Origin of the sequence: Methylobacterium sp. WL19 (genome assembly GCF_008040005.1) — a bacterium.
GTDB classification, from domain to species: Bacteria; Pseudomonadota; Alphaproteobacteria; order Rhizobiales; family Beijerinckiaceae; genus Methylobacterium; species Methylobacterium bullatum.
On record NZ_VRVC01000003.1, the window covers coordinates 1 to 57,164 of the forward strand.

The window sequence follows — 57,164 nt, forward strand, 5'->3', positions numbered from 1 at the left end:
GGCAAGGGGTCGGGCCAGGGCGGAGAGGGCTCCGAGAACAGCGAGGATGCGTTCCACTTCGTGCTGACGCGGGAGGAGTTCCTCGAACTGTTCCTCGAAGACCTCGAACTGCCGGATCTGGCCAAGCGCCGCCTCTCGATCGTGGAGACCGAAGGCCTGCGGCGCGCCGGCTACACAGTGTCAGGCTCGCCCGCCAACCTCGCGCTCACCCGCACCCTGCGCAATTCCATGTCGCGGCGCATCGCGCTCAAACGCCCAAAGCCGGAGGAGATCGCGGAACTCGAAGGCCGCATCGCCGAGGCCGATCTCGGCGACCCCCGCCTCCCCGACATGAGGCTCGCCCTGCAGGCCCTGCGCGAACGCACCAGGCGAATTCCCTATGTCGATCCGATCGACCTGCGCTATCGCCGCTTCGAGCCCTATCCGCGCCCCATCGCCCAGGCGGTGATGTTCTGCCTCATGGACGTGTCGGGCTCGATGACCGAGCACATGAAGGATCTCGCCAAGCGCTTCTACATCCTGCTCCACATTTTCCTGACGCGGCGCTACCGGCACGTGGAGATCGTCTTCATTCGCCACACCGACAAGGCGACGGAGGTGGACGAGGAGACGTTCTTCGGCTCGCGCGAGACGGGCGGCACCCTGGTGTCGTCGGCGCTGGTGGAGATGAAGCGCGTCATCACCGAGCGCTACGACCCCAACGACTGGAACATCTACGCGGCCCAGGCCTCGGACGGGGACAATGTGTCGAGCGATGGCCCGACCTCCACCGAACTCCTGCGCGCCCATATCCTGCCCGCCTGCCAGCACTTCGCCTATCTCGAAGTCGGCGACGAGAACGGCCCCCGCGCCGGCTTCGTCGAGCACCGCACCACCCTGTGGCGCACCTACGAGGCTCTGGCCAAATCCGGCGGCGCCATCGCCATGCGCAAAGTCAACCATCGCCGCGACATCTACCCGGTCTTCCGCGAATTGTTCGGGCGCAAGGACGCGCGCGCCGAAGCGGAGGCTTGACGCTCGGGCATCGGCCCGAAGCCGGGGAGCCGGTTTTGGGACGAGTTGGCACGATGAGGTGAACCCTTCCTCCCGCGCGCGAGGGGGAGGGGAGGAGAGCCGGAACGCTCGGAGAGAAGGACGACGATGGTCACGAACCTCCATTTCCCCGCATCGCCGACGATGTCGGGCGGCCAGACACCTCTGTTTTCCGGCAACGACTGGGATTTCGACACGATCCGCCGCATCCACGATGCCTGCGAAAAGATCGCTGGCGAGGAACTCGGCCTGTCCTGGTATCCGAACCAGATCGAGATCATCACGGCGGAGCAGATGCTCGACGCCTATGCCTCCATCGGCATGCCGCTGTTCTACAAGCACTGGTCGTTCGGCAAGCACTTCGCGCAGCACGAGGCCGGCTATCGCCGCGGGATGATGGGCCTCGCCTACGAGATCGTCATCAACTCGGATCCGTGCATCTCCTACATCATGGAGGAGAACACGGCGACGATGCAGACCCTGGTGATCGCGCACGCCGCCTTCGGTCACAACCATTTCTTCAAGAACAACTACCTGTTCAAGCAATGGACCGATGCCGAGGGCATCCTCGATTACCTCGATTTCGCCAAGGGTTTCATCACCCGCTGCGAGGAACGCTACGGTCATCAGGCGGTGGAGCAGGTGCTCGACGCCGCCCACGCTCTGATGAGTCAGGGCGTCCACCGCTATCCGCGCAAGAAGCGGCCGGACCTCGCCTCGGAGCAGCGGCGCGAACGCGAGCGGGCCGAGCATGGCGAGCAGATCTACAACGACCTGTGGCGCACCCTGCCGCAGAAGAGTGCGGGACTCCGGCCGGACGCCGCCCTGGAGCGGCGCAAAGCCCTGCTCGAACTGCCCCAGGAGAACCTGCTCTACTTCCTCGAAAAGGCAGCCCCGCGCCTGCGTCCTTGGCAGCGCGAGATCCTGCGGATCGTCCGCCTCGTGGCGCAGTATTTCTATCCCCAGCGCCAGACCAAGGTGATGAACGAAGGCTGCGCCACCTATTGCCACTACCGGATCATGAACTCGCTCTCGGAGAAGGGGCTGATCGGCGAGGCGGCCTATCTCGAATTCCTGCAGTCGCACACCAATGTCGTTCGCCAGCCGAACTACAACGAGCGCGGCTATGGCGGGCACAATCCCTATGCCATCGGCTTCGCCATGATGCAGGACATCGCCCGCATCGTGGAGCAACCGACGCAGGAGGATCGCGAATGGTTCCCCGAGATCGCCGGCACGGGCGATGCCATGGCGACCCTGCGCGACATCTGGGCGAACTACCGCGACGAGAGCTTCATCGCCCAGTTCCTCAGCCCCAAGCTCATGCGCGACATGCGGCTCTTCCACGTGGTGGACAATCCCGACGAGGCGGAGTTGCGCGTGGAGGCGATCCATGACGAGCGCGGCTATCGGAAGCTGCGCCGCTCATTCGCGAGGCAGTACGACGTCGCCTGGCTCGATCCCGATATCGAGGTGGTCGACGTCGATCTGGAAGGCGATCGCCGCCTCATCGTCCACCACAAGGCGCTGAACCGGATCACGCTTCAGGCGGAGGATGCCCGCCACGTCCTGCAGCATCTGGCCGATCTCTGGGGCTACGACGCGGTGCTCATGGAGATCGATCCGGCCACGGATTCGATCCTGGCAGAACATCACGCGGCAGCGCGGCCGATCTTCTTCTGAAGCCGCGGATATGCCGATTCGAAGCCCGATCCGTTGCATTTGACGGATCTCACTCCCGGTTCTTTCGCAGACCCCTGACCATTCTCGGGATAACGGAAGATGCGAGGTGGTCATGAATGAACGTCGGATCGATGAGCGGCGGCGTAAGGACGAGGCCGGCCTCATCGCCATAGACGAACACACGACGCTTCCCTGCATCGTCTACGACATCTCCGCCTCCGGCGTACGGCTCATCCTTCCGGAAACAGCCCTGGTCCCCGACACCTTCATCCTGCATTCGGCGTGTATCGAAGGCATCGAGGTCTGCCGCGTCGTCTGGCGGAGCGACGAGACCATCGGCGCGACCTTCAGCAGGACGGCGGCCTGACGCACGCGTCGGAGCGGGACGGTCGCCGACTGCACCGAGGTCAGCCCGGAAAAACGAAAAAGGCCGGGGACAGCGCGCCCCGGCCTTGAACGTCAGAGCGGAGGACATCTGCTGATATGCCGATGTCACCGCGTTTTAATGGTCGGAGTAGCAGGACTTGAACCTGCGACCCCCTGTCCCCCAGACAGGTGCGCTACCGGGCTGCGCTATACTCCGTCAAGAACCGCTCTGAACTCGTCGATCACTTAGGATGCCGCTCCGGTTACCGGTCCTGAGACCGATGCGCTGACCGGGCCGCGCTACGCTTCGACGCCCCGTGAAGGGCTGAGCGGTCTTAGCTTCACGGTCCCCCATGTGCAACCCCTTTTCCGTGGCTCCGGCGCGGACATCTCGCGCCGGAGCCTGTCGTCGTCACGCATGCGTCGGCGTCGCGTGGGGATCGTGCTTGTCAGGTGTGCCGCCATGCGGATCCTTGCCGCGCTTCTTGGCGAACCAGATCAGGATGTTGCGGATCGCCACGTAGAAGACCGGGGTCAGGAACAGGCCGAAGAAGGTCGCGCCGATCATGCCGAAACAGACCGCGGTGCCCAGGGCCTGACGCATCTCCGCGCCGGGACCGGTGGCGATGACGAGGGGCACCGTACCGAGGATGAAGGCGAAGGCCGTCATCAGGATGGGGCGCAGGCGAAGGCGACAGGCTTCCACAGCGGCGGCGACCGGCCCCTTCCTCTCCGTCTCTTCCAGCTGGTGAGCGAACTCCACGATCAGGATCGCGTTCTTCGCCGCCAGACCGATGAGCACGATCAGTCCGATCTGGGTCAGGATGTTGTTGTCCTGCCCCCTGAACTGGACCGCGCCCAGGGCCGAGAGCACGCCCGTCGGGACGACGAGGATGATCGCCAGCGGCAGCGCCCAGGATTCGTACTGCGCCGCCAGCACCAGGAAGACGAGGAGCACGCCGAGACCGAAGACGTAGATCGCAGTGTTGCCCGTCGCCTTCTGCTGGAAGGCGATCTCGGTCCAATCGTAGGCGTAGCCCTCCGGCAGGGACTGGGCAATCTTCTCCATCGCCGCGAGCGCCTGGCCGGTCGACACGCCGGGCTTGGCATCGCCCTGGATCGGCACCGAATAGAACAGGTTGAACCGCTGCACGATCTGCGGCCCGCTGATCTCGCGGATCGAGGCCAGTGTCCCCATGGGCACCAGAGCGCCGGTGGAGGAACGGACCTTGAGCTGTTCGATGTCGCGCTTCTCCAGGCGGAAGGCGGCATCGGCCTGCGCGCGCACCTGGTAGATGCGGCCGAACGTGTTGAAGTCGTTGATGTAGGCGCCGCCGAGATTGGTCTGCAGGGTGGCGAAGACCGAAGCCAGCGGCACGTTCAGCATCCGCGCCATCGTGCGATCGATGTCGATGAAGAGCTGAGGCGTGTCGTTGCCGAAGGTCGTGAACACCCGCTGGACGTCGCTGCTCTGGTTCGCCTGACCGAGGATCTCGTTCGTGGCGGCCAGCAGCGGAGCGATGGCGGAGCTCTGGCGGTTCTCGATCTGCATCTTGAAGCCACCGCCGGTGCCGAGGCCGCGGACCGGTGGTGGTGGGATGAACAGGACGCGGGCCTCCTGGATCGAGGCGGTGGCCTTGAACACATCGCCGGTGATCGCAGCCGCCGTTCTGCCCGTCGTCGCGCGCTCCTTTGCCCCCTTCAGGACCAGGAACATCACGGCGCCGTTGGTGGTGTTGGTGAAGGTCGCCCCGTCGAAGCCCGAGATGATGACGGCATCGCTGACGCCGTCGACCCTCAAGGCCATGTCGGCGGCCCGCCTCACCACGGCGGTGGTGCGCTCCAGGGCCGAGCCCGCCGGCAGCTGGACGACGCCGATGAGGTAACCCTGGTCCTGCTGCGGGATGAAGCCCGTGGGCGTCGTCGTGGCCACATGCAGCGTGCCGGCGATGATCGCGGCATAGACCACCATCATGCCGAGCAGGCCGATCGTGCGGCCGGTCAGGAATTGGATCGTGGCGGCGTAGCCATGCGACAGCTTGTCGAAGCCCCGATTGAACAAGTCGGCGAGCCAGGCGACGAACCGGGTCAGGAAGAACTTAGGCTTGGCGTGTTCGTGGTGAGGCTTGAGCAGCAACTTGCAGAGCGCCGGCGACAGCGTCAACGAGTTGAACATCGAGATGATGGTCGAGGCCGCGATGGTGAGCGCGAACTGCTTGTAGAACTGCCCCGAAATGCCGGGGATGAAGGCGGTGGGGATGAACACCGCCGACAGGACGAGGGCGATGGCGAGCACCGCGCCGCCCACCTCGTCCATGGTCTTGTGCGCGGCGTCTCCGGGCGACAGCCCCTCGGCCATGTTCCGCTCGACATTCTCCACCACCACGATCGCGTCGTCGACGACGATGCCGATGGCGAGGACGAGCCCGAACAGGGTGAGATTGTTGATGGAGAAGCCGAAGGCCTGCATGGCCGCGAAGGTGCCGATCAGCGAGACCGGGATCGCGATCACCGGGATCAGCGCCGTGCGCCAGCTCTGCAGGAAGACGATGACCACGATGACCACGAGGGCCACGGCTTCGAACAGGGTCTTGTAGACCTCGTGGACCGATTCCTCGATGAACTCGGTGGGATTGTAGGCGATCCTGTACTGGACCCCCGGCGGGAAGCTTTTCTTGATCGTCTCCATCGTCGCCCGCACCTGCGTGGCGGCTTCGAGGGCGTTGGTGCCCGGACGCTGGAACACGCCGACGCCGACGGCGGGGGTCCCGTTCAGGAAGGACTGCGTGGTGTAGTCCTTCTGGCCCATCTCGGTGCGGGCAATATCCTTCACGCGCACGAGGCGACCGTCGCTGGCCTTGACGATGACCTCGGTGAACTCTTCCGGGGTCTGGAAGCGGCCCTGGGACTGGACGACGAGCTGGAAGGCATTGTCCTTCGGCGCCGGCGGGGCGCCGAGCGCCCCGGAGGCGACCTGGACGTTCTGCTCCTGCAGGGCCGAGATCACGTCGGTGGTCGAGAGGCCGTAGGCGGACAGCTTGTTCGGATCGAGCCAGATGCGGAGCGCGTATTCGCTGCCGCCGAACACCGTGATGTCGCCGACGCCATCGAGGCGCAGCAGCTCGTCGCGGATACGCAGGTAGATGTAGTTCGAGAGGTAGTTCTGGTCGTAGGTGTTGTCCGGGGACAGCAGGTGCACGACCATCATCAGGTCGGGCGACGACTTGCGAACGGTGACGCCGAGGTTGCGCACGTCGGGCGGCAGGCGCGGCTGCGCCACCGAAAGACGATTCTGCACCAGCACGTTGGCGATATCGAGGTTGGTGCCGACCTTGAAGGTGACGGTCAGCTGCATGTTGCCGTCGTTGGTCGACAACGACGTCATGTAGAGCATGTTGTCGACGCCGTTCACCTCCTGCTCGATCGGCGTCGCGATCGTTGCCGCCACCGTCTCGGCATTGGCGCCCGGATAGGAGGCGCGCACGACGACGGTCGGCGGAACGATCTCCGGATATTGCGCGACGGGCAGCGACTCGTAGGAGACGTAGCCGAGGATCAGGAAGATGATCGACGTCACCGACGCGAAGATCGGCCGATCGACGAAGAAGTGGGCAAAGCGCATCGGTCAAACCTCTCGCCACAAAGGCGCCCTGGGCCACCTCTGCGGGAATGTTTCTTCGTTCGCCGTCACGGACCCGCCGGATGTCACGCCCCTGAAACGGAAGGCGGAAACCGGCGGGTCCGGTCTAGAATGGGTTGCGCGTCAGCTGCGGCTCGGTGGCAGCGTGCTCGCCTCCGCCGTCACCTTGGCGCCCGGGCGGACGCGGGACAGGCCGTTGACGACGACGTTCTCGTCACCCTTCAGGCCTTCGCGGATCACGCGGTAACCATCGACCTTCGGCCCGAGCTTCACGTCGCGGGTGCTCACCGAGCCATCGTCGGCGACGATGTAGACGATGCGCTTGTCCTGGTTCGCGGAGATGGCCTCGTCGGGCAGGAGGATGCCCTGGAAGGGCTTCGTCGCCGGGAGCGAGACGATGCCGAACAGGCCCGGCTTGATGAAGCCGTCTGGATTCTCGACGGTGGCGCGCAGCAGCACCGTACCGGTGGCGTTGTCGACGCGGTTGTCCACGAAGTCGAGGGTGCCCTTGCGCGTCGGCTTGGTCTCGTTGGTCAGGGCGATCAGGATCGGAACGCCCTTGCCCTTCTGGGTCTGCCCCATGCCGATGCCGAGGCTGCCCTGGTATTTCAGAAAGGAGCGCTCATCCACGGTGAAGCCGAAGTAGATCGGGTCGAGGGAGACGATCGTGGTCAGCTGGGTCTGATCGGTGATGACGATATTGCCCTCGGTGACGAGGCGCTGGCTGATACGGCCCGAGATCGGCGCGCGGACTTCGGTGAAGTCGTAATTGAGCTGTGCCTGGCGCAACTGCGCATCGGCGCTGTCCACATTGGCCTGAGCCGTCTGCGACGCCTGCCGGCGCTGGTCCGTCACCTGTTCGGAGATGTTGCCGGAACGGCTCAGCGTCTGAGCGCGTTCGAGGTCGGTCTGGGAAAAGGTCAGTCCGGCCTGGGCGGAGGTGAGGGCGGCCTTGGCCTGATCGAGGGCGGCCTTGTAGGGGCGACGGTCGATCACGAAGAGCAGGTCGCCCTTCTTCACCGTGGCGCCGTCCACGAAATTGACCTTCTCGAGATAGCCCGTGACCCGCGCCCGGACGTCGACGATCTCAACGGGATCGAACCGGCCCGTATAGACATCGGTCTCGACGATCTCACGTACAACCGGCTTGGCCGTGGTCACCTTCGGAGGCGGACCACCGGGGGCCTGGGCGGAAACCGGAGAGGCGAAGGCCAGAAATACGGCGGACAGGAGGATCGCGGACGACCATCCGGAGAGCGGACGCTTGATCATGTTGCTTTTCCCTGCGCCCTGCGAGCTAAAGGCACCGTTCCCGTGATGTCGTGCGCTGCCGCACATAGCCCGTGGAGCTATGGGATTGAGACGTGGAATGTTCAGGACTCGACCGTTTCCCCGGCCAGATACCAGTCCTTGAACCCACCGACATAATGCTCCTCCACCGGGATCCCGGCGGATTGAGCGGCGGCCAGGGCGTGGACCGAACGGACACCGGCCGCGCAGGAGAAGACCGGGCGACGACCGTCCTCGGCGATCAGAGCCGACAGGGCGCGCGTGTCGAAGGTGGACAGAGGGTGGGTGACGGAACCCGGAATGTGCCCGGCCGCGTATTCGTGAGGCTCCCGCACGTCGATGAGCAGGATCGAGCGATCCTCGAGTCCCCGCTTGATCGTCTCCCGGTCGAGATCGACAACCTTCATGCGCTTGACCCTCGCTTCGTCGCCACACGGAGACTCGTGGCGAATGTTCTTATGCGTCAGGCGTCATCACGGCAAATTCCCTGTCGGACAAATGCCATCGCGAGCGTTCGGCAATACGGGCCGGAGGAGGTTCGGCGCGATAGAGCGAAGCCGTTCGAGCGGAACGGATAGGCGCGATGACCACCTCGACCTCCCGCCGATCGAATGCGTACCTTGAACAGCCTTATAGGACAGGGCGCGCGATCTACCGGGTCGCCGTGTTCGGCGTCTCGATCCCGGCGGCTACGCCATGAAGATCGCGGTCTTAGGCCGAGGCGAAACCGCTGAGAGCGGCCAGTCTTGGATCAGCGATCCCGATGGCCTGGAACAGGCTGCCCATTCCTCTTTTTTCCGACGCGGTCAGGCGATGGAAGGCGGCGTCGACCGCTTCGGCCTGTGCTTGGCTCGCCACGCCCTTCAGGCGATCCGCGCGCTCACGCAGGCCCAGGTTCAGGAGGAACCCCCGCTGGTCCAAGGGACCATCGACTCGGGCTCCCTCGCCGATCGCGGCCCTCCCGAGGGCAGCGAAATCGACATGGGTCGTCAGATCCGCCTCGCCGGGAGCCAGCAGCGGATCGGTGAAGCGATGGGCGGATACCGCCTGGAGCGTATCGCCGAATCCACGCCGCACATGGCCGTAATCGATGGCCAGGAGCGCGCCGCCCTGAGTGACGATCCGGCGGCTCAAGCTCCGCACGATGTCGAGGGCCGGTCCGGGAACGGTCATCAGCGCCCCGACCGGCGCCTGGACCGCGATTTCCCGGTCGGGCTCCGCCGCGAGACCGAAGGCGAGGCGACCGCCATCCGGAGAGAGGCCGACGAGGCGTTCGCACCAGCCGCGCTGCGTCCTCAGGAACTGGCGAACGGGGAGGGCGTCGAAGAACTCGTTGGCGATGACGATCATCGGCCCATCGGGCAGGGTCTCGATGCCATCGTGCCACGTTGGTGAAACGACGGCGAGGCGGGACGCCTGCGCCGCCCGAAGAACGGGGCTGGTCTCGACGAGGTGAATGGCGGGCTTCCAATCGGGTGCCGCGCGGTTCAAGGCCCGCAGGGCGTCGGCCATCAGCGTGCCGCGACCGGGGCCGAGTTCCGCCAGGACGAGGTGGCTCGGTCCGCCCATGGCAGCCCATGTCAGGGCGATCCAGATACCGATCAACTCGCCGAACATCTGGCTGATCTCGGGCGCGGTGACGAAATCGCCACGGGCGCCGAGCGGATCGCGGCTGCGGTAATAGCCGTGGACCGGATGTCCGAGGCAGAGCGCCATGTAACGGGCGATGCCGATGGGGCCGGTCTCGACGATCTCGTCGCGGATCTCGGCGAAGAGCGGCGTGGTCACGCTGCGTCGGCCCGTACGGTCTCCGCCTGTTCAGGGCGCGGCTGCGTCACGCCGCGGGCGGCGAGGACGATATAGGCGATGCCGATCAGGGCCATCGGCACGCAGAGCAGCATCCCCATGGTGATGCCGCCATAGCGCCAGTCCCCGGTACCGAAGAGGTATCCAAGCTGCCGGTCGGGTTCACGAAAAAACTCGCAGAACGTGCGGGCGAGCGCGTAGCCGAGGACGAAGAGTCCGCCGATGAGCCCCGGTTTGCGGAAGCCGAAGGCGCGGACGGCGATGGCCATCACCACGAACAGGAGAGCCCCCTCCGTGGCCGCCTCGTAGAGCTGGCTCGGGTGCCGCGCCAGCGGGCCGCCCGAGGGAAACACCACCGCGTAGGCGAAATCCGGGGCGATCCGCCCCCACAGCTCGCCGTTCACGAAATTGGCGATGCGACCGAAGAACAGGCCGATGGGAACGACGACGGCGGCGAGATCGAGAAGGGTATAGGGAGACAGTTTTCGCGAGCGGGCGAACAGCACCATGGCCAGGACGGCACCGAGAAAGCCGCCGTGGAAGGACATGCCGCCGTTGCGGATCGCCAGGATCTCGAGGGGATCGTCGAGATAGAGCGGCAAATTGTAGAACACTACGTAGCCGATGCGGCCGCCGAGGACGACGCCGAGGGCGACCCAGACGATGAGGTCGTCGATATCGTTGAGGCTCGGCCGCCGCACGACACCCCAGAACCGGTCCGCCGCCACCAGCCGGCGGGCATAGAACCAACCGCCGACGAGGCCGGCGATGTAGGACAGGGCGTACCACTTGATCGTGATCGGGCCGATCGCCACCGCCACCGGATCGATGGCGGGAAAGGGCAGGGCGAGCAACGGCGGCATCGGCTGGCCTCCAGGAATGGGGCCGGCTTTGGACGTGCCGGGCCTCCCGCGTCAACCCTCGGGCGACGCGGGAGGCCCATGACGGGTCAGGCGGCCCGCACCGTCGCGAGGAATTGACCGACTTCCGAACGCAGGCTGTCGGACTGGGTCGACAGATCTTCCGAGGCCGTCAGGACCCGACCGGCGGAGGTGCCGGCCTCGGCCGCCGACCGGGCGACCTCCTCGATATCCGTGGTCATGGCGCCGGTACCGGCCGAAGCCTGCCCCATGTTGCGGACGATCTCCTGCGTCGTGAGGCTCTGCTCCTCCACGGCCGCGGCGATGCTGCTGGTGACCATGCTCATGCTCTCGATCCGCGAGACGATGCCCTGGATCGCGCCCGACGCGCCGTTGGTCGCGCCCTGGATCGCCTCCACCTGCTGGTGGATTTCGGCCGTGGCGCGGGAGGTCTGCTCGGCGAGGCTCTTCACCTCGGCCGCCACGACGGCGAACCCGCGTCCGGCTTCGCCCGCACGCGCGGCTTCGATGGTCGCGTTGAGGGCCAGCAGGTTGGTCTGCGATGCGATCTGCTGGACCATGCCGACCACGTCACCGATGCGCGTCGCGGCGACCGACAGCGTGCGCATGGTCTCCGCGGTACGGCTTGCCTCCTCGACGGCGGAGCGGGACATGTCGGCGGCCTGCTCGACCTGACGTCCGATCTCCTGCACCGTCGCGCCGAGCTCCTCGGCGGCGGCGGCCACCGCATTGACGTTGCCGGCGGTCTGATGGGCGGTGGCGGCGACCGACGTCGAACGGCTGACCGTGCCGTCCACCGTCATGGTCATGCTGTTCGACGCATCGTGCAGGCTCGCCGAGGCGGACGACACGCCATCGACGATGCGGCCGACGGAGCGCTCGAAATTGTCGGCGAGTTCGTTGAGCAGGGCGCGGCGCTCGATCTCCGCGCGCATGCGGGAGGCCTCCGTGGTGCGAAGCTGCTGAGCCGCATCTTCCAGCGAAATGTCGCGGATGGTGACGACGGCGCGGGCGATGTCGCCGATCTCGTCGGCACGACGGCTGCCGGGAACCTCTTCGAGGATCTCGCGGCGGGCCAAGGCCTGGAGGGCACGGGCGAGGGCGCCGAGGGGCCGGACGATGCTGCGGGCGAAGAGCAGGCCGAGAAGAGCGGTGGCAGCGAGAACCGCGAGAGCCGACATGAGCAGCGACTTCGTCAGGCTATCCACGGAATGGAGCGCCTCGCCCTGGGCCTGCTCGGCGACGATGGTCCAGGGTGACCCCATCATCGAGATCGAGGCGGTGGCGGCCAGGCGGGCCTTGTCGCCGCTGCCGTAGACGAAGGGCTTGCCGGACTTCAGGTTCTCGGCATCGAGACCCGTCGTCGCGACGGGCATGCCCGCCTTCGCGGATGCGTTCAGGGGCGGGTTGCCGCGCAGCAGGCCATCGGAGCCGACGGCCATCACCTGTCCGGTGGCACCCAGGCCGTTTCGCTCGGACAGCGAGGCGTCGAACAGGGCGGGCGTCACGCGCAGCACGAGAAAGCCGATCCGCGAGGCGGCCTGCCCGGTTCCCATGGCGACGTTGGCGCGACGGTAGATGCCGCGACCGAGGAAGGCGGAGGGACCGGAATCGGCGGGATAGGCAGTGAAGTCCTGCGTCAGAACCGTATCGGGCTCAGCGGTCTTCAGGCGCTCGATGAGTTTGGCGAGGCCGGTCTTCTGAAGCTCCGGCTCCGACAAGTTATGGGTGAAATCCGCACCCTTCGTGGTGGTGTAGACGATGCGCCCTTCTTCATCGACGAAGAGAAGGTCGGCATAGCCGGGACGCTCCACGAGCTTGCGCGCCACTTCCTGCACTTTCGCATGGCGACGGCCATACATGGTGCCGGTGCCCTCGACCGCCATGCGTTCCTGCGCGGTCGTCGGGCTGGTGAAGGCCTGCACGAGGCCGGCATAATCGGCCTTCGCCGGATCGAGTGACTCAACCAGATCGCCGACATTGCTCGAAACCTGATTGTTGCCGGCGGTGGCCACCAGATCGCCGCGTGCCCGATCGGCGATCAGTTCCAGGCCGATCTTGCGGGCCGTGGCGGCGAATTCCAGCCGTTCCTGCACGGCGGAGATCAAGCCGGACTTGGCTGAGTACCAGCTCAGACTGCCCATGACGGCGGTGCTGACCATCGCCAACCCCACGATGATGACGGGCAGGCGGACATTGAGACTGCTAACGATAGACATAAGAACGGAAGCCCCTCGATAAACTGGGGTGCAAATTATCCTATGACAAATTTAGAAAACGTTCCTCCGGGGCGGGGCTGCGTACTTTTCATGCTCGAAAAATGCTGTTTCGGCATTGCCCGGCCTCCATGAGGGAAGGCCGGGACAAGCATCACCGACAATGCTCAATGGGCGGAAGCGGCCTCGGAGGCAGCGATTTCCGGCCGGGCGACCTCTCCTGTCGCCAGGAACAGGCGGTACGCGAGATTGTCCGTCTCATCGACGCATGGGTATCCGAGAGCGTCCAGGGCGGCGTCGAAACGCTGGCGCTCTTCGGCGGGCACGCTGATCCCGGCGAGCACGCGGCCGTAATCGGCTCCGTGGTTACGGTAGTGGAACAGGGTGATGTTGAACCCGTCCGCGAGGCCGTCGAGGAATCGCAGGAGGGCGCCCGGCCGCTCCGGAAACTGGAACCGGTAGATGCGCTCGTCGGCGAGTTCGGCCGAACGGCCGCCGACCATGTAGCGGATGTGAACCTTGGCCATCTCGTTGTCGCTGAGATCGACCACGCTGTAGCCGTCGGCCCGAAGGCCGGCGATGAGATCGCGCTTTTCCGGGATCCCGCCGGGCAGGTTGATGCCCACGAAAATCTGCGCCTCGGCGGAGGGCGCGTAGCGGTAGTTGAACTCGGTGATCGCACGCGGGCCGAGATGGCGGATGAACGCGCGATAGGCGCCCGCGCGCTCGGGGATCGTAACGCCGAGGAGCGCCTCGCGCTGCTCGCCGATCTCGGCACGCTCGGCAATGTGGCGCAGACGATCGAAATTGAGGTTGGCTCCCGACGAGATCGCCACCAGCGTCCCGGCCGAGCCGCCCTCGCGCGCCGCGTAGACCTTCGCACCGGCCAGAGCCAGCGCGCCGGAGGGCTCGGAGACCGCGCGGGTATCGTCGAAGATGTCCTTGACCGCCGCGCACATGGCGTCGGTATCCACGGTGATGACCCCGTCGAGATGCTCGCGGCAGAGGCGGAAGGTCTCCTCACCGGCCTGGCGCACGGCGACGCCGTCGGCGAACAATCCTACGGTCGGCAGCACGACACGCTCGTCGGCGGCCAGGGCCGCCGCCATGCAGGCGGCATCGTCCGGCTCGACGCCGATGACCTTGGTCTCGGGCCGCAGGTACTTCACGAAGGTGGCGATGCCGGCGGCGAGACCGCCGCCGCCGACCGGCACAAAGATCGCCTCGATCGGTCCGGAATGCTGGGTCAGGATCTCCATGCCGATGGTGCCCTGGCCGGCGATCACATCGGGATCGTCGAACGGGTGGAGGAAGGTGAGCCCCTGCTCGCCTTCCAACTGGCGGGCATGGCCGAGCGCCTCGTCGAACGTATCGCCGAACAGCACGACCTCGGCCCCGCGCGCGCGGCAGGCATCGACCTTGATGGCGGGGGTCGTGCGCGGCATCACGATGACGGCACGCACGGTGAGCCGAGCCGCTGCGAGAGCAACGCCCTGGGCATGGTTTCCGGCCGAGGCGCAGACGACCCCGCGCGCCAGCACCTCGGACGAGAGACCCGACATCTTGTTGTAGGCGCCGCGCAGCTTGAACGAGAAGACCGGCTGCAGGTCCTCTCGCTTGAGCAGGACCGGGCGCCCCAGACGCGCGGACATGCGCGGCATGGGATCGAGCGGGCTCTCGATGGCGACGTCGTAGACGCGGGCGGTGAGGATCTTGCGGATGTAGTCGGTCAAGGAGACGCGTGCTCCGTCGCAGGTCTGGGATCGGTGTCGGATGAGCTTCGGGATACGCCCGTGGGACGGAAGAAGCGAGGGGCGATCCCCCGGCCCGGTGGGACAAGGCGCCGCCCGTCGCGGAGATGGCGAGGGAGCGACGGCTTCAGAACAACCTGTCGATGGCGGCCGCCAGCCACACCAGTGCCACCAGAGCCTGCGCCATGAAGGCGCCCGCGGAGGCGAGGTCTTTCACGACGCCGATCCTGACATGGCGATCGGGGTGGAGGTGGTCGCAGAGCTTCTCGATCGCCGTGTTCAGAAACTCCGCCGCCAGCATCGCGAGCAGGCTCGCCAGCAGTGCCACGCGAACCCAGAGCGTCGACCCCATCAGCAACGCGGCGGGAATTCCGATCACCAGCAGGACGAGTTCAAGGCGCAGGGCTCGTTCGGTCCGGGCGCCGAAGACGAGGCCGCGCCAGGAATTGAGGAAGGCGAGATAGAGCGCGTGCATGGGGTCAGCGATCCGCGGGAGCGCCGCGGGCGATCCATTTCGCGAGAAGCGGGCCGGTCAGGAGCACCACGAACAGGCGCAGGGTCTGCACGGCCAGGACGAAGGACACGTCGGCCTTGGAGCCCACCGCGATGATCGCCACGGAATCGAGCCCGCCCGGACTGGTGGCGAGAAACGCCGTGAGGAAGTCCACCGGCAGCAGGAAGGTGAGGCCGTAGGCCCAGCCGCCGCACAGGGCGATGACGGCGAAGGTGGCGACGAGGATGCCCGGCAGGGCGGCGAATGTCTCGCGCAAGGTCTGCGCCGTGAAGCGCAGACCGACATACCAGCCGATACAGGCATAGGCGAGGTCGAGGAGCGGTTCGGGCAGGGCCATCGAGACGAGGCCCGTGGCGTGGAGGACGGCGCCCAGGATCATCGGCCCGACGAGGGCGCTCGCCGGCAGGCGCAGGAGCCGGGCCAGCGCGACGCCGATCCCGGCGACCGCGAGAGTGGCGAGAACGGGCAGGATGCCGGTATCCGCCAGGGCAGCGGCCTTCGCGGTGCTCGACGTATCGGTAAGGATGCGGGCGACCACGGAGGCCGAGAGGACCACGGCGGCGACGCGCACATATTGCATGAAGGCGACGAGGCGCGGGTCCGCGCCGTATTCCTCGGCCATGGCCGTCATGGCGGCGGCCCCACCGGGGGAGGAGCCCCAGGCGGCGGTGCTGCCGGGAAGGATCCGCAGGCGGGTCAATGCCCAGCCCACGAGGGCGCCGGCCATCACGGTGACGAGCACCACGGCGAGGATCAGCAATCCGTCATCGAGGAGCGTCCCGACGATGTCGGCGGTGACCGCCTTGGCGACGAGGCAGCCGATGATGGCCTGCGCCGCCTGGAACCCGGGCCGCGCCAGCGACAGGCTCGCCCCGCCGACCCCGAAGGCGATGGCCACGAGCATCGGCCCCAGGAGGAGCGCCGCCGGGAACTGTGCCAGCGTGAGGCCGTAGGCGATAGCGGCCGAGGCGGCGACGAGCGCCGTCCAAAGGCCGAGGGAGCGCGGGCTGAGCACGGGAAACCGATAGTTGGGAAGTGCCCGCCGTTACACCGGATCGGCGCCACTGTCACGGTTCGCCCCGGCATCGTCGCGAAACGCCGCGGTCCCGGCGGGGGCATGCGCCCTGAAGAAGCCCACCAGATGCGACAGGCCGGCGGCGCGTGGATCGCTGGACCGCCAGGCGAGCGCGATGGTGCGGCCCGGTCCATCCACATCGAAGCTGCGCGTCACGGTGAGGCCGCTGGCATCGGCCCCGGCCGGCACGGCGAGGGCGGGGAGGAGGGTGTAGCCTGCGCCGGCGGCCACCATCGAGCGCAGGGTCTCGAGGGAGGTGGCGTGGCGGCCCGCCGCCGAGCCGGCGCCGCACGCGGCGACCGCCTGATCGCGCAGGCAGTTGCCTTCGTCGAGGAGAAGCAGGTCCGGCCCGGCGATATCCGTCGCCCGCAACGCCCCACCCTGTGCGAGGGCATGGTCGGAGGGGCAGGCCAGCAGGAACGGCTCGATGAACAGCGGCGAGACGGTGAGACCGGAGGTCGGTACCGGCAGGGAGATCAACGCGGCATCGATCCGCCCGTCACGCAGGCCTTCCAGGATCTCCGCGGTCCTGGCCTCGCTCAGCGCCAGGGACAGGACGGGAAATTCCTGCCTCAACGTCCGAAGCACGAGGGGGAACAGGTAGGGGCCGAGGGTTTGGATCGCCGCGAGGACGAGGCGGCCGGTGAGCGGCGCGCCGCGCCCTTCGCTCGCCAGGGCCAGCAGGCGTTGCGCCTCCGCCAGAACCGTGCGCGCCTGCCGGACGATGCTCTGTCCCGCCGGTGTCAGCATGACCCGCCGGTTGCCGCGCTCGAACAGGACGACGCCCAGGGCCTCTTCGAGCTTGCGCACCTGCACACTCAACGTGGGCTGACTGACGTTGCAGCGTTCGGCCGCCCGGCCGAAGTGGCTCTCGTCGGCCACGGCCACGGCATATTCCAGATCCCGGAGGGACAGACCCGATACGTTCATAGGCTCTATCTATCGCAGCCTTTGCGACGATGCATTAGCCAAACGATCCGGCGCGGTTCATAAGGGTGTCTCAGAACGATTCCAGGATGGCGTAGCGGCGCCGCATGCCCGATCCGGATCGTCCCGACATTTCAGGAGAGAGTCCCGCATGAGCGATCAACGCCCGATACTGACCACCCGCCAGGGCCATCCGGTCCGTGACAACCAGAGCACGCGCACGGTCGGCGAGCGGGGACCGGCGACCCTCGAGAACTATCAGTTCATCGAGAAGATCACTCATTTCGACCGTGAGCGTATTCCCGAGCGCGTCGTCCATGCCCGCGGCGCCGGCGCCCATGGCTATTTCGAAGCCTACGGCAAGATCGGCAACGAGCCGGCTTCCAAGTATACCCGTGCTCGCGTGCTGAACGAGACCGGCGTGAAGACGCCGATGTTCGTGCGCTTCTCCACCGTGGCCGGCGCCAAGGAGAGCCCCGAGACCGAGCGCGACCCGCGCGGCTTCGCGGTGAAGTTCAAGACCGTCGACGGCAATTGGGATCTCGTGGGTAACAACCTCAAGGTCTTCTTCATCCGCGACGCGATCAAGTTCCCCGACATGATCCATGCGTTCAAGCCGGACCCGGTGACGAACCGCCAGGAGCCATGGCGCTTCTTCGACTTCGTGGCCCAGCACCCTGAAGCCATCCACATGGTGACGCATCTGAAGTCGCCCTGGGGCATTCCCGCCAACTATCGCGAGATGGAGGGCTCGGGCGTCAACACCTACAAGCTGGTCAACGACCAGGGTGAAGCCGTGCTCTGCAAGTTCCATTGGGAGCCCAAGCAGGGCATCCGCAACCTGACCTCGGCCCAGGCGTCCGAGATCCAGGCCAAGGATGTCGGTCACGCGACCCGCGACCTCTACGACAACATCTCCAAGGGTAACTTCCCCGAGTGGGAATTCTGCGTGCAGATCATGCCGGACGGCCCGAACGACCACCTGTCGTTCGATCCCCTCGACGACACCAAGCTGTGGCCGGTCGAGGACTTCCCGCTTCTGCCCGTGGGCCGCATGGTGCTGGACCGCGTGCCGGACAACTTCTTCGCGGAAGTCGAGCAGTCGGCCTTCGGCACCGGTGTGCTCGTGGACGGCATCGACTTCTCGGACGACAAGATGCTCCAGGGCCGGACGCTGTCCTACTCGGACACCCAGCGTTACCGCGTCGGTGCCAACTACCTGCAGCTGCCGATCAATGCGCCGCAGCCCGGTGTGAAGGTCTATTCGAACCAGCGTGATGGCCAGATGACCTATTCGGTCGACGGCACCGGCCCGAACCGGCACATCAACTACGAGCCCTCCACCCTGGCCGAGGGCCTGCGCGAAGCTCCGAAGCCCGCCAAGGACTATCACCAGCCGGTCCAGGGCCAGCTCGGCCGCTACCAGACCTCGCGCACCGAAGACGATTACACCCAGGCCGGCGTCCGCTACCGTTCTTTCCAGGATTGGGAGCGTGACGACCTGATCGCCAATCTCGTCGGCGACATGAAGCAGTGCCCGGAGCCCATCCAGCTGCGGATGGTCTGGCACTTCTGGCATGCCGACGAGGATTACGGCCGTCGCGTCGCCGAAGGTGCCGGCATCGATCTGGAGAAGGCCAAGGCCCTGCCGCCGCTTCCGGGCCGCGCGGCTCCGGGCAAGCGTCTCCAGGCCGAGACCTATACGGACGGCAGCCAGGCGCATCGCGTCGCCGCCGAGTAAGCTCCGGTCATTCGGACTGAGCCATGACCTCTCCGCGATCTCCGTGATCGCGGGGATTTTTTTATGGGGTCATTCCGCGGCGGGAGGCGCTCCGACCTTCCGGTCGCGGCCCGCGCCGAGAGCGAAGATTCCGGACGCCAGGGCGATGGCGCAGAACAGACCGGCCGAGACGCGCCAGCCGCCGAACAGGTCGTGCGCCAAACCGAATCCCAGAGGGCCGAGGGCGGCGATGGAATAGCCCACCGCCTGGGACATCGCCGAGAGGTCGGCCGCGCCGACCGCGTCGCGGGCACGCAGCACCACGATGGTGAGGGCGAGGCCGAACAAGCCGCCGATTCCGAGACCGAGCCCGATGCCGAACGGGAGAACGAGTGCGACCGGTCCATCGACAAGGGCGAGGAAGCTCGCCGCCGACAGGATCAGAAGGGCGATCGCGATACCGCGCTGGTCCCGCAGCCGCGCGGCGAAAGCCGGCACGAGGAGGGCACTCGGCGCCTGCCCGATGCTCATGATGGAGGTGACGAATCCGGCCTCCACCGCCGACAGGCCACGGCTCTGCAGCACGACCGGAAGCCAGCCGAAGGTGATGTAGGCGAGGGACGATTGCAGGCCCATGAAACCGGTGACCTGCCAGGCGAGGGAATCGTGCCAGAGCGGGCGGCGGCGGGCGGGCGGCGGCCCCTTCTCGCGGTGCGGCACGAAGACGATCCAGGCGATGGCCGCCGCCACGGCCGGCACGGCCCAGACCGCCATCGCCCGCGTCCAGCCTCCGAAGGCATCGGCCAGGGGCACCGCCGATCCGGCGCCCGTCGCCGCGCCGAGGCAGAGGACCATCGTGTAGAGTCCGGTCATCAATCCGGCCTGCCCGGAGAAGTCGCGCTTCACCAAACCGGGCAACAGGACGCCGGCAAGGCCGATTCCGACGGCCGCGATACAAGCCCCGGCAAAGAGGGGAGGGAGCCCTCCAAGCCCGCGCAGGGCCGAGCCGAGGGCGATGACCAGGATCGCGACCAGCACACCACGCTCCGCCCCCGTCCGCCGCACCACGACCGGGCCGAGTACGCAGGCGAGGCCGAGGCACAGGACCGGCAGGGTCGTCAGGAACGCCGCCCCCACGGCGGTCAGGCCAGTCTCGGCGCGGATGGAATCAAGCAGGGGGCCGACGCTGGTGAGGGCAGGGCGCATGTTGAACGCGACCAGCATCATCCCGAGCCCGATGAGGACGGGGCGGGCGTTTCGGAATGTGGGTTCGGTCACGCGATGCGGCGCCTTACCAGGAGGGCGATGAGGCCGAGGCCGGCAAGCATCCCGGCGAAGGGCAGGTCACGCAGAACGGCGTAGACTGTGCGGCCGGGCAATCGGACGGGGAGGTCCGCGTCGAGGATGCCTTCGACACCCACGGGCAGGCTCGCGGTGATGCGTCCATACGGGTCGACCACCGCCGAGATGCCGGTATTGGCGTCGCGCACCAGGGGCAATCCTTCCTCCACGGCCCGCAACCGCGCCTGTGCGAAGTGCTGGCGCGGACCCGGCGTATCACCGAACCAGGCGTCGTTGGTGAGGTTCAGGATCAGCCCCGGCACGGGCGCCGGACCGTCGGGCGCGTGTCCGGGCAGGATCTCGCCGGGAAAGATCGCCTCGTAGCAGATGGTGGCGACGACGGGGGGAAGCCCGGTCACGTCGAGGAGACGCTGGCCGGAGCGGCTGCCGGGCGTGAATCCGCCGGGGATCGATACGAACTGGCGCAGGCCCACTGCCCTCAGGGCGGCGTCGAGGGGACCCGGCAGATACTCGCCGAACGGGACGAGATGAACCTTGTCGTAGATGTCGCCGAGCTTCGAACCGGACGAAATCGTCAGGATCGAGTTGAAGAAGCGCGGGCGCTCGTTGGGCAACGGCTCCCCGGCACGGGCCGCGCCGGTGATGAGTTGCCGCCCGGCCGGAAAGGCGGCGGCGATTCTTGCCAGGGATCCCGGGTCGCGCTGGATCAGGAAGGGAAACGCCGATTCCGGCCAGATCACATGGGTGACGTCGGCGATCCCGCTCCGGTCCGGGGCGGCGGCGCGATCACTGAGGCCGATGTACCAGTCGATGATGTCCGCCCGGTTCTCGGGCCGGAACTTGGCATCCTGGTTGAGGTTCGGCTGCACCAGCCGCAGACGCACCCCCGGCACCGTGGCCGTAGGGGTCGCGGGCATGCGCGATGCGCCGATGAGGGCCATCACCGCCAGTCCGGCACAGGCGACCAGGGCCGGACCGTAGCGCCCGCGCGCCGTCTCGCCCGTGGCGAGGGTGGCGGGCGCAGCTCCGATCAGGACGGCCAGAAGCGTGAGTCCATAGAGCCCGATCGCCGATGCGGATTGCATCAGCCACAGGTTCTGCCCGAGCGCCATGCCGAGCGTGTTCCAGGGAAACCCGGTGAAGAGGTGGCCGCGCAGCCATTCGCAAGCGGAAAGGCCGATGGCGAGGGCGGCGATCCGCGACAGTCCAGGCGACCAGAGGAGCCGCGCCAGCGCGAACCCCGCAGCATAGAACAGCGCCAGTACGGCAGGCAGGCCGATGACACCGAGGGGGAGGGCCCACAGGAACTCGTCGGCTTCCACCAGGAAGGCGGAGCCGAGCCACCACAGGCCTGCGGTGAGATAGCCGAAGCCCCAGGCCCAGCCGATGACGGCGCAGGCGAGGACGGCACCGCGATTGCCCCGCCGCCCCGTCGCCGCCCCGTCGATCAGCCAGACGGCGATGCTCAGCGAAACGACGAGGGCGGGCAGGGCACCGAAAGGCGGCATCGCCAATGCGCCGACGGCGCCCGCAGCGGCCGCAACGAGCAGGCGGCGCCAGCCGGAGGTGAGCATGATCCATTGCGCGAGGTGAGCGAGCGGCCCCGTCGCGCTTCCGCGCAGGGGCGCTTGGGGCGACCCGGCACCGTCGAAGGCGTAGCTCATCTTCGGGTCATCCCGGCTGAAGCATCAGCCCGAGACGTGACCGTCACGTTTCGGGAAAAGCTGATGTGAGACGAAAGCCTGGCGCAGGATCCGGGGCGCTCGATCCGGAACGAGGCGCTACGAAGCTTCGGCGATCGGACCGCTGCTCGGCGGCGGAAGGGCCAGGGGTATCAGCGGAGCGATCTTCATCGGGCCGCGATGCAGCCGCAGCCGCTTCACCCGGCGCGGGTCGGCGTCGAGCACCTCGAATTCGAGGTCGCCCGGCCCGGTGATGAGTTCGCCCCGCGAGGGAACGCGTCCGGCGAGCGTGACGATGAGGCCGCCGATCGTGTCGATCTCCTCGGCCATCTCGCCCACCGCGGCGACGAGATCGACGCCGCTCACCTCGGATACCTCGGCGAGTCCGGCGCGGGCATCGGCGATGAACACGTCGGCATCGCCCTCGACGCGCTGAACCAGATGGCCTTCGGCCACGTCGTGCTCGTCCTCGATATCGCCGACCACCATCTCGATGAGGTCTTCGATGGAGATGAGCCCGTCGGTCCCGCCATATTCATCGATGACGAGGGCCATATGCGTGCGCGTCGCCTGCATCCGCACCAGCAGATCGATGGCGGGCATGGACGGCGGAACGAACAGGACGGGACGCTGGATCCGCGTCGAGGCTAGGGTCGCCGAGAGATCGACATTGCCGAGGTTGAGCGCCTTCAACGCGCGGGTGCTCCGGCGCGGGCGCGGGGGCACGACGGCGACGACATCGCCCGACGTGTCGGGGAGAGCACTGGCGACGGCGGCGCTCGGACGACGGGGGGTCGCTTCGGCCTTGGCGGCGATGTGATCGACGAAGTCGCGGATGTGGACCATGCCGCGCGGGTCGTCGAGAGTCTCGCCGTAGACCGGGAGCCGCGAATGGCCGGCGGTACGGAAGAGCTTGAGCAGATCGCCGAGGCTCGTCTCCATCGAGACGGCGACGATGTCCGCACGCGGAATCATCACGTCGTCCACCCGAACCTTGTGCAGCCCGAGGACGTTCTTGAGCATGGCCCGCTCGAGGGGGGAGAACACGTTCTCTCCCGAATCGGGTTCGGCCAGTGCATCCTCGATATCGTCGCGCAACGAATCGCGCGGCCGGAGATGGAAGGCGTGCAGCAGGCGGTCGTACCAGGGCTCGCGCGCCTGCGCCTCACCGTCACCGCTACTGGGCGCAGCCAGAGCCGCGCCGCGACTTCGATCGTTCGTCATGTCTCTCTGATCTGGGATTGCGGGCGGAATCGCCCCTCAGTCGGCATAAGGGTCGGGAATACCGAGGCCGTGCAGGGCTTCGGTCTCCAAGGCCTCCATGGCGTTCGCATCCGCGTCGCCGGTCTCGTGGTCCTGGCCGAGAAGATGAAGAGTGCCATGGATCAGAAGGTGCGCGAGGTGATCTTGAAGCGGTTTCCCCTGCTCGGCACTCTCGCGCAGCATCGTGTCATACGCAAGAACGACATCGCCGAGGGGCACCGCGACACCCGCATGGGCGGGTTGCGGCGGAGCAGGAAAGGACAGGACGTTGGTGGGCTTGTCCTTGCCGCGCCAGGTGCGGTTCAGGTCCTGGACCACGGCATCGGTGGTGAGGAGCACGCTCACCTCCACCGGATGATCCGGCGCGTCCGGGGCGATGGCGATCCCCGCCTCGACAGCACGGACGACGAAGGCTTCGAGGTCCGGCACCACCGATTCCCAGCGGGGGTCCTCCACGGCGACGTCGATCTCGGATTCGATCTCGGGCATCGACGTCAGGCCAGGGGACGGCGGCGGGACGTGGGCGAGCGATCCGCACCACCCTCGCCATGGGCGGCGGTTTCATAGGCCGTCACGATGCGGCGAACGAGGTCGTGGCGCACCACGTCGACGTCGCGGAAGGTGACCCGGCCGATCCCCTCGACGCCGTCGAGGATGTTCACGGCCTCGACGAGGCCGGATTTCTGGCCGGGCGGGAGATCGACCTGGCTCGGATCACCGGTGATGATCATGCGCGAGTTCTCGCCGAGACGCGTGAGGAACATCTTCATCTGCATCGAGGTGGTGTTCTGGGCCTCGTCGAGGAGGACTACCGCGTTGGTCAAGGTCCGCCCGCGCATGAAGGCCAGGGGCGCGATCTCGATGACGCCGGTCTGCAGGCTGCGGTCCACGTGCCGTGCCTCCATGAAGTCGTAGAGCGCGTCGTAGATCGGGCGCAGGTAGGGATCGACCTTTTCGCGCATGTCGCCGGGCAGGAAGCCGAGACGCTCGCCGGCCTCGACGGCGGGGCGCGACAGGATCAGACGTTCCACATGGCCCTGTTCCAGCAGGGACACCGCGTAGCCCACCGCGAGCCAGGTCTTGCCGGTGCCGGCGGGCCCTTCGGCGAAGACGAGTTCGTGGTTGCGCAGGAGCTTGATGTAGGTGTCCTGAGCCGCGTTCCTGGCTCGCACGGCGCCGCGCTTGCGCGTGGCGATCTGGTCGAAATGCGGACGGTCCGGCTCGGCACTCACTTCGGCGGTGGGGAAGAGGTTGCCCTGGAGCGTCGTCTCCTGGATCGCTCCGTCGACATCGCCGAGGGTGAGGGCGGTACCGCTCGCCGTCACGCGGGCATAGAGCCGCTCGAAGACTTTGCGCGCCTTCTCGGCGGAATCCGGCGGCCCCTTCACCACGAGGTGGTTGCCCAGGGCCGTGGCGGTGACGGCGAGGCGCCGCTCGATATGGGCCACGTTCTGATCGTACTGGCCAAAGACGAGGCTCGCGAGCCGGTTGTCGTCGAAGGTCAGCGATACGTCCACCGTCTCCACGATCTCACCTATCCGCGCCGCTGGCCCACGCCCCCGCAAGGGCGCCCCCCGTCCACTCAGACCGTCAGATGCCGGCACGCAGAGTCTCCTTGCTGTGGGTCTCGCGAGCGTTGCGAGTGAATTGAGAACGGCATGACGCGGCCGGCCCGTCGCCCGGGGCGGAGGTGCGATTCCGTGGCATGCGCGCTTTCAAGCGGCCGCCGCCTCGTCGGTGACGGCTTCGCCGAACAGGCTGTTCGACCCGGCCCGGACCACGCGCACGGGCACGACCGTACCGATGGTAGCGGCCGGAGCATCGAATTGGACGGGCAGAAGATGCGGCGTCTTGCCGGCGACCTGCCCCGGATGGCGGCCGGCCTTCTCCACCAGCACCTCGACGACATGGCCCACGGCGGACGCGTTGAAGGCGTGGCGCTGGTCATCGAGCAGGGCCTGGAGGGCTGCGAGGCGCTCGGATTTCACGGCCTCGGGCACGGCGTCCTCGCGCTCGGCGGCCGGCGTACCGGGGCGCGGGCTGTACTTGAACGAATAGGCCGACGCGAAGCCGATCTCGGCCACGAGGCGCATCGTCTCGTCGAACTCCACGTCGGTCTCGCCGGGAAACCCGACGATGAAGTCGGAGGACAGGGCGATATCCGGCCGGACCCGGCGCACGCGCTCGATGAGCCGGCGATACTCGTCGCCCGTATGCTTGCGGTTCATCGCCTGAAGTACGCGGGTGGAGCCCGACTGCACCGGGAGATGCAGATAGGGCATCAAAGCGGCGATCTCCCCATGTGCCCGGACCAAGTCATCGGCCATGTCGTTGGGGTGGCTCGTGGTATAGCGCAGGCGCAGGAGGCCGGGGATCGCCTCGAGAGCGCGCATCAGAGCGGGAAGCGTCACCGGAACGCCGTCGGCGCCGGCCCCGTGATAGGCGTTGACGTTCTGCCCGATCAGCGTGAGTTCGCGCGCGCCGCCCCGAACGAGTTTACGCGCCTCGTCCAGGATCGCCTCCACGGAGCGCGAGACCTCGGCTCCGCGCGTATAGGGCACGACGCAGAAGGCGCAGAACTTGTCGCAGCCTTCCTGCACGGTGAGGAAGGAGGATACGGCCGCCGTCCGCCGGATGGGCAGGTGGTCGAACTTGTCCTCGACGGGAAACTCCGTGTCCACCACGCGCGTCGAGGCGGAGCGGGTGAGGAGATCGGGCAGGCGATGGTAGTTCTGCGGGCCGACGACCACGTCGACCGAGGGCGCCCGCGCCAGGATCTCCTTGCCTTCGGCCTGCGCGACGCAGCCGGCCACCACGATCCGGGTGTCGAGGCCGGCCTCGGCTCGGGCCGTCTTCAGAACGCGCAGGCGCCCGAGTTCGGAATAGACCTTGTCGGCGGCCTTCTCGCGGATGTGGCAGGTGTTGAGGACGACGACATCCGCCTCCTCGACGCTCTCCGTGGCGGCATAGCCTTGGCTGGCGAGCAGGTCCGACATGCGGCCCGCATCGTAGGCGTTCATCTGGCAGCCGTAGGATTTGACGAAGGCTTTCTTCAACGCGACCGTTCCAGCACCGTATGAACCCCGGGCGTCGCTCGGACGCCCATTGCTGTCGGCGGTGCTACCACGTTTCACCCGGCCCGTCGCTTCCCCACGACACTCCACGCGCGACCGCGACAAAGACTGACCTTGGACGAACGCCGTGACGTCTTGCTGCGCCGCAAACACGCATGGCGACCATCAACATCGTTGGCCGAATGATCTCGGGATGCCGACGCTTTTGCGGCCATCGAACCGTCGATCACCGGCGCCTGAAGGGTTTCAGGCGGCGATATTCGAGGCAGGCAACGTCTCGGTGCCGGGTGACGGAACCGACCGAACCGCCGCCCAGCTTTCCCACCGTCCCGTCACCGAGGCCTGCATCGCCCTGCGCACCGAGGCTTCGGCCATGGCGGTGGCGCGCTTGCGGTCGGTGCCGGCCTCGAAGGCGATGGGATCGCCCCAGACCACGTGGACGTCGATCGGACCGTCCCGGAGGAAGACCGCGAGATGCGGCGCGAGCTCCATGTCACCGTACCAGGCGATGCCCGGCCGCTCCGAGCGGACCACGGGCAGGCCGTTGCGGCGCGGATAGGTGAGGGCGAGGGGCTGGAGCCGCACCCTGTCGCGCGTGCCGCCCTCGGCATCGATGGCGGCGCGGGCGGCCCCCACCAGGGAGGAGCGGAACGGCAGCAGCCGCGTTCCATCGCCCGTGGTGCCCTCGGCAAAGAGGACGATGAGATCGCCTTCGGTCAACCGGCTCGCCACCGTGGCGTTGACGCTGGCGGTGGCCGCGCGGCGCGCCCGGTCGATGAAGACCGTGCGCTGGAGACGGGCCAGGGTTCCCACCACGGGCCAGCCGGAAATCTCCGATTTCGCCACGAAAGAGAGCGGCCGCAGCGACCCGAGGACGAGGATATCGAGCCAGGAGATGTGATTGGACAGGACGAGGGCCGGCTCGCCGAGGGCCGGCGGCGTGCCACTCTGCGTCACCCTCACCGAGAACAGCGCCAGGAAGATCCGGTGGAAGTAGGTCGGCGTATGCGCGGCGATGCGCCCCCGCCCGAACCTGAGGCTGAGGAGGTGCGGCCCGACCAGCACCGCGAAGGCGAGGACGCAGATCAGGAGCCGGAAGACGGTGCCGAGACGCGTCATCGCCCGCAGCCAATCACGAATCGCGGCTCACGACAGGGACGCCGTCATGGTGAAGGCGGTGGCGCGGCTGCCATCGGGGCGGGCATAATACCCCGTCCGCTCGCCGACCTGCTTGAACCCGTGACGGGCATAGAGCTTCAGGGCGGCGGCGTTGCCCTCGTCGACCTCGAGATGGACGTTGCGCACGCCGCTCAATGCCAGATGCCCGAGATGCTCGCGCACGAGCTTGTGGCTCAGACCCCCACCGCGCACGGCAGGCGCCAGGACGACGGTCAGAATCTCGGCCTCGTCGGCCACGCGGCGCGAGAGGATGAAGCCCTGGATCGAACCGGCCCGCCACAGGGCATGGGCCTCGGTGGAGCGCTCGCACAGCATCCGCTCGAATTCGTGGGCGTCCCACGGCCGCGCGAAGGCGGTGGCATGGAGGCGGGCGAGGGCGGCGGCGGAGGAGGAATCGCGCAGGGGCGTGACATAGGGCTCGCCGCCCCAGGCGTCCCACCAGGCCAGCCACCAATCGAGAGCCCAGAGCGGAGAGACGGGACGAATCATCGACGGGCCAGCCTCGCGTGATCCTGTGGAGTGGCATCCGGTCCGCGCAGATAGAGCGGGCGTGCCAGGGCTTGGGCGGGGTCGGCCAGCATGCCGAGGGAGGCGATCCAGGCGATCTGCGGCGGGCCGGCATCGCTGACCGTCGCGGCGATGCCGCGGGACCTGAGCAAGCCCGACAGAGCGGGCGCACCGGACCCCACGAGGGTGACGGCATCACGGCCGACGTGATCGGCCGCTTCCTCGAGCCGCAACAGGCTCGGAGGCACGACGATGCCTTCCGCCATGTTCATGGCCTGAAAATAGACGGAGCCGTGCCGGGCATCGATCGCGGCCGCGATCAGGCCCTGGCCGTTCGTGGCGAGGAGCGGTGCCAGGAGCCCCGAGAGGGTGGTGACGCCGACCACCGGAATCTGTGCCGCGAGCCCGACGGCCCGGGCGGCAGAAAGGCCGACGCGCAAGCCGGTATAGCTCCCGGGACCGACGGTAACGGCGACCCGGTCGAGGCTCTCGAACCCGCCCTCCACCCGCGCCATCACGCGTTCGAGCATGGGAAGCAGCGCCTCGGCATGGCCACGGGCCAGCGTCATGGATTCTTCGGCGAGGAGATCGTCGGAGAGATCCGTCGCGATGCAGACGGAACAGGCGTCGAGCGCCGTGTCGATAGCCAGGATACGCAACGTCACTCCAGATCGGGATGCCCGTCGGGCGCATGAGTTTACGACGGAAAAGGCCGCCCCGTCAGCGCGGGGCGGCCTCGAAAGAGACGAAGGACGCGGGGTGTTGCGCGCTTGCGACGGCGATCAGACCGCCTGGACCTCGCGCACCTCGGGGAGGAAGTGCTTGAACAGGTTCTGCACGCCGTGCCGGAGGGTGGCGGTGGAGGACGGGCAGCCGGAACAGGCGCCCTTCATTTCCAGGTAGACGACGCCCTCCTTGAAGCCGCGGAAGGTGATATCGCCGCCATCGCTGGCCACGGCCGGGCGCACGCGGGTCTCAAGCAGGTCCTTGATGGTGACGACGGTGTCGTGGTCCGCCTCGTCGTAGAACTCCTCCGCATCGTCGCCGCCGAGGACGACGCCTTCGGCCAGGACCGGGGCGCCCGACTGGAAATGCTCCATGATCGCACCGAGGATCGCGGGCTTCACCTGCGGCCAGCCATGCTCGTTCTCGATCTTCGTCACCGAGATGAAGTCATGGCCGAAATACACGCCCGCGACTCCGGGTACGTCGAACAGGCGCTGCGCCAGGGGAGAGCGCGCGGCGGTTTCGACGTCGCGCGCCTCGAAGGTCGATTCGGGCAGGACCACGCGGCCGGGAAGGAACTTCAGGGTGGCGGGGTTCGGGGTGGCTTCGGTCTGGATGAACATGGCTTTGATGTATCCTCGTCCACTGCGCCGGTTCAAGGCCGGCCGGGAAGGGCGCGGGGAATGGCCCGCACCTCTGTATTCATGTGGACCGCGCGCGGGATTTTCTCAACCTGCACACCTCCGCGGTCATGCCCGCAGACGCGCTTTCGCTGTGTGGGATGTCGACAAGCCTCGATGCTTCCTGTATGGCCCGCGGCAACTCAAAACAGGATGCCGAAATCCTGACGCACGCATTCCCCTCCTGGGATCGCGGGCGCGCACCGGCAGGAACTTGACCATGAACATCATCCAGCAGCTCGAGCAGGAGCAGATCGCTGCGCTCGGCAAGACCATTCCCGACTTCCAGCCCGGCGACACGGTGACCGTGAACGTCAAGGTGAAGGAAGGCGAGCGCACCCGCGTGCAGGCCTATGAAGGCGTGTGCATCGCGCGCTCCGGTGGCGGCCTCAACGAGAGCTTCACCGTCCGCAAGATTTCCTACGGCGAGGGCGTCGAGCGCGTCTTCCCGGTCTACTCGCCGATGATCGATTCGATCGCCGTCGTGCGTCGCGGCAAGGTGCGTCGCGCCAAGCTGTACTACCTGCGCGACCGTCGCGGTAAGTCGGCCCGTATCGTCGAGCGCGCCGACCGTCCCGCCGAGAAGGCCGCAAAGGCCGACGCCTCGAAGGCCAACAAGGACGCCCGCAAGGCCGAGAAGGCCGCGAAGTCCGCGGCAAAGACCGCTGCCGAGTAAGATCTTCGGCGCGATTCGTCAGAATTGCGAAAGGCCGGGCATTGCCCGGCCTTTTTCGTTGGCGGATGGACGCCGCATCGGCATCCATCCCAAACCAGTCTCGTATCCCGAGACATGCTCGACCCACCCCATCCTCGATTGCAACAGTTACGAAGACGGATTGGCCGGCACGAGGATCATTTCCATCCGCCCGCCACGGGGGAAGGGGATCATTTTCATGTCCTGCTTCGGCGCAGGGCTCAACATCCGCGACGGCTCATAGCGCTGGTCGATCGCATGAGTCGCGTCGATATCTTGGTGACGCTGTTGAACGCCGCGCTTTCCCGAGGTCTGAGCGATCGCAGCGGATGAGCCTGTCGCGAGCACGAGCACGGCGGCAATTGCTACATTTTTATACAACATGATTTTCCTTAGTGCATGTTTCAGCTACATAAGGATCAACGAGCGTCCAATAATGCCTAATCCTACGCCAAACAGCCCAGTCCGCGAACAGGGTGCGGCGTCACACGGGCCATGAGGAAATGCGAGACATTGCGTTCGGAGAGGCGGATTAACCTCATGACTCGATTCGAACGTGGTCCCGCCAAAGCACAATAAAAAAGATCATCGGTAAGATGACGGCACACAGCAAAGTAAATCGAGTTTTTACTTCCGGAAGCGATCTCGATAAATAACGATAGATATCGGCGTCATCTTACGAAAGCGATCACGCCGCTCGAGTTCAAGTGATGAGAAGATGTCGTCGGAAACATTACTTCCGGCCGAAGCCTTGGGCGTTACAGCCCGAGGCAGCGACCGACGCCGCCTCGGAGGAGGGGTCAGCTTCATCGGCGTCCCAGAAAGGGCGGATTGGAGGTCGGGTCGGCCGATCGAACGAGGACGTCCCGACCCCGTCACACCACTATCCCCGGCGCAGGGCCTCGAGCACCTTGCCGCCCGGTCGCCCGGTCTGCGGCATGCCGAGCTTGCGCTCGATGGCCTTGATCGCGTCGCGGGTCTTGGCGCCGACCTTGCCGTCCGGTTCGCCGACATCGTAGCCCTGGGCCGCTAATCTGGTCTGAAGGTCGCGGCGCTCGGCGCGCGACAGGGGCGGATCGTCGGTGGGCCATTCCGCCTGGACGCCCGAGCGGCCGCGCAGGCGGTCGGACAGCACCGCGATGGCGAGACCGTAGGATTCGGCGGCATTGTAGGAATAGAGCGCGTCGAAATTCCGGGTCACCAGGAAAGCCGGACCGTTGATGCCGGCCGGGAGCAGGATGCCGGCAGGGCCGTCCCCGGAAAGCGGGCGTCCGTCGATCCGGGTGACCCCCATGGAAGCCCAATGCGCCACGGCGTGCTTGTTCTTGCGCCCGGCGGCCCCGGCATTGAAGCCCTTCGGTACACGCACCTCGTAGCCCCAGGGCTGGCCGTTCGACCATTTAGCCACGCGCAGGAAGTTGGCGGTGGAGGCCACCGCGTCGGGCACAGAATCCACGAGGTCGCGGCGCCCGTCGCCGTCGCCGTCGACGGCGAGGCGCTGGTAGGTGGTGGGCATGAACTGGGTCTGGCCGAAGGCGCCGGCCCATGACCCCGTGAGGCGGGACGGGTCGATGTCGCCGCGCTCAATGATCTTCAGGGTCGCCATCAGCTCGCCCTTGAAAAAGCCCGCGCGGCGGTGATTCGAGCAGATCAGGGTGGCAAAGGATTGAACCAACGGCATCTTGCCGAGGTTCTTGCCGAAATTCGATTCGACGCCCCAGACGGCGGCAATGGTGTAGCGGTCGACGCCGTAGCGCGCCTCCGCATTGGCGAGGGCCTGACCGTGCTGCTTCATCGCCGCCTTGCCGTCGTCCACGCGCTCCTCGTCGACGAGGGCAGCCATGTAGTCCCAGATCGGCGTCTTGAATTCGGGCTGCGCCTGGGAGAGTTCGATAACCTTGTCGTCGAAGGCGATGCCGTCGGTCGCCGCGCGGAAGGTCTGGGCCGAGATCCCCTGCGAGGCCGCCTCCGCCTGAAGCGAGGCGAGGCAGGAGCGGAAATCGGCCTTGGCGGGTGCGGACGCTGCCGCACTCGCGAGGCAGAGGAGGGCGGTCAGCTTCGCGCGCGACGTCATGGGCGGTCTCCCGGCGGGTTTCGGCGTTTCCCGACCTTTAAGCCGCGCGCATGGTAAACGAACCGTGATGATGCTGGCGCTCAGGCAAATCCGCGCGCGGCGAGCTTCTCCTCGTAGGCGTCGATCTTGGGCGCGCGCTTGAGGGTCAGGCCGATCTCGTCGAGCCCGTTGAGCAGGCTCTCCTTGCGCCCGGAATCGATGTCGAAATGCAGGGTGCCGCCATCCGGCCCCTTGATGGTCTGGCTTTCCAGATCGATCGTCAGGGTGGCGTTGGCGCCGCGCTCGGCATCGTCGAACAGCTTCTCCAGATCCTCAGGCGAGACGATGATGGCGAGGATGCCGTTCTTGGCGCAGTTGTTGAAGAAGATGTCGGCAAAGCTCGTGGAGATGATGCAGCGGATGCCGAAATCGGCGAGCGCCCAGGGGGCGTGCTCCCGCGACGAGCCGCAGCCGAAATTGTCGCCGGCCACCAGCACCTTGGCGTTGCGATAGGCCGGCTGGTTGAGGACGAAATCCGGGTTCTCGGAGCCGTCGTCGTTGTAGCGCATCTCGGAGAACAGGCCCTTGCCCAGACCGGTGCGCTTGATCGTCTTGAGATACTGCTTCGGGATGATCCGGTCGGTATCGACGTTGGTGATGCGCATCGGCGCGGCAACGCCGGTCAGGGTCGTGAACTTTTCCATGATGCTCGAAGTCCGGGTGGTTGAGAGTTCCGCGCTCGTCTCCCCAGCTATGAACCTCGTCCTGAGGTGGAAGGGCAGGGCACACGGTGCTTTCGTCGGCCGAAAAGAATCCAAAGCGATGTTTAGCACCGCGTGCGGTTGGCGGTAAGCCTGTCTCGCCGCAGTCGTCGAAGCCGCTTATGGTAGCCGCGATCAATGACCGGGATGACGCGATGAACGAGACCGCCAATCAGTTCAAGAAGGCGCCCAAGCGCAAAAAGGAAAAGGCCCGGAGCGTTTCCGTGTCACCGGAAATGCGCCAGGCCTATGCCGATTTGATCAAGGAGCGCGAAGAGCGCGAGGCCTATGCCCAGCACCTGCCCGCCGAGGGCGGCAAGCGCTGAGCACGGTTCTCGACCTCAGCGCTTCAGGGGACCGGCCTCGATCACGTCTTCCAGCGTCCGTAGGCCGGCGCGGGGAGCGTTGACGAGGCAGGCCATGTTGCCGGGCGGGTGCTGGTTCTTCCACATCTTGGTGTGCGCCTGGGGGATCTTGTCCCAGGGGAACACCTCGCTCATGCACGGGTCGATGCGCTGGTCCAGAACGAACTGGTTGGCGGCCGAGGCCTGCTTCAGGTGGGCGAAGTGCGAACCCTGAATACGCTTCTGGCGCATCCAGACGTAGCGGGCATCGAAGGTGATGTTGAAGCCGGTGGTGCCGGCGCAGAACACCACCATGCCGCCGCGCTTCACAACGAGCGCCGAGACCGGGAAGGTCGCCTCGCCGGGATGCTCGAAGACGATGTCGACGTCGTTGCCCTTGCCGGTGATGTCCCAGATCGCCTTGCCGAACTTGCGGGCTTCCTTGGTCCAGGCGTGGAATTCCGGCGAGTTCACCTTCGGCAGCTGACCCCAGCAATCGAAGTCCTTGCGGTTGATGACGCCCTTGGCACCGAGGCTCATCACGTAGTCGCGCTTCGACTCGTCCGAGATCACCGCGATGGCGTTCGCACCGGAGGCGGCGCAGAGCTGGACGCCGAACACGCCGAGACCGCCCGAGGCACCCCAGATCAGCACGTTCTGGCCCGGCTTCACCGTGTGGGGAGCGTGACCGAACAGCATGCGGTAGGCGGTGGCGAGGGTCAGCGTGTAGCAGGCGCCTTCCTCCCAGGTGAGGTGCTGCGGCCGCTTCATCAGCTGGCGCGACTGCACCCGGCAGAACTGCGCGAACGAGCCGTCGGGCGTCTCGTAGCCCCAGATCCGCTGCGAGGGCGAGAACATCGGGTCGCCGCCGTTGCATTCCTCGTCGTCGCCGTCGTCGCGGTTACAATGGACGATGACCTCGTCGCCGACCTTCCAGCGCTTCACCTTGGCGCCCACCGCCCAGACGATGCCAGAGGCATCCGAACCGGCGATATGGTAATCGGCCTTGTGCACGTCGAAGGGGGAGATCGGCTCGCCGAGCCCGGCCCACACGCCGTTGTAGTTGATACCGGCGGCCATGACGTAGACCAGCACTTCGTCGTCGCCGATCTCCCAGGTCGGCACCACCTCGACCTGCATCGATTCCTCCGGCGGACCGTGACGCTCGCGCCGGATCGCCCAGGCATACATCTTCGCCGGAACGTGGCCGAGGGGCGGGATCTCGCCCAACTCGTAGAGGTCCTTGCCCTCGGTCGTATTCAAGGCCGCACTCGCCGACATCTTGGCTCTCCCGGTTATTCTTCTGAGCGACCCTATATCGACGAACCTGAACTGCTCCAAGGCCCCCTAAATGGCCATGACCCGTCACCACGCTTCCGCACCGGAGCCGTCGGCCGGGTCAATTTGTGTATTCAAAATATTGTTGCTTCGACAGACTGGCAAAGTCGGCGCATTCCGCATCGAAATCAATGCTTTAGAGCGACTTCGCATCTGCCTTGTCGTGCGGCGTCCTTTAATTCGCTTGATCCTGGCGTCTAGAATTTTTCGAAACATTCTGAGCCATGAGCCGAGAAGTCCGACCTTCGGCCAGATGACGGACGCCCGAGGCTTGGATAGGGTGCCGCACAATAAGCGCGAGATGGCGCGGCCGTTGGAATCGAGTGGAGTCAGTGGAATGAGCGCGAGTGCGACCGTCGCCGAGGTCAAGCGCGACAAGCCCTGGATCATCAGGACCTATGCCGGCCATTCCAACGCAAAGGAATCGAACGCCCTCTACCGGGGCAACCTCGCCAAGGGGCAGACCGGCTTGTCGGTGGCCTTCGATCTGCCGACCCAGACCGGCTACGATCCCGACCACGAACTGGCGCGCGGCGAGGTCGGCAAGGTCGGCGTGTCGATCGCGCATCTCGGCGACATGCGGGCGTTGTTCGACCAGATCCCGCTCTCGCAGATGAACACCTCGATGACGATCAACGCCACGGCGCCGTGGCTGCTGTCGCTCTATCTCGCGGTGGCCGAGGAGCAGGGCGTGCCTTTCGCCGGCCTCCAGGGCACCACGCAGAACGACATCATTAAGGAGTATCTCTCGCGCGGCACCTATGTATTCCCGCCCGCGCCCTCGCTTCGCCTGACCAAGGACGTGATCCTGTTCACGACCAAGGAAGTGCCGAAGTGGAACCCGATGAACGTGTGTTCCTACCACCTGCAGGAGGCCGGAGCGACGCCGGTGCAGGAGCTCTCCTACGCGCTGGCCATCGCCATCGCAGTGCTCGACACGGTGCGCGACGACCCCGATTTCGACGAGGCGAGCTTCGCCGACGTGTTCAGCCGCATCTCGTTCTTCGTGAATGCCGGCATGCGGTTCGTGACCGAGATCTGCAAGATGCGGGCGTTCTCGGAACTGTGGGACGAGATCGCCCAGGAGCGCTACGGCATCACCGACCCGAAGAAGCGCATTTTTCGCTATGGCGTTCAGGTCAACAGCCTCGGGCTCACCGAGCAGCAACCCGAGAACAACGTCCACCGCATCCTCATCGAGATGCTGGCCGTCACCCTGTCGAAACGCGCCCGCGCCCGTGCCGTGCAGTTGCCGGCCTGGAACGAGGCTCTCGGCCTGCCGCGCCCCTGGGACCAGCAATGGTCCATGCGCATGCAGCAGATCCTCGCCTTCGAGACCGACCTCCTCGAATACGACGACATCTTCGACGGGTCGAAGGTCATCGACGCCAAGGTCGAATCCCTCAAGGAAGAGACCCGCGCGGCGCTCAAGGAGATCGGCGGGATCGGCGGCGCGGTGGCGGCGGTCGAGACCGGGGCGCTGAAGCGCGCCCTCGTGGAATCCAACGCCAAGCGCATCTCGGCCATCGAGGCCGGCGATCAGGTCGTCGTCGGCGTCAACAAGTTCCAGGCCGGTGAGCCCTCACCCCTCACGGCCGGGGAGGGCGCCATCTTCACGGTCTCCGAGACGGTGGAGATGGAAGCCGAGCAGCGCATCCGCGACTGGCGGGCCAAGCGTGACGGCAAGGCCGTGGAGAAGGCCCTCGACGAGCTCGAAGCCGCCGCGCGCTCGGGCGCCAACATCATGCCGGTCTCGATCGCGGCGGCGAAGGCCGGCGTCACCACCGGCGAATGGGGCACGCGCCTGCGCCAGGTCTTCGGCGAATACCGTGCCCCCACCGGCGTCAGCCTCGAGACGATCTCCTCGGGTGCCGCCGAGGACGCCAAGCTCCTCATCGCCGATCTCGGCGAGCGCCTGGGCGAGACGCCCAAGCTCGTCGTCGGCAAGCCCGGCCTCGACGGCCATTCGAACGGCGCCGAGCAGATCGCGCTTCGTGCCCGCGACGTTGGGTTCGACGTGACCTATGACGGCATCCGCCAGACCCCGGCCGAGATCGTGGCGAAAGCCAAGGAGACCGGCGCCCACGTGGTCGGCCTGTCGATCCTGTCCGGCAGCCACGTTCCGCTGGTGCGCGACGTGAAGGCGAAGATGCAGGAAGCCGGCCTCGACCACGTCCCCCTCGTCGTCGGCGGCATCATCTCGCCGGAGGACGAACTCGTGCTCAAGAACATGGGCGTCACGGCGGTCTACACGCCGAAGGACTACATCCTCGACACGATCATGATCGGCATCGCCAAGGTGGTGGGCCGCGCCCTCGACAAGCGCGCCGCCGAGAAGGCGGATGCCGCCGCCGGAATCGGCGGCTCCTCCGTCAGGGGTGGTGAGACGGTATTCTAGCGCCGCATATTCCTCTCCGATTCGGGGGAGGGCGTCTGCGAAACGGGCGGGGGAGAGGTGCCGGTCCCGAGCACGGGGCACTTCTCTCCCGAGGTGAGGCGAAGTACGGCGTGCGCACGACCCGTCGACACCAGCGGAACCTCACACGACAATGCCCTTCGCGCCGCTCGTCGCCGTACCGCTGGCTGCCGGCCTAAGCGCGGTCCTGATCGTCCTTCTGAAACCACTCCTGCAGCGATACGCCCTTGCGCGTCCCATCGCTCGGTCGAGCCATAGCGTCCCGACGCCCCAGGGCGCGGGCATCGCCATCGTCCTCGCGATCCTTGCCGCCTGCGGGCTCCTTGCGTCGCTGACACCGCCGATGCCGGACGCGATGGAAGCCCTGGTCCTGGCTCACGCGACCCTGATCCTCGCGGTGGTCGGCGCCGTGGACGACATCCGGCCGCTGCCGGCCTCCCTCCGACTCGGTCTCCAGACGCTCGTCGTCGCGGCTCTCGTCCTGTCCGTGGATGGCCGGCTGCTTCCGGACGTGCCGCTCGCCGCCGAACGGGCTTTCGCGGTCCTGGCCGGCGTGTGGTTCGTGAATCTGACGAACTTCATGGACGGGCTCGACTGGATGACGGTATCGGCCATGGTGCCGGTCACCGGCGCGCTCATGCTCCTCGGGCTCGTCGGCGGTCTGCCGCCGCTGCCGACCCTCGTCGCCGCATCCCTCCTCGGTGCGTTGATCGGATTCGCGCCCTTCAATCGCCCGGTGGCCCGCCTATTCCTGGGCGATGTCGGCTCCCTTCCCATCGGCTTTCTCGTGGCGTGGCTTCTGTATCGGTTGAGCCTGCAGGGCGGGCTGGCGGCCGCCATCCTGCTTCCGCTTTACTACCTCGCCGATGCCACGCTGACGCTGCTGCGCCGTGCCACCAAGGGCGAGCCAGTCTGGCAGGCGCATCGCAGCCATTTCTACCAGCGCGCCACCACGAACGGCTTCTCGGTGATGGAGGTCGTCACCCGGGTCTTCCTGCTCGACGTCGCCCTGGCGATCCTTGCGGGGGCGACCTTGCTTTGGCCGTCCCCGCTCGTCACGCTCATTGCAATGAGCGCGGGCACGGCCCTCGTCGCCCTGGTGCTGCGGCAGTTCTCGACGATGCAAAGAGGAAAAGCCCCTTGAGCGGAAACGTCATCGCGCTCACCGGTGCCACCGGCTTCATCGGCCGCCACCTGCTGCGCTCCCTATCCGATCAGGGCTACCGGGTCCGGGTGCTTCTGCGCCGCCCGGTCGAGCTGCCCCCCGGCGCAAGCGGGGCCGTGGTGGGCGATTTGAGCCGTCCCATGAACATGGCGGCGGCGTTGTCCGGCGTCGATGCCATCGTTCATTCCGCTGGCCTCGCCCATGCCATGTCCGGCACGCCGGAGGACGATTACCGCTCTTCGAACATCGAGGCGACGCGACGTCTCGCCGAAGCCGCAGCCAAGGCGCGGGTCGGGCGCTTCGTGTTTCTCTCCTCGATCAGGGCACAGACGGGAATCAGCGCGGCGGGAGCCATCACTGAAAACGATCGGCCAAATCCCACGGATGCCTATGGCCGCTCGAAACTCGCCGCCGAGGCAGCCCTGGCCGAGATCGGGATCGACTGGGTCGCCCTGCGTCCGGTCCTCGTCTACGGCGCGGGCGTGAAGGGCAACATGGCAGCACTCCTGCGGCTCGCACGCACGCCCTATCCCCTGCCGTTCGCGAGTCTGACGGGGCGCCGGTCGCTGATCTCGGTGGAAAACCTGTCGGCCGCCATCGTCACGGTCTTGCGTCACCGAGGGCCGCTCGGCCGTTCCCTGGTGGCGGCCGAACCCGACGCGCTCAGATTGCCCGAGATGATCGCTGCGTTGAGGGCGGGCCTGGGCCGGCGCGCCGGTCTCGTTCCCTGTCCGCCGAGCCTGCTCGGCCTGGCCTGCCGGGTGACGGGTCGGGGAGAGGTCTTCGAGCGCCTGTCGGGGGATCTCGTAGCATGTTCCGACGGGCTGTCGGCGCTGGGGTGGACGCCCGCTCAGACCTCCTCCGAAGGGCTCGCCGCCCTGTCCCGCGGCGATACGGCAGCTTAAGCCGGCACGGTCACCGGGGCCGGCTTCGGCTCGGGGACGCATTTCGGCCGGTTGCGATAATCCGGAATGGCGGTCTCGAACACCAGGTCGGCGGCGGCCCTGTCATGGGTCTCCACCGCCCGCTTCAACGCCGCGATCCAGCTTTCCAACACGGACCTGTCGGCGAAGACGGGCTTGGCTGCCATGACGCCGTCGATCCCGTCGAGGGCGACACGCGGCTCCTCGCGGGCGAACAGGATCTCGTTCAGGCGCTCTCCCGGCCGCGATCCGGTGAAGACCACCTCGATATCCTCGCCGGGCTCGAATCCGGCGAGCCGGATCATGCGCTCGGCGAGATCGAGAATGCGCACGGGCTGGCCCATCTTCAGCACGTAGACCGCCGCACGCTGGTCGGATTCGGGGGTGGTCAGGGAGAGGCAGCGTCCCTCGCGGTCGCCGTGGGAGGCGGCGGTGAGAACGAGGTCGGCGGCCTCGCGCACGGTCATGAAATAGCGCACCATCTCCGCATCGGTGACGGTGACCGGGCCGCCCCGCGCGATCTGCGCCTTGAACACCGGGACCACCGACCCAACGGAGCCCAGCACGTTGCCGAACCGCACCGCGATCAGCCGGGTCGGCTTTTCCTGCGGCGCGACGGCCTGCTCGGCATCGAGAGCCTGAGCCACCATCTCCGCCAGACGCTTGGTGACGCCGAGTTGGGAGACCGGCTCGATGGCCTTGTCGGTGGAGATCATCACCATGGCGCGGGCGCGGGCGGCGACCGTCGCATCCGCCACGTTGATGGAACCGAGGACGTTGGTCTTGATGCCCTCGGGCCAGTCCCGCTCCAGATACGGCACCTGCTTCAGGGCAGCGGCGTGGAACACGTAATCCGGCCGGAAGTCGGCGAAGACGCCGTGCAGACGCTCCCGGTCGCGGATGTCGCACAGAGCGCCGGTCACATCTGCCGCCGCGATGGCTGGCTGGCTCAGGATGCCGTGGAGGGCTGGCTCGGAATTTTCCACGACCAGGACCGAAGCCGCGCCGAAGGCGACGGCCCGGGCGACGATCTCCGAACCGATCGAGCCGCCACCGCCGGTGACGATGACGCGCGTTCCCTTGAGGAATCGCTCCAGGCGCGGCCGGTCGATGGACACGGTGGGCCGAAGGAGCAGGTCCTCGATCTCCAGGGGCGCCAGTTCGGCATCGCGCATCCCCTCGCCGAGACTCGTGACCCGAGAGAGCGGGACGCCCAGCCGCCGGGCGCGGGCGATCAGGTCGTCGGGGCCGGCCTCGGGCGTCAGGGCGTTGGGCACGGCGACGAGGCGGCGCACGGGAGATCCCTCGGCGGCGAGGTTCGCGACGACGCGTTCGAGGTCCGAAAATCCACCCAGCACGGGGATGCCGCGCATGATCTGTCCGGTCTCGTTGCTGCGCGGCGACAGGATGCCCTTGGGGGACAGGTGTCGCACCGAGCCCGCTTCGATGGCCCGAAGGAGAAGCTCGATATCCCTGCCGCGTCCCAGCAGCAGCGTCGGGGTCGTGGCGCCGCGAGCCTGGCTCTGCCGCGAGCGAGAATATTTCAGGTAGCGGAAGGCGAGCCGGGTGCCGCCCAACAGGAAGATCTGCAGCACCCAATACAGGGCGATGGCGATCTTTCCGAAGAAGTAGAAACCGTACATGCTCGCGGAAACGAGCACGTAATCGACCACGAGAAGAGTCAGGGCAAGCACGCTCGCCGCACGTACGATCCCGGCAAGATCGGGGAGCGAGGCGAAGCGCCACTTGGTTCGGTAGAGCTTGAACCAGCTGTAGACCAGCGCGGCGAAGCCGACGAAAGGCGGCAGAAGAATCGGGAGCGCGTGCAAGCGTTCGGAGAGCAACTCACCGTTGAACCGAAAGACGAAGGTGAGGGTCACGGCCAGGACGGTCGCCACGCAATCGTGGACCACCATCACCGCCGACTTGTAGATGCGCTGCTTCATGGGCTCCGGGCCGGGCGCGGTATCGGCGACGGGATGCCTCTCTGTCAACGCATCCGCGAACCGAGAAGCCGCCCATCACGTTAAGGACTGCACCGCACGCCTGACCGCATCGTCGGTTTCGTCCAGGTCCGGCGCGTCGATGTGCCGATACCGTGCCTGGATGAGACCGAACACGCCGAAAGCGAGATGCCCCGCCGCAACGACGCCGAGGAGAGCCGTACCATAGGGTTGAGACCGGAGGGCCGAGAAGGCGCCGGCCAGACCCTTTACCTCCGAGGAGGCCTGGTACCAGGCAGCGACGATGACGAAGCCGCCGATGATGAGGAACGCGATCCCGCGAGCGCCATAACCGAACTGGCCGAGCGGCTTGACCCATCGGCAATGGGCTTCGTCAAGGGCGAGTCGATCCGTGACATCGCCCTTCCAGGCCTTCACCAGAAAGGCGATCCCGCCGCCGATGATTCCGAGGCCGATCAGGCCGACGAGCCAGGGACCGAACGGCTTCGCCAAGAGCCAGGCGGTCCAGTCCTGCAAGCCGTCGCCGCCACCCGCGCTTCGGCCCAGGCCGAGGGCAAGGCTCGCCGCCGTGATGCCGAGGCCGGCCGCGACGATGCCACTGCCAAAATGGGCCAGACGAACCACGATCCCCTTCGCAGAAGTCCCATGGCGGTCGGCGTCGGTAACGGATTCGACGAGGCGCCAGGTCGCGAAGCCGAACAGACCCAAAGCGATAAGGCCGACGAGGATGACCCCGAACGGGCCGAGGAAGACCCAGCGGATCGCACTCTCGCTGTCGCCCGCTCGACCGCCTTGGCCTAGTGCCGCGAGAAGCGCCAGCCCGCCGACGATGCAGTAGACGATGCCTCGCGCACCGAACCCCATGCGCGCCAGACGCTCGATGGTATTGCGGCCCAGTCGATTCACGAGGTGACCTTCACGATGGCGTGCTTCGGAGACGGCTGGATGTGCCGTACCATCCCCAACGCCGATCGGGCTCGGACCGCTCCGGCATGGCCCTCACTTCATTGCCGACGCGAGACCCGCTCCTCCTACTCGTTCGAACGCGTCGTCTTCCCGGCGAGGGCCACATAGAATCCGAGGCCGTCTCCGGCCGGAAGGGTCTGGAGCCTGTCGACGATCCCCTTGCGCTTCGCATCGAGCAACAGCCGCCCAACGGGCTGGAACAGGGTCTCTCCGCCTCCTTCCGGCGGGGGATCGAAGCGGATCGCCACGGTCTTGCCTTTGCCGAAGCGACTGCGCTCCAGCATGTCGTTCAAGGATGCTTCGGCCGTCGGACGATTCGTCCCGCGCAGGTCGAGAACGGATTCCGCATCGGTGACTCCCAGAGAGCCGCGCAGCTTGTCGGCGTAGAAATCTTCAAAATGGGGCAAGGGCAGGACCTGACGCGGCGAGGGCGAGGAGAGGCTCAGAGGGAAAGTCCGGTGTAGAGAGCGCCGACCGGCACGGCGCCACCGAGTTCGGGAAGGACGAGACTGTCGTCGCGATACAGGGCCTCCACCGTCCAGCTCCCCGCCTCGGTCCGACGCCAGGCCTCGACCCTGACCTCGTCCTGCGAAACGATGAGGAAGGTCCGCAGGCTCGGCACCGAGCGGTAGAAATCGGTCTTGCGGCCGCGATCGAGACTCGTCGTGCTGGGGGACAGGACCTCGGCCACGAGCAGGGGGTCGCTGGTATAGCCGTCCGGACCCAGCGGGCCGCAGGTCACCACGATGTCGGGAATCGGCGCGAAATCGTCCACCGCCGCGCTGAGGACGCCGAGGCCCGGAAGCGCGTTGCAGCCCCGCCGTTCGGCGAGTTCGTCCAGGCGCCTGATCAGGTTGGAAACGATGCGCTGGTGGCGTGCCGAGGGCGGCGACATCGGCAGGGCTATGCCGTCGATCAGTTCCCAGCGTTCCTCGTCGGGCCGGGGCTCGGCCCAGGGGCGGAACTCGGCGACGGTCATGCGGGTATCGCGGCGCGCGGCGTCGGCCATGGCGGGGGCTCCCGATCGGATACGGGATGGTAGCATCCCGCCGGAACCCTGCAACATCCGTGCAGAGCAAGCCGCTATGCAGTCGTGCTCGGACGGTATCCCGAGGCTCCACAGCGCGGCCTGGGGAAAGACGTGGCGTTGGTCCTCGCCGACCATGGCCTGACCCTCGGCGCCAAGCAGAGGGCACGGAGCGCGGGGAGTACGATCCCGCGCCCCGTTCGTCCGTTCAGCTTTGAACGAGGACGTTCCGGAACTGCCAGGGGTCGGTCTCGTCGATGTTTTCGGGGAACAGGCCCGGACGGCCGGTGAGCGGCGTCCAGTCGGTGTACACGCCGACGACAGGGCCGAGATACGGCATCTGGACTTCGAGGCAGCGGCGGAAATCCATCTCGTCGGCCTCGACGATGCCGGCTTCCGGGTTCTCCAGAGCCCAGACCATGCCCGCGAGCACGGCCGAGGTCACCTGAAGGCCGGTGGCATTCTGGTAGGGCGCGATGCGGCGGGTCTCCTCGATGGAGAGCTGCGAGCCGAACCAATAGGCGTTCTTCTCGTGGCCGTAGAGGAGCACGCCGAGTTCGTCGATCCCATCGACGATCTCGTTCTCGTCGAGAATGTGGTGCTGCTCCTGCACCGCAGCCGCCTTGCCGAACATCTCGTGGAGCGAGAGCACGGCGTCGTTGCAGGGGTGGTAGGCGTAGTGACAGGTCGGGCGGTAGGCGGCGCGCTCGCCCTCCAGAACCGTGTAGTAATCGGAGATCGACACGGCCTCGTTATGCGTCACGAGGAAGCCGAACTGGCTCTGGGCGGTCGGCGTCCACGAGCGAACGCGGGTGTCGGCGCCGGGCTGGAGTAGGTAGATCGCGCAGCGCGAGCCCTTCTCCTGGTCGCGGGCATTGTCCGGGCGCCAGGTCTCGTGGGTGCCCCAGCCGAGCTCGGCCGGCTGGTTGCCCTCAGAGACGAAGCCTTCCACCGACCAGGTGTTGACGAAGACTCCCATGGGCTTCGGGCCCTTGGCGCGCTGGGTGTCGCGCTCGGCGATATGGATGCCCTTGACGCCGACCTCGCGCATGAGCGCCGCCCACTCGTCCCGGGTCTTCGGCTCGGGCGTGGTCAGGCCGAGATCGGAGGCGACGTTGAGAAGCCCCTGCTTGACGAACCAGGAGACCATGCCGGGATTGGCGCCGCAGCACGAGACGGCGGTGGTGCCGCCGGGATTGGCGGCGCGCGCATCGAGGATATCCTGACGCAGGGCGTAGTTGGTGCGGTCGCCCTGGCTCTTGGACTTGTCGAAGTAGAAACCGGGCCAGGGCTCGGCGACGGTGTCGATGTAGAAGGCGCCGAGCTCGCGGCATAATTCCATGATGGCGCGGGAATAGGTGTCCACGGACACGTTCACGCAGAAGCCCTGCCCGCCGCCCTCGGTGAGGAGGGGCGTGAGAACCTCGCGGTAATTGTCCTTGGTCAGCGCCACCTGCTCGAAGCGCAGGCCATGCTGATCGGCCAGGGACTTGTGCGCATCCGAGGGCTCGACGACGGTGAAGCGCGCCTTGTCGTATTCGAAATGACGCTCGATGAGCGGAAGGGTCCCGCGACCGATCGAGCCGAAGCCGATCATCACGATGGGACCGCTGATGCGGCCGTGGACGGGCCAGGAGGTGGCGGCTTCGGTCATGCGGGCAATCCTTCTTCTCGGCCCCGCTCGAACTCACGAGCGAGGCACGTCCTTAGTCGGCGGAAATGACGGTCAGGCGACGGGCTAGTGGCCGGTCGAGGGCGTGCGGTCAACCACGTCGTCGCCTACCGCCTCGTGGACCACGAGAGGCCCAAGCGGGAAGATCATTAACATGACGTTACGTCGACACATGATTCAGACGCGGGTCGCCGTCCCGTTGGATGCCGTTGCGAACGGTCGGCGCCGCACCGATATTGCGATGCAACAAACACGGCATAGACACACCTGAAGGGACGGAAAACGCCAGAACGCCAAATGACGGAGTTCCGATGTTATCCTTGTTTATCGCTAACACCCCCGCGCCGGCCGAAGAGCCGATCGATCGCGATCCCGGCGTCATCACCCTCGCTGCGGCCCTGATCCGCGCCGTGCGCCGCCAGCACGATGCAGCGTTCCGCCGCCGTTGCGACCAGGCGACGACCACCACCGCCATCTAGCGCTCACGCCGCCTGTCGTCGTGCATCCAATCTCTCCGGACAGGCAGCCTCTTCGAGGGTGCCTGAAGCGGAGAGAATGCCGCTCGCCCCGTCGAGTGCGCCCTTGCGGAGATTGAGACCGAGGAACCGTGCCCGTTCGAACGGGCCGGGCATGGACAGCCCGGTCATCAGATCACCGGAAAAACCAAAACGGGCGTAATACGGCGCATCGCCCATGAGGACGATGGCGCTGTGACCGAGGGCGCGCGCCCTGCCGATGGAGGCCCACATCAGGGTGCTGCCGAGGCCGTGCCCCCGAAGCGAGGGATCGACGGCGAGCGGCCCCAACAGCAGGGCAGGCCGCTTGAGCCCTGCCTCCACGTGCCACAAACGAACGGTGCCGACGACACGGCCGCTCAGTTCCGCGGTCAGTGCCAGACCGTTGGCAGGCATGCGTCCTTCGCGCAGACGCTCGGACGTCTTGAGGAATCGCGCCGGGCCGAAGCAGGTATCGAGCAGTTGCTCCCGTGCCGATAGATCGGTCGGCCGTTCGTCGCGAATTTCGATCAAGGCCGTGCCCTTTCCCAGGTCCTGCCGGGTAACCCAACTGACGTGACGGCGGGCGGTTCTGCGCCGGAGATGGGCGACGGAACCGTCGGCGTCCGCTACCGAACGACCATGGAGCCGTTCGGCCGACGATGATATCGCGGTCAGATGACGTATTGCTGAAGGGGCGGGAACCCGTTGAACGCCACCGCCGCATAGGTGGTGGTGTAGGCCCCGGCTCCTTCGATCAGCACCTTGTCGCCGATGGAAAGCGAGACGGGGAGCGGGTAGGGCACCTTCTCGTAGAGCACATCGGCGGAATCGCAGGTCGGCCCGGCGAGCACGCAGGGAGACATGCGATCCTCGTCGTGCTCGGTGCGGATCGCGTAGCGGATCGACTCGTCCATGGTCTCGGCGAGCCCGCCGAACTTGCCGATGTCGAGATAGACCCAGCGGATCTCGTCCTCGGCATCGGACTTCTTCGAGACCAGGATCACCTCGGCCTCGATCATGCCGGCATTGCCGACCATGCCGCGACCGGGCTCGATGATGGTTTCGGGCAGCTGGTTGCCGAAATGCTTGGTGAGCGCGCGGAAGATCGCGTCTCCGTAGGATTCGACCCCCGGCACGGCCTTGAGATACTTGGTGGGAAAGCCGCCGCCGAGATTGACCATGGACAAGGCGATGCCGCGATCGGCGCATTCGCGGAAGATCGTGGAGGCGGAGGCGAGCGCCCCGTCCCAGGCTTCGATGTTGCCCTGCTGCGAGCCCACATGGAACGACACGCCATAGGCGTGCAGTCCCTGGCGGCAGGCATGCTCGAGCACGTCGACGGCCATCTCCGGCACGCAGCCGAACTTACGCGACAGGGGCCATTCGGCGCCTGCACCGTCGCAGAGGATGCGGCAGAACACCTGGACCTCGCCGGCTTCGATACCGGCCGCATCGGCGGCGCGGGAAATCTTCTCGACCTCAGCCTCGCAATCGACGGCGAACAGGCGCACGCCGAGTTTGAGCGCGCGACCGATGCAGCGCTCCTTCTTGATGGTGTTGCCGAAGGAAATCCGGTCGGCCGTGGCGCCGGAGGCAAGCGCCATCTCCACCTCGACCACGGAGGCCGTGTCGAAGCAGGAGCCCATCTCGGCGAGCAGACGCAGCACTTCCGGAGCCGGGTTCGCCTTCACCGCGTAGAAGACGCGGGTATCGGGCAGCGCGCGGGCGAAGGCCGTGAAGTTGTCGCGCACGACATCGAGGTCGAGCACCATCACCGGGCCTTCGTCCTGGCCCATGTCACGGCGAGCGCGCAGAAAATCGCGGATACGATCGGTCATGGTCGTTCCAACCCACAGGTTCGCGAGCGCCCGTTCGTGGGGCGCGCTGTCGAAATCGGGACGGCGATCAGCCGTCCGGCGTCGGGGGGCGATGCAACGCGATGGGCGGCGTGCTTTGGAGACACGTCGTCGACCGCGAGCGCATCAGCACCCGGAAGCTGCCGTGGATTGGAAGGGAGATCCCCACCGCACGCCGGGCAAAGAGAAACAAGCCTCTTCGGTGCCGGCCTTTGGAGGGCCGACGAGACCAAAAAAGCCCGTTCGTCGTTGCTTTAAGCTGCGTCCCCCGTGGAGAGCGGGGTTCGCCGGTTTCGCCTCCGGCTGCCGGTTGTTGTCGGGGTCCGGTGTTGCCACCTGGATGCCGGCCGGAGGGAATCCACCCTGTCGACCATCGATCCTTTAAGACCCCTGGCGGCTGTCCGGCAGTTGGCCGGATGCCCACCAACCGACACGCGGCCACAGGCACGTGCGAAATTGGGCAAGGCGCATATACGTCTCATGCGACTCCGCAACAAGGAAAAACGGTCCCGAGCCCGCAAAAACACCGCCGTTCCCCGGCATTGTGGCCGCGAAGGCTCACTCCATCGCGCGAGCTCTTTTCAAGGCGCCGCGAACGGGTCATTGAGCAAGCGGTTTTCATGCTGATCGAACCATTCCAATCCACTACCTCATCCTGAGGTCCCGGAGTGCTGCGCAGGCCTCGAAGGAGGGCTCCAGCACGCATGGCGGCCTCTGGAGGGTTCCTTCGAGGCCCGCCGAGACGGGCACCTCAGGATGAGGCGGCTGGATGGGACCGTGCGGGGAAGCCCGATCGTCTCTCACCACCGACCAGAGCCGCAGGATCATGACCGAGCCTACCCGCCGCGCGCTTCTCACCGGGATCGCCGCCCTGTCCGTCGCCGGCACCGCGTCGACGGCGCAGGATGGACGCGCACCCAAACCCTTCGATTTCGAGGAGGTGGAACGGCGGGCCGAGGAACTCGCCAAGGTCGCCTACGATGCCCGCGTACCGCCCCTTCCGGCTCCCATCGCAAAGCTCGATTACGACGCCTGGCGTGACATCCGTTTCAAGCCCGACAAGGCCTTTCTCGGGGGAGAGAACAGCCCATTCCGGCTGCAGCTTTTCCATGTCGGCTTTCTCTACACGCGCCCCGTCACCGTGAACCTCGTGCGGCGTGGAATCGCGACTCCTATCGCCTATCAGTCGAGCCTGTTCGACATGGGTCGGACGAAGCTCGACAAGCCTCTGCCCGTCGATCTCGGCTTTGCCGGCCTCCGCTTCCACAGCTACCTCAACAAGCCGAACCTGCTCGACGAACTCATCGTGTTTCTCGGCGCCAGCTATTACCGCTTCCTCGGGCGCGATCAGCTCTACGGCCTCTCGGCGCGGGGCCTCGCCCTCAATGTGGAGGGGGAGGGCGCCCCGGAGGAATTCCCGGTCTTCCGCGAATTCTGGGTGACGATGCCGGAGACCAACGCCGACGCCCTGCTGGTCCATGCCCTCCTCGATAGCCCCTCGGTGACCGGGGCCTTCGCCTTCACCGTCAAGCCCGGCGACGAGACCAGCGTCGCCGTTCGCTCGACGCTGATCCCAAGGGTCGCGCTCCCATCGGTGGGCGTCGCGCCGCTGACCTCGATGTTTTTCATCGGCGAGAACGACCGGCACCACTCCGACGATTACCGGCCCGAGCTCCACGATTCCGATGGTCTTCAGATCGCGGCCGGATCGGGCGAATGGCTCTGGCGCCCACTGGACAATCCGAAGGCGCGACGCATCTCGTCCTTCGTTGATCGCGATCCGAAGGGGTTCGGACTGATGCAACGGGACCGCGCCTTCGAGTCTTATCAGGATCTCGAAGCATCCTATGGACGGAGGCCGAGCTACTTCGTCGAACCCGAAGGCGGCTGGGGCGAGGGCGCCGTGACCCTGATGGAACTCCCGACCGACACCGAGGTGAACGATAACATCGTCGCCTATTGGCGTCCGAAGCTGCCTTATCCGGCCGGCGAACCGGTCCGCATGTCGTACCGGGTGCGCGCCAGGAGTTCGAACACCAGGCTGCATACGGGCGGGTATGTGGCGAATACCTTCCTGGCTGCCACCAGCGCCAGCGGTGCCGCCAAGGGGGAGGAGGCCAAAGGGACGCTGAGCCGCCGCTTCCTCATCGATTTCGCCGGGGGCCAGCTGCCCTATTATCTCCCCGACCCGAGCAAGGTGGAGGTGGTGGCCGATGCCTCGCGGGGACGGATCACCGCCACTTCGATCACCCCGAATCCTCATATTGGCGGGTTGCGGGCGGCGATCGACATCACCCTCGACGCGGCGGATCAATCCACCGATCTCCGCGCCTTCCTGCGCACCGGCGGTCGAGCGTTGTCGGAAACCTGGGTCTATCCCTGGACCGCAGCGTGAGCGTCCAAGCCCATAAACGGCAGACGGTCGCTCCGGTCACCATCCGCCCGGCGACGTTGGGCGATCTCGATGCCCTGGTCGCGCTGGAACACGCGGCGTTTTCCGGAGACCGGGCGGAACGGCGGGCGATCCGCCATGCCATCGGCTCTCCGTCGATGTCGTTGCTGGCGGCGCTTGACGCCGAAGACCGATCGATCTTGGTGGCGGCGGCCACGCTGGAGCGCCGCAAGGGAAGCCGCAGCTGCCGGCTCTCCTCCATCGCGGTGTCCCCCGGACGCGCCGGCCAGGGGCTCGGCGGCATCATGCTGGACGCAGCGGAGGCCGATGCAAAAGCGCATGGCTGCACGATGTTGCGGCTGGAGGTGAGGGCCGATAATGGCGCCGGCATTCGCCTCTATGAGCGCCATGGCTACGCCCGGTTCGCCATCCTCGAAGACTATTACGAGGACGGCATGGAAGCGTGGCGCTACGAGAAGGCCTTGTAGTTAGCCGTCGCGGGCATCGACCTCATGCCTCCCCATACCGTCATCCCGGGCCGCATGGCAGGACCCGGAACGACGGACGGGGTTCGTTGTCCTATCCGGGACAGCGAACGGTTTCGTGGCGGCTCAGTCGCAGGATTCGCGGGTCACCGTCTTGCGGTCACCCTCTTCGTTCTCGCGGGTCACCGATTTGACCCGACAGCCGTCTCGGGTCTCACGGGTCTCGACGGTGCGGGTCTCGGATTCCGGCCGCTCGACGATGACGCGCTCGGGCACCTCACGCTCGATGATGGTGGTCTGGGCCTGGACCGCGGAGGCGCCGAAGAGGGTCAGCAACGCGGCGGTAGTGAGGATCGATTGACGCATGGACATCTCCTTCGAAACCATGCGCCCCAACGACGGGGCGAGCTAGACCGTTCCCGTCTTCGATCCTGAATTGCCGAATTCTCCCGCTTGCGTCTCGCGACGGGCTATCCCTCGATCTTCGAGAAATCGGCGACCTCGCGGGTGGCCGCCCGCAGGGCATTGAGCAGAGCGAGGCGGTTCTCGCGCAGGGCCGGATCGTCCGCGTTGACGATGACCTTCTCGAAGAAGGCATCCACCGGCGCGCGCAGGATCGAGAGCGCGCGCATGGCCCCCGAAAAATCCTCCGCCGCCACGGCCGCCGAGGCTGCGTCACGCGCGGCCACCAGCGCCTCGGACAGGGCCTGTTCCTCCGGCTCGCCGGAAGCCGCGATGGCGGCGCGGTCGGGCTCGGCCTCGTAGACGCGCCCGTCCTTCTTCTCCTCGATCCGGAGGATGTTGGCCGCGCGCTTGTAGCCGGCGAGTAGATTCTTGCCGTCGTCCGTCTCGAGGAACTGGCCAAGCGCCTCGACGCGGCGGACGACCATGAGGAGGTCGTCCTGTCCGGACAGGGCGAAGACGGCGTCGATCAGGTCGTGGCGGGCGCCCTGGTCGCGCAGGTAGACTTTGAGGCGGTCTGCGAAGAAAACGAGGAGATCGGCCGGAAGAGGATCTTCGAGGTTCCCGTGGGCGTCCAGCGCGGCCATATCGCGGTCGTCATCCCCGGAGACGGATATGACGGCGACGTGGCGTTTCTTCTGAACATAGAAAGCGTCCTTCAGCACGTTCTCGCGGAGCTTCAGGCGCAGGCCATTCTCCAAAATGAGCCGGACCACGCCGAGGGCCGCCCGTCGAAGTGCATAGGGGTCTTTGCTCCCGGTGGGCTTCTCATCGATTGACCAGAAGCCGGCAAGAGTATCGAACTTATCGGCCAAAGCGACGGCGACGGAAACAGGATCGGTGGGCACGCGGTCCGACGGACCCACAGGTTTGTAGTGCTCTTCCAACGCCGCACAGACACTGGGATGCTCGCCCTGCAACGTCGCATATTTGCGGCCTATGAGCCCCTGCAGTTCCGGGAACTCGCCGACCATCTCGCTAACGAGATCGGCTTTCGCGAGCTGAGCGCCGCGACTGGCGAGTTGTACATCAGCGCCGATGATCGGTGCTATGCCGCGCGCCAGCGCCGCGATACGCGCCACCCGCTCGCCCTGGGTCCCGAGCTTCTCGTGGAAAACGATGCTGTCGAGTTTCGTCAGCCGGTCTTCGAGCCGGATCGCCTTGTCGGTCTCCCAGAAGAACTTCGCGTCCGAGAGGCGGGCACGCACCACGCGCTCGTTGCCGCCCGTGATCGCGATGCCGCCGTCGCTGGCCACCAGGTTCGAGACCAGGATGAAGGCGGGGGCCAGGGTGTCGGAGCCGGACTCGCGGAGCACGAAGCATTTCTGGTTGGCCCGGATGGTGGCGCGGATCGCTTCGGCCGGGATGTCGAGGAAGGTCGGATCGAAGGTGCCGAGGAGCACCACCGGCCATTCCACGAGGCCGGCGACCTCGTCGAGCAGACCCTCGTCCTCCACGAGTTCGAGGCCGCGCGCGAAAGCGAGGTCGCGGGCATCGTGCAGGATGATGTCCTTGCGCCGCTCCGGGTCGAGCACGACCTTGGCGCGCTCGAGGGCCTGGATGTAATCGTCGAACCGCCGCACTTCGATGGCGTCCGGGGCCAGGAAGCGGTGTCCGTAGGTGGTGGTGCCGGCCGCGATCCCGTCCACCGTGAAAGGCACGATCTCGGGTGTCTCGGTCTCGGGGCCGAAGGTCGCCACGATGGATTGCAGCGGGCGCACCCAACGCAGGCTTCCCGGCTGGGCCGAGGCCGCACCCCAGCGCATGGATTTCGGCCAGGGGAAGCTCTTGATGATCGCCGGCAGGATCTCGGCCAGCACGTCGATCGTATCCCGGCCGGGACGCTCGATCACGGCAACGTAGAACTCGCCCTTCTTGGGGTCGGTGACGGTGGTCGCCTGATCGAGGCTTGTCAGGCCCGCACTCTTCAAGAACCCCTGGATCGCCCCGTCCGGCGCGCCGACGCGAGGCCCCTTGCGCTCCTCGCGCACGTCCTTCCCGCGCGGCGGCAGGCCGGCCACGTGCAAGGCGAGGCGGCGCGGCGTGGAGAAGGCCTTGGCGCCCTCGTAGAGGAAGCCGCGCTCCACCAGCGCGTCGGTGACGAGCTTCCGCAGGTCCTCAGCGGCCCGCCGCTGCATGCGGGCGGGAATCTCTTCGGAGCGCAATTCGAGGAGGAGATCAGGCATGGGTTCAGGTCGCGTCCGAATTGATAGTCAGGATGTCGTTGGCGCGACTGTTGCGGCCATCGATCTGTCAGCTAGGGTATGGAAGTGATTGGGTATCTTTCAGAAAATGACCGATCACTATAAATTACCTATCCTTTCACGCCACGCCGCCACCCGCCGTCTTCAGCCACGCCGCGCCGCAGGCCTTGGCCAATTCCCGCACCCGCAGAATGTAACTCTGGCGCTCGGTCACCGAGATGACGCCGCGGGCATCGAGCAAATTGAAGACGTGGCTCGCCTTGATGCACTGGTCGTAGGCCGGCTGCGCCATCCTGTGCCGCCCCGCGTCATCCTCCGGCGCGCCCGCATCCAGATAGGTGCGGCAGGCCTTCTCCGCGTCGGTGAATTGGCGGAACAGCATCGCGGTGTCCGCCGCCTCGAAATTGTGGCGCGAATATTCCTGCTCGGCCTGGAGGAAGACGTCGCCATAGGTGACCTTGTCGTCGCCCGTGCCGCCGTTGAAGTTCAGGTCGTAGACGTTCTCCACACCCTGGACGTACATGGCGAGGCGCTCGAGACCGTAGGTGAGTTCGCCGGCGACCGGCGCGCACTCGATCCCGGCGACCTGCTGGAAATAGGTGAACTGGCTCACCTCCATGCCGTCACACCAGCATTCCCAGCCGAGCCCCCAGGCTCCCAGGGTCGGGCTCTCCCAATCGTCCTCGACGAAGCGGATGTCGTGGAGCTTGAGGTCGACGCCGATGGCGTCGAGGGAAGCGAGGTAGAGTTCCTGCAGGTTCGGCGGGTTCGGCTTCAGGATCACCTGGAACTGGTAATAGTGCTGCAGCCGATTGGGGTTCTCGCCGTAGCGGCCGTCCTTCGGGCGTCGCGAGGGCTGGACATAGGCCGCCTTCCAGGGCTTGGGGCCGAGTGCCCGCAGGGTGGTGGCGGGATGGAACGTGCCGGCCCCCACTTCCATGTCGTAGGGCTGGAGGATCACGCAGCCCTGCGCGGCCCAGAAATTCTGCAGCGTCAGGATCAGACCCTGGAACGAGGTCCTGGGTGCGAGATCGACAGCGCTCGGCAGGGCTTGTGCGCTCGACATGGGGAAGCTTCCGGTCAGCGGGAAAGGGCGGCAGCGTTTAAGAGGCGGGCTTGCGGAGTCAAGCCGAGCCGTTCCGCGAATGCGGGTGCGCGGCGGCACACATTTTCGCCACGATCGGGTTTATCGCCGGAACTGTCCCGCTTGTCGCTGGTTCTTAGCACAAATCAAGGGATCAGCCGGCTCACGAAGAGCGGCGAGCATTGCGGAAGTCGGACCATGCGCAAGTCGATCACTGTATTCGCCGCACTCTTCGCAGCATCTTTGGCCGCCACGCCCTTCGTCGTCGGAGCCTCGAACGCCCTGGCGACCACCGACAAGACCGACATCGTCGCGATGCCGGCGCCCGTGACGGCGATCGAGGTTTCCTCCGTGCCGGCCCCCGCTGCGACGGAGACCTGCACACGCAAGGTGCGGGTGGTCTATTCGGGCTACGGTGCGCCGTCTTCGGCCTGCACGGTCGCGTTCCGCTGAATTCTCACAGCCCGTAGCGCGCCCAGGCGGCGCGCTCCTCGATCGCGGCGAGGGCGTCGGCGGCAAGACCGTTGCCGGTGAGGCAGTTCATGGTCGAGCCCGGCACGGCCCGGCGCAGCAGCCGGCCAATGAACGAGCCCTGCTTCTCGGCGACCAGCTTCAGAACGACATCGTTCCCGAATTTCGCCCTGAGCGTGGTTCGTACGTCTCCCAACGAATCGACCAGCCCCAAGGGCAATGCCTGGCGCCCCGTCCAGACGGCACCGGTGAAAAGGTTCTCGCCACCCGCCCTCACGGCGGCCCTGCGCTCGCTGACGAGCGAGGTGAAGAGATCCTGCACGTCGGCCTGGATCGCCTCGAGGCGCACGATGTCCTCTGGATTCTCGGGGCGGAACGGATCGAGCATGGCCTTGGCCTCGCCCTGGGTATGGACACGGCGCTCGATGCCGATCCGTTCGATGAGCTTGTCGAAGCCGAAACCGGCCGAGACCACCCCGATCGATCCGATCAGCGACGTCGGATCGGCGATGATCTCATCCGCCGCGCAAGCGATCATGTACCCGCCGGAGGCGGCCACATCCTCGACGAAGGCATAGACGGGCAGCTTCTTCTCCACGGCGAGCGCGCGGATGCGCCGGTGGATGAGGTGGGATTGCGCCGGCGATCCGCCGGGCGAGTTGATGACGAGCGCCACCGCGGACACGCCCGCCATTCCGAAGCCGCTTTCCAGGCTGGACGCCACCGTCGCCATGGAGAGGCCGGACCGCAGGGGTGACGCAGCGCCGATGACACCGCTGAGGCGGATGACCGCAACCATGGGCTTGCGGCCACGCCACGCCTTCGGGACGAGCGGGTGAAGGAAGCGCGGTAGGGCCAGAGGCATCGGTCTCGTCTCGGTTGAACGGGGAGGTCGTCGGCATGGAAGCGTGGGACGGCCCTCGCTTCCGGTCCAGACACCACGAAATGGAGACGACCGAACCATTTTACAGGCTTCGCTGTTTCACTCGTCCGGTATCGCAGCACTCGGCCGCAGGCCGACGGCCACCGAGATGCGGACCGCTGAAACAGGGAGACTGACCATCATGCGTATCGTGACGTGGATGATCGTTCTGGTCGGGGTGCTGGGAGGGGCCTACGGGTCCCTGTCCCAGGCCCGCGCGGCGCCGCTACCCGTCGCTGCCGTCGCGGGAAGCGCCGGAACGGAACTCGTGGAGAAGGCGCATTGGCGTCGGCACCACTGGCATCGGCGCCATTACTGGCACCGTCCGCATTACGGCTACCGCCGGCACTACTGGCGGCCGCGCTACTACCGCCCGATCTATGGCTACTATCGTCCGGCCTATGGATGGCGCCGGCCTTATTGGCACCGGCGTCATCACTGGCATCGCCATCACTGGCACCACCGCCATCATCACTGGCGCCGGTTCTACTGAGCAGATGCTCTGAAACAAATCGGTTCGCGGCGAGGAAGTCCTTCCTCGCCGCGAAGTTCATCAGGGTGGCCAGGACAGCCCGCGGTGAAGTGCATCCGCCTCCGGTGTCATCGCACCGTCGGCTTCCTGCAGGATGAGGGGGGGCGCCAGAGTGAACGGCGCGCGGCTTCCCTTGATGCCCGTCATCAACACCCGGATCGCGGGGCGCTCGATTCGAGCCTGGACCGGCCTCGCGACGATCCCTCCGAAGCGCCTCTGCAGGGCGGCGAGGCAATCCGGCAGGGCATCGGCGCGATGCACGAGGCCGAGCGTCCCGCCCGGCTTCAGGAGATCGAGACAGGCTTTGAGCCAGGCTTCGAGATCACCGCCGGAAAACGTATGGGCCGAGGCCCTTCCCGGGATCGGCGATGGCCTATGACGCCGGGATTCGAAAAAGGGCGGGTTGGTCAGGACCAGATCCGCCATGTTCGACGATAGGCTAGCCGCCCTCCGGCTCTCGACCGAGAGAATGTCGGCGGCGGTCACCCCGACCCGGCCATCGAGGCCGTTCCCGTCGATGTTCCTCGCCGCGAGGGCGACGAGGTCCAGGTCACGCTCCACCAGGATGACCTTCGCCGCCGCCTCGTAGGTGGCCACCGCCAGCCCCACCGCCCCGGTGGCCGCGCCGACATCGATGACGACCGCCCCCGGTGGCGGCCTCACGGCTCGGCTCAGGAGCACCGCGTCCGTGCCGGCGCGATGGTCCCCGCGCGGCGGCTGATAAAGGCGAAGACGGCCGCCGAGCCACAGATCGGCGGTCACGGCCTCGGGGACCGCCTCCTCAATGCTCACATCACGCATCGCGCAGTTCGTGCGCCAGACCGGCGTCCTCCAGCAGACGTCGCGCTTCGGACGCATGATCGTCGGGCACGAGCAGACGGCGGGCGAACGCGCCGATCGAGCCTTCGAGCAGGCTCATATGTGTGTCGGCGATCAGGACCGGGATATCCGCCCCCTGCAGCAGCGACTCGGCAAAGCCCATGAGGACGATGTCGTTGCTCCGGATCAGCTCTCTCATGCGTCCACCCGCCTCATCGGCGGCCTCCCGCCGCCGCCCTTTGTATACAGGGAGAAACGCGGGATGTTGCAGCGCCTCGGCGCGCATGCGAAGGGGTGCCCGCGTGGATGTTGGTCACGGGAGATTGCCCGGTCGAGCGGATCGGCCCGAGCGGCGGGTACGCCGCCGGAATCTGCCCGGTGTGAAAAGCTCGGGAGGCATCGCGTTTGGGTGTCGTCGTTTCCTTCGATGAGGGCCGCTCCGATCCGGAGTCGAGCCTGAACGATCTTGTGGCCCTGGTCGCCAAGGGGATGGAACGCGTGAACGCGACCATCCTGTCGCGGACCGGGTCCGACGTCGCGATGATTCCGGAGGTGGCCAATCACCTGATCGCCTCCGGGGGCAAGCGCCTGCGCCCCATCCTCACCCTCGCCACCGCCGATCTCTGCGGATACGGGGCCGGAGATGGCGCGGTGAAGCTCGCCGCCAGCGTCGAGTTCATGCACACGGCGACCCTTCTGCATGACGACGTGGTGGACGAGAGCGACATGCGGCGCGGCCGCGTCGCGGCGCGGATCAAGTGGGGCAACGAGGCGAGCGTGCTCGTCGGTGATTTCCTACTCGG

The 57,164-nt window shown here is 66.7% G+C and carries 52 protein-coding genes and 1 tRNA gene (1 of these 53 running past the window's edge); 15 read left to right on the forward strand and 38 right to left on the reverse strand.

Going from position 1 to position 57,164, the window contains the following annotated elements:
* From FV220_RS01385 to FV220_RS01395, 3 genes are all read left to right on the forward strand, one after another.
* Positions 1-1,014 (forward strand): YeaH/YhbH family protein (locus FV220_RS01385; RefSeq protein WP_147829177.1); only part of this gene is annotated, 1,014 nt, incomplete at its 5' end.
* A gap of 126 nt (positions 1,015-1,140) precedes the next feature.
* The gene (locus FV220_RS01390; RefSeq protein WP_056145860.1) at positions 1,141-2,715 is read left to right on the forward strand and encodes a SpoVR family protein; all 1,575 of its coding nucleotides are present in this window, start codon (positions 1,141-1,143) and stop codon (positions 2,713-2,715) included.
* 112 nt (positions 2,716-2,827) lie between these two features.
* Positions 2,828-3,082 carry a PilZ domain-containing protein gene (locus tag FV220_RS01395; protein ID WP_018042332.1) on the forward strand — a complete coding sequence of 85 codons (255 nt, stop codon included), beginning with the start codon at positions 2,828-2,830 and terminating at the stop codon, positions 3,080-3,082.
* A gap of 139 nt (positions 3,083-3,221) precedes the next feature.
* Here the strand turns inward: FV220_RS01395 and FV220_RS01400 are convergent.
* From FV220_RS01400 to FV220_RS01450, 11 genes are all read right to left on the reverse strand, one after another.
* A tRNA-Pro gene (locus tag FV220_RS01400) sits at positions 3,222-3,298 on the reverse strand.
* Positions 3,299-3,493: 195 nt separating this feature from the next.
* Positions 3,494-6,703 carry a multidrug efflux RND transporter permease subunit gene (locus FV220_RS01405; protein ID WP_147829179.1) on the reverse strand — a complete coding sequence of 1,070 codons (3,210 nt, stop codon included), beginning with the start codon at positions 6,701-6,703 and terminating at the stop codon, positions 3,494-3,496.
* Between the two features lie 141 nt (positions 6,704-6,844).
* Entirely contained in the window at positions 6,845-7,993 is a 1,149-nt protein-coding gene (locus FV220_RS01410; RefSeq protein ID WP_018042334.1) for an efflux RND transporter periplasmic adaptor subunit, read from the reverse strand.
* A gap of 101 nt (positions 7,994-8,094) precedes the next feature.
* Positions 8,095-8,418: a rhodanese-like domain-containing protein gene (locus tag FV220_RS01415; RefSeq protein WP_147829181.1), complete on the reverse strand. Its 324-nt coding sequence runs from the start codon at positions 8,416-8,418 to the stop codon at positions 8,095-8,097.
* Between the two features lie 304 nt (positions 8,419-8,722).
* Positions 8,723-9,799, reverse strand: coding sequence for an SAM-dependent methyltransferase (locus FV220_RS01420; protein ID WP_147829182.1), 1,077 nt, complete (start codon positions 9,797-9,799; stop codon positions 8,723-8,725).
* Positions 9,796-10,680, reverse strand: coding sequence for a prolipoprotein diacylglyceryl transferase (gene lgt, locus FV220_RS01425; protein ID WP_147829184.1), 885 nt, complete (start codon positions 10,678-10,680; stop codon positions 9,796-9,798). The genes FV220_RS01420 and lgt overlap by 4 nt, the downstream gene beginning before the upstream one ends.
* A gap of 86 nt (positions 10,681-10,766) precedes the next feature.
* Entirely contained in the window at positions 10,767-12,917 is a 2,151-nt protein-coding gene (locus FV220_RS01430) for a methyl-accepting chemotaxis protein (protein WP_056145873.1), read from the reverse strand.
* Positions 12,918-13,081: 164 nt separating this feature from the next.
* Entirely contained in the window at positions 13,082-14,689 is a 1,608-nt protein-coding gene (gene ilvA, locus FV220_RS01435; RefSeq protein ID WP_274534497.1) for a threonine ammonia-lyase, biosynthetic, read from the reverse strand.
* A gap of 103 nt (positions 14,690-14,792) precedes the next feature.
* Positions 14,793-15,140: a diacylglycerol kinase gene (locus FV220_RS01440; RefSeq protein ID WP_147829186.1), complete on the reverse strand. Its 348-nt coding sequence runs from the start codon at positions 15,138-15,140 to the stop codon at positions 14,793-14,795.
* Between the two features lie 4 nt (positions 15,141-15,144).
* On the reverse strand, positions 15,145-16,194 hold the full coding sequence (locus FV220_RS01445) for an AbrB family transcriptional regulator (protein WP_056145881.1): 1,050 nt from the start codon (positions 16,192-16,194) through the stop codon (positions 15,145-15,147).
* A gap of 30 nt (positions 16,195-16,224) precedes the next feature.
* Positions 16,225-17,184 carry a LysR substrate-binding domain-containing protein gene (locus FV220_RS01450; protein ID WP_147829188.1) on the reverse strand — a complete coding sequence of 320 codons (960 nt, stop codon included), beginning with the start codon at positions 17,182-17,184 and terminating at the stop codon, positions 16,225-16,227.
* Positions 17,185-17,332: 148 nt separating this feature from the next.
* Here FV220_RS01450 and FV220_RS01455 point away from each other — a divergent pair, with 148 nt between their 5' ends.
* Complete coding sequence (locus FV220_RS01455) at positions 17,333-18,922, forward strand: catalase (RefSeq protein WP_147829190.1); 1,590 nt, start codon at positions 17,333-17,335, stop codon at positions 18,920-18,922.
* 69 nt (positions 18,923-18,991) lie between these two features.
* On the opposite strand, the gene FV220_RS01460 is transcribed toward FV220_RS01455, so the two are convergent.
* The 10 genes from FV220_RS01460 to FV220_RS01505 form a co-directional block, all read right to left on the reverse strand.
* Positions 18,992-20,179: an MFS transporter gene (locus FV220_RS01460; protein WP_238253811.1), complete on the reverse strand. Its 1,188-nt coding sequence runs from the start codon at positions 20,177-20,179 to the stop codon at positions 18,992-18,994.
* Entirely contained in the window at positions 20,176-21,867 is a 1,692-nt protein-coding gene (gene lnt / locus FV220_RS01465; protein WP_147829192.1) for an apolipoprotein N-acyltransferase, read from the reverse strand. Before lnt ends, FV220_RS01460 begins: the two co-directional genes overlap by 4 nt.
* Before the next feature lie 117 nt (positions 21,868-21,984).
* Complete coding sequence (locus FV220_RS01470; RefSeq protein WP_147829194.1) at positions 21,985-23,109, reverse strand: hemolysin family protein; 1,125 nt, start codon at positions 23,107-23,109, stop codon at positions 21,985-21,987.
* Between the two features lie 36 nt (positions 23,110-23,145).
* On the reverse strand, positions 23,146-23,637 hold the full coding sequence (ybeY, locus tag FV220_RS01475) for an rRNA maturation RNase YbeY (RefSeq protein WP_018042347.1): 492 nt from the start codon (positions 23,635-23,637) through the stop codon (positions 23,146-23,148).
* A 5-nt stretch (positions 23,638-23,642) separates the two neighbouring features.
* Entirely contained in the window at positions 23,643-24,713 is a 1,071-nt protein-coding gene (locus tag FV220_RS01480; protein ID WP_187273295.1) for a PhoH family protein, read from the reverse strand.
* Between the two features lie 150 nt (positions 24,714-24,863).
* Positions 24,864-26,204 carry a tRNA (N6-isopentenyl adenosine(37)-C2)-methylthiotransferase MiaB gene (gene miaB, locus FV220_RS01485; protein ID WP_147829198.1) on the reverse strand — a complete coding sequence of 447 codons (1,341 nt, stop codon included), beginning with the start codon at positions 26,202-26,204 and terminating at the stop codon, positions 24,864-24,866.
* Between the two features lie 264 nt (positions 26,205-26,468).
* Positions 26,469-27,341, reverse strand: coding sequence for a lysophospholipid acyltransferase family protein (locus FV220_RS01490; protein ID WP_147829200.1), 873 nt, complete (start codon positions 27,339-27,341; stop codon positions 26,469-26,471).
* 27 nt (positions 27,342-27,368) lie between these two features.
* Positions 27,369-27,890 (reverse strand): GNAT family N-acetyltransferase, encoded by a 522-nt coding sequence (locus FV220_RS01495; RefSeq protein WP_018042351.1) that lies wholly within the window; start codon positions 27,888-27,890, stop codon positions 27,369-27,371.
* Complete coding sequence (gene tsaB, locus FV220_RS01500; RefSeq protein WP_147829202.1) at positions 27,887-28,567, reverse strand: tRNA (adenosine(37)-N6)-threonylcarbamoyltransferase complex dimerization subunit type 1 TsaB; 681 nt, start codon at positions 28,565-28,567, stop codon at positions 27,887-27,889. Before tsaB ends, FV220_RS01495 begins: the two co-directional genes overlap by 4 nt.
* Positions 28,568-28,690: 123 nt before the next feature.
* Entirely contained in the window at positions 28,691-29,257 is a 567-nt protein-coding gene (locus FV220_RS01505; RefSeq protein ID WP_056145910.1) for a NifU family protein, read from the reverse strand.
* A gap of 277 nt (positions 29,258-29,534) precedes the next feature.
* On the opposite strand from FV220_RS01505, the gene rplS reads away from it, so the two are divergent.
* Positions 29,535-29,990: a 50S ribosomal protein L19 gene (gene rplS, locus FV220_RS01510; RefSeq protein ID WP_018042354.1), complete on the forward strand. Its 456-nt coding sequence runs from the start codon at positions 29,535-29,537 to the stop codon at positions 29,988-29,990.
* A 147-nt stretch (positions 29,991-30,137) separates the two neighbouring features.
* Here the strand turns inward: rplS and FV220_RS01515 are convergent, their stop codons facing one another.
* From FV220_RS01515 to leuD, 3 genes are all read right to left on the reverse strand, one after another.
* Complete coding sequence (locus tag FV220_RS01515; RefSeq protein ID WP_147829204.1) at positions 30,138-30,392, reverse strand: hypothetical protein; 255 nt, start codon at positions 30,390-30,392, stop codon at positions 30,138-30,140.
* A gap of 499 nt (positions 30,393-30,891) precedes the next feature.
* Positions 30,892-32,082: a lytic murein transglycosylase gene (locus FV220_RS01520; RefSeq protein ID WP_147829206.1), complete on the reverse strand. Its 1,191-nt coding sequence runs from the start codon at positions 32,080-32,082 to the stop codon at positions 30,892-30,894.
* An 80-nt stretch (positions 32,083-32,162) separates the two neighbouring features.
* Positions 32,163-32,765 carry a 3-isopropylmalate dehydratase small subunit gene (gene leuD / locus FV220_RS01525; protein ID WP_056255605.1) on the reverse strand — a complete coding sequence of 201 codons (603 nt, stop codon included), beginning with the start codon at positions 32,763-32,765 and terminating at the stop codon, positions 32,163-32,165.
* 212 nt (positions 32,766-32,977) lie between these two features.
* On the opposite strand from leuD, the gene FV220_RS25330 reads away from it, so the two are divergent.
* The gene (locus tag FV220_RS25330) at positions 32,978-33,148 is read left to right on the forward strand and encodes a hypothetical protein (RefSeq protein WP_187273293.1); all 171 of its coding nucleotides are present in this window, start codon (positions 32,978-32,980) and stop codon (positions 33,146-33,148) included.
* 15 nt (positions 33,149-33,163) lie between these two features.
* On the opposite strand, the gene ccrA is transcribed toward FV220_RS25330, so the two are convergent.
* On the reverse strand, positions 33,164-34,447 hold the full coding sequence (gene ccrA, locus FV220_RS01530; RefSeq protein ID WP_018042359.1) for a crotonyl-CoA carboxylase/reductase: 1,284 nt from the start codon (positions 34,445-34,447) through the stop codon (positions 33,164-33,166).
* Positions 34,448-34,841: 394 nt separating this feature from the next.
* Here ccrA and FV220_RS01535 point away from each other — a divergent pair, with 394 nt between their 5' ends.
* The 3 genes from FV220_RS01535 (at position 34,842) to FV220_RS01545 (ending at position 38,990) form a co-directional block, all read left to right on the forward strand.
* Complete coding sequence (locus FV220_RS01535) at positions 34,842-36,902, forward strand: protein meaA (protein WP_147829208.1); 2,061 nt, start codon at positions 34,842-34,844, stop codon at positions 36,900-36,902.
* Positions 36,903-37,053: 151 nt separating this feature from the next.
* A complete protein-coding gene (locus tag FV220_RS01540; protein ID WP_147829210.1) occupies positions 37,054-38,064 on the forward strand; it encodes a glycosyltransferase family 4 protein in 1,011 nt (336 codons plus the stop codon).
* The gene (locus FV220_RS01545; RefSeq protein WP_056145937.1) at positions 38,061-38,990 is read left to right on the forward strand and encodes an NAD-dependent epimerase/dehydratase family protein; all 930 of its coding nucleotides are present in this window, start codon (positions 38,061-38,063) and stop codon (positions 38,988-38,990) included. The genes FV220_RS01540 and FV220_RS01545 overlap by 4 nt, the downstream gene beginning before the upstream one ends.
* Here FV220_RS01545 and FV220_RS01550 read toward each other — a convergent pair.
* The 5 genes from FV220_RS01550 to FV220_RS01570 form a co-directional block, all read right to left on the reverse strand.
* Positions 38,987-40,954 (reverse strand): SDR family NAD(P)-dependent oxidoreductase, encoded by a 1,968-nt coding sequence (locus FV220_RS01550; RefSeq protein WP_056145940.1) that lies wholly within the window; start codon positions 40,952-40,954, stop codon positions 38,987-38,989. The two genes, FV220_RS01545 and FV220_RS01550, sit on opposite strands and share 4 nt — an antisense overlap.
* Before the next feature lie 75 nt (positions 40,955-41,029).
* Entirely contained in the window at positions 41,030-41,836 is an 807-nt protein-coding gene (locus tag FV220_RS01555; protein ID WP_056255837.1) for a DUF1206 domain-containing protein, read from the reverse strand.
* Between the two features lie 167 nt (positions 41,837-42,003).
* The gene (locus FV220_RS01560) at positions 42,004-42,345 is read right to left on the reverse strand and encodes a hypothetical protein (RefSeq protein ID WP_056158688.1); all 342 of its coding nucleotides are present in this window, start codon (positions 42,343-42,345) and stop codon (positions 42,004-42,006) included.
* 35 nt (positions 42,346-42,380) lie between these two features.
* Positions 42,381-42,947 (reverse strand): Uma2 family endonuclease, encoded by a 567-nt coding sequence (locus tag FV220_RS01565; protein WP_147829212.1) that lies wholly within the window; start codon positions 42,945-42,947, stop codon positions 42,381-42,383.
* Positions 42,948-43,173: 226 nt separating this feature from the next.
* Positions 43,174-44,619: a saccharopine dehydrogenase NADP-binding domain-containing protein gene (locus tag FV220_RS01570; RefSeq protein ID WP_147829214.1), complete on the reverse strand. Its 1,446-nt coding sequence runs from the start codon at positions 44,617-44,619 to the stop codon at positions 43,174-43,176.
* Between the two features lie 329 nt (positions 44,620-44,948).
* On the opposite strand from FV220_RS01570, the gene FV220_RS25335 reads away from it, so the two are divergent.
* A complete protein-coding gene (locus FV220_RS25335) occupies positions 44,949-45,116 on the forward strand; it encodes a hypothetical protein (RefSeq protein WP_187273294.1) in 168 nt (55 codons plus the stop codon).
* Between the two features lie 3 nt (positions 45,117-45,119).
* Here FV220_RS25335 and FV220_RS01575 read toward each other — a convergent pair whose 3' ends face one another.
* Positions 45,120-45,665: an N-acetyltransferase gene (locus FV220_RS01575; protein ID WP_147829216.1), complete on the reverse strand. Its 546-nt coding sequence runs from the start codon at positions 45,663-45,665 to the stop codon at positions 45,120-45,122.
* Between the two features lie 140 nt (positions 45,666-45,805).
* Positions 45,806-46,972, reverse strand: coding sequence for a type III PLP-dependent enzyme (locus FV220_RS01580; protein WP_056145951.1), 1,167 nt, complete (start codon positions 46,970-46,972; stop codon positions 45,806-45,808).
* A gap of 844 nt (positions 46,973-47,816) precedes the next feature.
* Here FV220_RS01580 and FV220_RS01590 point away from each other — a divergent pair.
* Positions 47,817-49,385, forward strand: a complete 1,569-nt coding sequence (locus FV220_RS01590; protein WP_147829218.1) for a glucan biosynthesis protein G — start codon at positions 47,817-47,819, stop codon at positions 49,383-49,385.
* Positions 49,382-49,870 carry an N-acetyltransferase gene (locus FV220_RS01595; RefSeq protein ID WP_056145957.1) on the forward strand — a complete coding sequence of 163 codons (489 nt, stop codon included), beginning with the start codon at positions 49,382-49,384 and terminating at the stop codon, positions 49,868-49,870. The genes FV220_RS01590 and FV220_RS01595 overlap by 4 nt, the downstream gene beginning before the upstream one ends.
* Positions 49,871-49,993: 123 nt before the next feature.
* Here the strand turns inward: FV220_RS01595 and FV220_RS01600 are convergent, their stop codons facing one another.
* From FV220_RS01600 to FV220_RS01610, 3 genes are all read right to left on the reverse strand, one after another.
* Positions 49,994-50,233, reverse strand: a complete 240-nt coding sequence (locus FV220_RS01600; protein ID WP_026175680.1) for a hypothetical protein — start codon at positions 50,231-50,233, stop codon at positions 49,994-49,996.
* Positions 50,234-50,337: 104 nt separating this feature from the next.
* Positions 50,338-52,515 carry a glycine--tRNA ligase subunit beta gene (gene glyS / locus FV220_RS01605; RefSeq protein WP_147829220.1) on the reverse strand — a complete coding sequence of 726 codons (2,178 nt, stop codon included), beginning with the start codon at positions 52,513-52,515 and terminating at the stop codon, positions 50,338-50,340.
* Between the two features lie 136 nt (positions 52,516-52,651).
* Positions 52,652-53,599 carry a glycine--tRNA ligase subunit alpha gene (locus FV220_RS01610; RefSeq protein ID WP_018042376.1) on the reverse strand — a complete coding sequence of 316 codons (948 nt, stop codon included), beginning with the start codon at positions 53,597-53,599 and terminating at the stop codon, positions 52,652-52,654.
* Between the two features lie 216 nt (positions 53,600-53,815).
* Between FV220_RS01610 and FV220_RS01615 the strand changes: the two genes are divergently transcribed.
* The gene (locus FV220_RS01615; RefSeq protein WP_147829222.1) at positions 53,816-54,070 is read left to right on the forward strand and encodes a hypothetical protein; all 255 of its coding nucleotides are present in this window, start codon (positions 53,816-53,818) and stop codon (positions 54,068-54,070) included.
* A 4-nt stretch (positions 54,071-54,074) separates the two neighbouring features.
* On the opposite strand, the gene FV220_RS01620 is transcribed toward FV220_RS01615, so the two are convergent.
* Positions 54,075-54,953, reverse strand: coding sequence for a S49 family peptidase (locus FV220_RS01620; protein ID WP_147829224.1), 879 nt, complete (start codon positions 54,951-54,953; stop codon positions 54,075-54,077).
* A 199-nt stretch (positions 54,954-55,152) separates the two neighbouring features.
* On the opposite strand from FV220_RS01620, the gene FV220_RS01625 reads away from it, so the two are divergent.
* Positions 55,153-55,503, forward strand: coding sequence for a hypothetical protein (locus FV220_RS01625; RefSeq protein WP_147829226.1), 351 nt, complete (start codon positions 55,153-55,155; stop codon positions 55,501-55,503).
* A 60-nt stretch (positions 55,504-55,563) separates the two neighbouring features.
* Here the strand turns inward: FV220_RS01625 and FV220_RS01630 are convergent, their stop codons facing one another.
* On the reverse strand, positions 55,564-56,343 hold the full coding sequence (locus FV220_RS01630) for a methyltransferase (protein WP_147829228.1): 780 nt from the start codon (positions 56,341-56,343) through the stop codon (positions 55,564-55,566).
* Positions 56,336-56,560: a DUF2007 domain-containing protein gene (locus FV220_RS01635; protein WP_147829262.1), complete on the reverse strand. Its 225-nt coding sequence runs from the start codon at positions 56,558-56,560 to the stop codon at positions 56,336-56,338. Before FV220_RS01635 ends, FV220_RS01630 begins: the two co-directional genes overlap by 8 nt.
* A gap of 206 nt (positions 56,561-56,766) precedes the next feature.
* Here FV220_RS01635 and FV220_RS01640 point away from each other — a divergent pair, with 206 nt between their 5' ends.
* Positions 56,767-57,164, forward strand: partial view of a polyprenyl synthetase family protein gene (locus FV220_RS01640; RefSeq protein WP_018042382.1) — the 5' end (the start) only. 625 nt of this gene lie beyond the right edge of the window; the window shows 398 of its 1,023 coding nt (coding positions 1-398); its start codon is at positions 56,767-56,769; the stop codon falls past the right edge of the window.

What these genes read in the sequence shown, in the direction of transcription:
- FV220_RS01495 (WP_018042351.1), bottom strand. Translation starts at nt 27,890, where the DNA reads ATGATTCGTCCCGTCTCTCCGCTCTGGGCTCTCGATTGGTGGCTGGCC.
- leuD (WP_056255605.1), bottom strand. Translation starts at nt 32,765, where the DNA reads ATGGAAAAGTTCACGACCCTGACCGGCGTTGCCGCGCCGATGCGCATC.
- FV220_RS01590 (WP_147829218.1), top strand. Translation starts at nt 47,817, where the DNA reads ATGACCGAGCCTACCCGCCGCGCGCTTCTCACCGGGATCGCCGCCCTG.
- FV220_RS01625 (WP_147829226.1), top strand. Translation starts at nt 55,153, where the DNA reads ATGCGTATCGTGACGTGGATGATCGTTCTGGTCGGGGTGCTGGGAGGG.
- FV220_RS01620 (WP_147829224.1), bottom strand. Translation starts at nt 54,953, where the DNA reads ATGCCTCTGGCCCTACCGCGCTTCCTTCACCCGCTCGTCCCGAAGGCG.
- lnt (WP_147829192.1), bottom strand. Translation starts at nt 21,867, where the DNA reads ATGAGCTACGCCTTCGACGGTGCCGGGTCGCCCCAAGCGCCCCTGCGC.
- FV220_RS01600 (WP_026175680.1), bottom strand. Translation starts at nt 50,233, where the DNA reads ATGCGTCAATCGATCCTCACTACCGCCGCGTTGCTGACCCTCTTCGGC.
- FV220_RS01570 (WP_147829214.1), bottom strand. Translation starts at nt 44,619, where the DNA reads ATGACCGAAGCCGCCACCTCCTGGCCCGTCCACGGCCGCATCAGCGGT.
- FV220_RS01440 (WP_147829186.1), bottom strand. Translation starts at nt 15,140, where the DNA reads ATGCACGCGCTCTATCTCGCCTTCCTCAATTCCTGGCGCGGCCTCGTC.
- glyS (WP_147829220.1), bottom strand. Translation starts at nt 52,515, where the DNA reads ATGCCTGATCTCCTCCTCGAATTGCGCTCCGAAGAGATTCCCGCCCGC.
- FV220_RS01395 (WP_018042332.1), top strand. Translation starts at nt 2,828, where the DNA reads ATGAATGAACGTCGGATCGATGAGCGGCGGCGTAAGGACGAGGCCGGC.
- FV220_RS01415 (WP_147829181.1), bottom strand. Translation starts at nt 8,418, where the DNA reads ATGAAGGTTGTCGATCTCGACCGGGAGACGATCAAGCGGGGACTCGAG.
- FV220_RS01580 (WP_056145951.1), bottom strand. Translation starts at nt 46,972, where the DNA reads ATGACCGATCGTATCCGCGATTTTCTGCGCGCTCGCCGTGACATGGGC.
- FV220_RS01430 (WP_056145873.1), bottom strand. Translation starts at nt 12,917, where the DNA reads ATGTCTATCGTTAGCAGTCTCAATGTCCGCCTGCCCGTCATCATCGTG.
- FV220_RS01390 (WP_056145860.1), top strand. Translation starts at nt 1,141, where the DNA reads ATGGTCACGAACCTCCATTTCCCCGCATCGCCGACGATGTCGGGCGGC.
- FV220_RS01520 (WP_147829206.1), bottom strand. Translation starts at nt 32,082, where the DNA reads ATGACGTCGCGCGCGAAGCTGACCGCCCTCCTCTGCCTCGCGAGTGCG.
- FV220_RS01565 (WP_147829212.1), bottom strand. Translation starts at nt 42,947, where the DNA reads ATGGCCGACGCCGCGCGCCGCGATACCCGCATGACCGTCGCCGAGTTC.
- FV220_RS01455 (WP_147829190.1), top strand. Translation starts at nt 17,333, where the DNA reads ATGAGCGATCAACGCCCGATACTGACCACCCGCCAGGGCCATCCGGTC.
- FV220_RS01470 (WP_147829194.1), bottom strand. Translation starts at nt 23,109, where the DNA reads ATGACGAACGATCGAAGTCGCGGCGCGGCTCTGGCTGCGCCCAGTAGC.
- FV220_RS01540 (WP_147829210.1), top strand. Translation starts at nt 37,054, where the DNA reads ATGCCCTTCGCGCCGCTCGTCGCCGTACCGCTGGCTGCCGGCCTAAGC.
- FV220_RS01615 (WP_147829222.1), top strand. Translation starts at nt 53,816, where the DNA reads ATGCGCAAGTCGATCACTGTATTCGCCGCACTCTTCGCAGCATCTTTG.
- FV220_RS01550 (WP_056145940.1), bottom strand. Translation starts at nt 40,954, where the DNA reads ATGAAGCAGCGCATCTACAAGTCGGCGGTGATGGTGGTCCACGATTGC.
- FV220_RS01405 (WP_147829179.1), bottom strand. Translation starts at nt 6,703, where the DNA reads ATGCGCTTTGCCCACTTCTTCGTCGATCGGCCGATCTTCGCGTCGGTG.
- FV220_RS25335 (WP_187273294.1), top strand. Translation starts at nt 44,949, where the DNA reads ATGTTATCCTTGTTTATCGCTAACACCCCCGCGCCGGCCGAAGAGCCG.
- ybeY (WP_018042347.1), bottom strand. Translation starts at nt 23,637, where the DNA reads ATGCCCGAGATCGAATCCGAGATCGACGTCGCCGTGGAGGACCCCCGC.
- FV220_RS01505 (WP_056145910.1), bottom strand. Translation starts at nt 29,257, where the DNA reads ATGTTCATCCAGACCGAAGCCACCCCGAACCCCGCCACCCTGAAGTTC.
- lgt (WP_147829184.1), bottom strand. Translation starts at nt 10,680, where the DNA reads ATGCCGCCGTTGCTCGCCCTGCCCTTTCCCGCCATCGATCCGGTGGCG.
- FV220_RS25330 (WP_187273293.1), top strand. Translation starts at nt 32,978, where the DNA reads ATGAACGAGACCGCCAATCAGTTCAAGAAGGCGCCCAAGCGCAAAAAG.
- rplS (WP_018042354.1), top strand. Translation starts at nt 29,535, where the DNA reads ATGAACATCATCCAGCAGCTCGAGCAGGAGCAGATCGCTGCGCTCGGC.
- FV220_RS01450 (WP_147829188.1), bottom strand. Translation starts at nt 17,184, where the DNA reads ATGAACGTATCGGGTCTGTCCCTCCGGGATCTGGAATATGCCGTGGCC.
- FV220_RS01410 (WP_018042334.1), bottom strand. Translation starts at nt 7,993, where the DNA reads ATGATCAAGCGTCCGCTCTCCGGATGGTCGTCCGCGATCCTCCTGTCC.
- FV220_RS01515 (WP_147829204.1), bottom strand. Translation starts at nt 30,392, where the DNA reads ATGTTGTATAAAAATGTAGCAATTGCCGCCGTGCTCGTGCTCGCGACA.
- FV220_RS01535 (WP_147829208.1), top strand. Translation starts at nt 34,842, where the DNA reads ATGAGCGCGAGTGCGACCGTCGCCGAGGTCAAGCGCGACAAGCCCTGG.
- ccrA (WP_018042359.1), bottom strand. Translation starts at nt 34,447, where the DNA reads ATGTCGGCGAGTGCGGCCTTGAATACGACCGAGGGCAAGGACCTCTAC.
- FV220_RS01630 (WP_147829228.1), bottom strand. Translation starts at nt 56,343, where the DNA reads ATGCGTGATGTGAGCATTGAGGAGGCGGTCCCCGAGGCCGTGACCGCC.
- FV220_RS01555 (WP_056255837.1), bottom strand. Translation starts at nt 41,836, where the DNA reads ATGGGGTTCGGTGCGCGAGGCATCGTCTACTGCATCGTCGGCGGGCTG.
- FV220_RS01610 (WP_018042376.1), bottom strand. Translation starts at nt 53,599, where the DNA reads ATGTCGAGCGCACAAGCCCTGCCGAGCGCTGTCGATCTCGCACCCAGG.
- FV220_RS01635 (WP_147829262.1), bottom strand. Translation starts at nt 56,560, where the DNA reads ATGAGAGAGCTGATCCGGAGCAACGACATCGTCCTCATGGGCTTTGCC.
- FV220_RS01490 (WP_147829200.1), bottom strand. Translation starts at nt 27,341, where the DNA reads ATGACGCGTCTCGGCACCGTCTTCCGGCTCCTGATCTGCGTCCTCGCC.